This window comes from Vitiosangium sp. GDMCC 1.1324, assembly GCF_003044305.1.
Classification (GTDB): Bacteria; Myxococcota; Myxococcia; order Myxococcales; family Myxococcaceae; genus Archangium.
In genome coordinates this window covers 1-57,671 of the sequence record NZ_PZOX01000033.1, presented here as the reverse complement: position 1 = coordinate 57,671, position 57,671 = coordinate 1, and the positions used below count along the sequence as shown (strand labels likewise).

At 67.2% G+C, this 57,671-nt stretch carries 42 protein-coding genes and 3 pseudogenes (1 of these 45 running past the window's edge); 31 read left to right on the top strand and 14 right to left on the bottom strand.

Annotated features, from left to right (window positions below):
* On the top strand, nucleotides 1-1,662 hold the 3' portion of the coding sequence (locus DAT35_RS52915) for a glycoside hydrolase family 44 protein (RefSeq protein ID WP_233262229.1). 1,053 nt of this gene lie to the left of the window's left edge; only the last 1,662 of its 2,715 coding nucleotides appear in the window; the start codon falls outside the window, past its left edge; it ends in the stop codon at nucleotides 1,660-1,662.
* 20 nt (nucleotides 1,663-1,682) lie between these two features.
* Here DAT35_RS52915 and DAT35_RS52910 read toward each other — a convergent pair whose 3' ends face one another.
* Nucleotides 1,683-3,575 (bottom strand): glycoside hydrolase family 5 protein, encoded by a 1,893-nt coding sequence (locus tag DAT35_RS52910; RefSeq protein WP_108077116.1) that lies wholly within the window; start codon nucleotides 3,573-3,575, stop codon nucleotides 1,683-1,685.
* Nucleotides 3,576-3,729: 154 nt separating this feature from the next.
* Here DAT35_RS52910 and ileS point away from each other — a divergent pair, with 154 nt between their 5' ends.
* The 4 genes from ileS (at nucleotide 3,730) to DAT35_RS60310 (ending at nucleotide 11,559) form a co-directional block, all read left to right on the top strand.
* Nucleotides 3,730-7,473, top strand: a complete 3,744-nt coding sequence (gene ileS, locus DAT35_RS52905) for an isoleucine--tRNA ligase (RefSeq protein ID WP_108077115.1) — start codon at nucleotides 3,730-3,732, stop codon at nucleotides 7,471-7,473.
* Between the two features lie 478 nt (nucleotides 7,474-7,951).
* On the top strand, nucleotides 7,952-9,271 hold the full coding sequence (locus DAT35_RS52895; protein ID WP_158502267.1) for a hypothetical protein: 1,320 nt from the start codon (nucleotides 7,952-7,954) through the stop codon (nucleotides 9,269-9,271).
* On the top strand, nucleotides 9,262-9,744 hold the full coding sequence (locus DAT35_RS52890; protein WP_108077112.1) for a DUF2019 domain-containing protein: 483 nt from the start codon (nucleotides 9,262-9,264) through the stop codon (nucleotides 9,742-9,744). The genes DAT35_RS52895 and DAT35_RS52890 overlap by 10 nt, the downstream gene beginning before the upstream one ends.
* Nucleotides 9,745-10,500: 756 nt before the next feature.
* On the top strand, nucleotides 10,501-11,559 hold the full coding sequence (locus DAT35_RS60310; RefSeq protein WP_199243278.1) for a terpene synthase family protein: 1,059 nt from the start codon (nucleotides 10,501-10,503) through the stop codon (nucleotides 11,557-11,559).
* Between the two features lie 183 nt (nucleotides 11,560-11,742).
* Here the strand turns inward: DAT35_RS60310 and DAT35_RS62595 are convergent.
* Nucleotides 11,743-11,937: pseudogene (locus tag DAT35_RS62595) on the bottom strand (ATP-binding protein); the annotation flags it as partial.
* A gap of 595 nt (nucleotides 11,938-12,532) precedes the next feature.
* Here DAT35_RS62595 and DAT35_RS52875 point away from each other — a divergent pair.
* The 10 genes and pseudogenes from DAT35_RS52875 to DAT35_RS52830 form a co-directional block, all read left to right on the top strand.
* Nucleotides 12,533-12,682 (top strand): annotated as a pseudogene (locus DAT35_RS52875) (Imm52 family immunity protein); the annotation flags it as partial.
* A gap of 90 nt (nucleotides 12,683-12,772) precedes the next feature.
* Nucleotides 12,773-13,219, top strand: a complete 447-nt coding sequence (locus tag DAT35_RS52870; RefSeq protein ID WP_199243271.1) for a hypothetical protein — start codon at nucleotides 12,773-12,775, stop codon at nucleotides 13,217-13,219.
* Between the two features lie 271 nt (nucleotides 13,220-13,490).
* Entirely contained in the window at nucleotides 13,491-15,401 is a 1,911-nt protein-coding gene (locus DAT35_RS52865) for a hypothetical protein (protein WP_108077110.1), read from the top strand.
* 5 nt (nucleotides 15,402-15,406) lie between these two features.
* Nucleotides 15,407-16,849: a hypothetical protein gene (locus tag DAT35_RS52860; protein WP_108077109.1), complete on the top strand. Its 1,443-nt coding sequence runs from the start codon at nucleotides 15,407-15,409 to the stop codon at nucleotides 16,847-16,849.
* An 11-nt stretch (nucleotides 16,850-16,860) separates the two neighbouring features.
* Nucleotides 16,861-17,673 carry a carboxypeptidase regulatory-like domain-containing protein gene (locus DAT35_RS52855; RefSeq protein WP_158502265.1) on the top strand — a complete coding sequence of 271 codons (813 nt, stop codon included), beginning with the start codon at nucleotides 16,861-16,863 and terminating at the stop codon, nucleotides 17,671-17,673.
* Between the two features lie 3 nt (nucleotides 17,674-17,676).
* The gene (locus DAT35_RS52850; RefSeq protein ID WP_108077107.1) at nucleotides 17,677-19,599 is read left to right on the top strand and encodes a FecR domain-containing protein; all 1,923 of its coding nucleotides are present in this window, start codon (nucleotides 17,677-17,679) and stop codon (nucleotides 19,597-19,599) included.
* Nucleotides 19,596-21,377 (top strand): protein kinase, encoded by a 1,782-nt coding sequence (locus DAT35_RS52845; RefSeq protein ID WP_108077106.1) that lies wholly within the window; start codon nucleotides 19,596-19,598, stop codon nucleotides 21,375-21,377. Before DAT35_RS52850 ends, DAT35_RS52845 begins: the two co-directional genes overlap by 4 nt.
* Before the next feature lie 499 nt (nucleotides 21,378-21,876).
* A complete protein-coding gene (locus tag DAT35_RS61580) occupies nucleotides 21,877-22,029 on the top strand; it encodes a Tox-REase-5 domain-containing protein (RefSeq protein ID WP_369946557.1) in 153 nt (50 codons plus the stop codon).
* A 97-nt stretch (nucleotides 22,030-22,126) separates the two neighbouring features.
* Nucleotides 22,127-23,551 (top strand): hypothetical protein, encoded by a 1,425-nt coding sequence (locus DAT35_RS52835; RefSeq protein ID WP_108077104.1) that lies wholly within the window; start codon nucleotides 22,127-22,129, stop codon nucleotides 23,549-23,551.
* Between the two features lie 356 nt (nucleotides 23,552-23,907).
* A complete protein-coding gene (locus DAT35_RS52830; RefSeq protein ID WP_108077103.1) occupies nucleotides 23,908-24,465 on the top strand; it encodes a DUF2087 domain-containing protein in 558 nt (185 codons plus the stop codon).
* A gap of 69 nt (nucleotides 24,466-24,534) precedes the next feature.
* Here the strand turns inward: DAT35_RS52830 and DAT35_RS52825 are convergent, their stop codons facing one another.
* Together DAT35_RS52825 and DAT35_RS62590 are read right to left on the bottom strand one after the other, a co-directional pair.
* Nucleotides 24,535-26,181 (bottom strand): DUF2228 domain-containing protein, encoded by a 1,647-nt coding sequence (locus DAT35_RS52825; protein ID WP_108077102.1) that lies wholly within the window; start codon nucleotides 26,179-26,181, stop codon nucleotides 24,535-24,537.
* Between the two features lie 412 nt (nucleotides 26,182-26,593).
* Nucleotides 26,594-27,052 (bottom strand): MerR family transcriptional regulator, encoded by a 459-nt coding sequence (locus DAT35_RS62590; RefSeq protein WP_108077101.1) that lies wholly within the window; start codon nucleotides 27,050-27,052, stop codon nucleotides 26,594-26,596.
* A gap of 80 nt (nucleotides 27,053-27,132) precedes the next feature.
* Here DAT35_RS62590 and DAT35_RS52815 point away from each other — a divergent pair, with 80 nt between their 5' ends.
* Nucleotides 27,133-27,501 carry a hypothetical protein gene (locus DAT35_RS52815; RefSeq protein WP_108077100.1) on the top strand — a complete coding sequence of 123 codons (369 nt, stop codon included), beginning with the start codon at nucleotides 27,133-27,135 and terminating at the stop codon, nucleotides 27,499-27,501.
* A gap of 102 nt (nucleotides 27,502-27,603) precedes the next feature.
* On the top strand, nucleotides 27,604-27,936 hold the full coding sequence (locus tag DAT35_RS52810; RefSeq protein ID WP_108077099.1) for a YnfA family protein: 333 nt from the start codon (nucleotides 27,604-27,606) through the stop codon (nucleotides 27,934-27,936).
* Between the two features lie 11 nt (nucleotides 27,937-27,947).
* Here the strand turns inward: DAT35_RS52810 and DAT35_RS52805 are convergent, their stop codons facing one another.
* Nucleotides 27,948-29,180, bottom strand: a complete 1,233-nt coding sequence (locus DAT35_RS52805; protein ID WP_108077098.1) for a cytochrome P450 — start codon at nucleotides 29,178-29,180, stop codon at nucleotides 27,948-27,950.
* 776 nt (nucleotides 29,181-29,956) lie between these two features.
* Between DAT35_RS52805 and DAT35_RS61575 the strand changes: the two are divergent.
* Nucleotides 29,957-30,853 (top strand): annotated as a pseudogene (locus DAT35_RS61575) (sensor histidine kinase); the annotation flags it as partial.
* An 86-nt stretch (nucleotides 30,854-30,939) separates the two neighbouring features.
* Here the strand turns inward: DAT35_RS61575 and DAT35_RS52795 are convergent.
* Nucleotides 30,940-31,863 (bottom strand): ADP-ribosylglycohydrolase family protein, encoded by a 924-nt coding sequence (locus DAT35_RS52795; protein WP_199243270.1) that lies wholly within the window; start codon nucleotides 31,861-31,863, stop codon nucleotides 30,940-30,942.
* A gap of 343 nt (nucleotides 31,864-32,206) precedes the next feature.
* Here DAT35_RS52795 and DAT35_RS52790 point away from each other — a divergent pair, with 343 nt between their 5' ends.
* Both DAT35_RS52790 and DAT35_RS52785 read left to right on the top strand, forming a co-directional pair.
* Nucleotides 32,207-33,523 carry a hypothetical protein gene (locus DAT35_RS52790; protein ID WP_108077096.1) on the top strand — a complete coding sequence of 439 codons (1,317 nt, stop codon included), beginning with the start codon at nucleotides 32,207-32,209 and terminating at the stop codon, nucleotides 33,521-33,523.
* Between the two features lie 48 nt (nucleotides 33,524-33,571).
* Nucleotides 33,572-34,441, top strand: coding sequence for a protein tyrosine phosphatase (locus DAT35_RS52785; protein WP_108077095.1), 870 nt, complete (start codon nucleotides 33,572-33,574; stop codon nucleotides 34,439-34,441).
* A gap of 470 nt (nucleotides 34,442-34,911) precedes the next feature.
* Here DAT35_RS52785 and DAT35_RS62585 read toward each other — a convergent pair whose 3' ends face one another.
* A complete protein-coding gene (locus DAT35_RS62585; protein ID WP_369946571.1) occupies nucleotides 34,912-35,349 on the bottom strand; it encodes an imm11 family protein in 438 nt (145 codons plus the stop codon).
* A gap of 338 nt (nucleotides 35,350-35,687) precedes the next feature.
* Between DAT35_RS62585 and DAT35_RS52775 the strand changes: the two genes are divergently transcribed.
* The 5 genes from DAT35_RS52775 to DAT35_RS52755 all read left to right on the top strand — a co-directional run bounded on the left by DAT35_RS52775 (nucleotide 35,688) and on the right by DAT35_RS52755 (nucleotide 41,626).
* Complete coding sequence (locus tag DAT35_RS52775) at nucleotides 35,688-36,716, top strand: triacylglycerol lipase (protein ID WP_108077093.1); 1,029 nt, start codon at nucleotides 35,688-35,690, stop codon at nucleotides 36,714-36,716.
* A complete protein-coding gene (locus tag DAT35_RS52770; RefSeq protein WP_108077092.1) occupies nucleotides 36,713-36,991 on the top strand; it encodes a hypothetical protein in 279 nt (92 codons plus the stop codon). Before DAT35_RS52775 ends, DAT35_RS52770 begins: the two co-directional genes overlap by 4 nt.
* A gap of 313 nt (nucleotides 36,992-37,304) precedes the next feature.
* A complete protein-coding gene (locus DAT35_RS52765) occupies nucleotides 37,305-40,397 on the top strand; it encodes an ELWxxDGT repeat protein (RefSeq protein ID WP_158502263.1) in 3,093 nt (1,030 codons plus the stop codon).
* A 42-nt stretch (nucleotides 40,398-40,439) separates the two neighbouring features.
* A complete protein-coding gene (locus tag DAT35_RS52760) occupies nucleotides 40,440-40,925 on the top strand; it encodes an alpha/beta hydrolase (RefSeq protein ID WP_158502261.1) in 486 nt (161 codons plus the stop codon).
* Between the two features lie 248 nt (nucleotides 40,926-41,173).
* Nucleotides 41,174-41,626 carry a GNAT family N-acetyltransferase gene (locus DAT35_RS52755; RefSeq protein WP_108077089.1) on the top strand — a complete coding sequence of 151 codons (453 nt, stop codon included), beginning with the start codon at nucleotides 41,174-41,176 and terminating at the stop codon, nucleotides 41,624-41,626.
* 65 nt (nucleotides 41,627-41,691) lie between these two features.
* Here DAT35_RS52755 and DAT35_RS52750 read toward each other — a convergent pair whose 3' ends face one another.
* Both DAT35_RS52750 and DAT35_RS52745 read right to left on the bottom strand, forming a co-directional pair.
* On the bottom strand, nucleotides 41,692-42,123 hold the full coding sequence (locus DAT35_RS52750) for a hypothetical protein (protein ID WP_146210241.1): 432 nt from the start codon (nucleotides 42,121-42,123) through the stop codon (nucleotides 41,692-41,694).
* Nucleotides 42,124-42,367: 244 nt separating this feature from the next.
* Nucleotides 42,368-42,880 (bottom strand): hypothetical protein, encoded by a 513-nt coding sequence (locus DAT35_RS52745; protein ID WP_108077087.1) that lies wholly within the window; start codon nucleotides 42,878-42,880, stop codon nucleotides 42,368-42,370.
* Nucleotides 42,881-43,245: 365 nt separating this feature from the next.
* On the opposite strand from DAT35_RS52745, the gene DAT35_RS52740 reads away from it, so the two are divergent.
* Nucleotides 43,246-45,762, top strand: coding sequence for a hypothetical protein (locus DAT35_RS52740; RefSeq protein WP_146210240.1), 2,517 nt, complete (start codon nucleotides 43,246-43,248; stop codon nucleotides 45,760-45,762).
* A 577-nt stretch (nucleotides 45,763-46,339) separates the two neighbouring features.
* On the opposite strand, the gene DAT35_RS52730 is transcribed toward DAT35_RS52740, so the two are convergent.
* The 4 genes from DAT35_RS52730 to DAT35_RS52715 all read right to left on the bottom strand — a co-directional run bounded on the left by DAT35_RS52730 (nucleotide 46,340) and on the right by DAT35_RS52715 (nucleotide 50,738).
* A complete protein-coding gene (locus DAT35_RS52730) occupies nucleotides 46,340-46,897 on the bottom strand; it encodes an imm11 family protein (protein ID WP_108077085.1) in 558 nt (185 codons plus the stop codon).
* 13 nt (nucleotides 46,898-46,910) lie between these two features.
* Nucleotides 46,911-47,780 carry an AHH domain-containing protein gene (locus DAT35_RS52725; RefSeq protein WP_233262228.1) on the bottom strand — a complete coding sequence of 290 codons (870 nt, stop codon included), beginning with the start codon at nucleotides 47,778-47,780 and terminating at the stop codon, nucleotides 46,911-46,913.
* A 217-nt stretch (nucleotides 47,781-47,997) separates the two neighbouring features.
* A complete protein-coding gene (locus tag DAT35_RS52720) occupies nucleotides 47,998-49,116 on the bottom strand; it encodes a DUF5694 domain-containing protein (RefSeq protein ID WP_199243269.1) in 1,119 nt (372 codons plus the stop codon).
* 434 nt (nucleotides 49,117-49,550) lie between these two features.
* Nucleotides 49,551-50,738: a cytochrome P450 gene (locus tag DAT35_RS52715; RefSeq protein WP_108077083.1), complete on the bottom strand. Its 1,188-nt coding sequence runs from the start codon at nucleotides 50,736-50,738 to the stop codon at nucleotides 49,551-49,553.
* A 261-nt stretch (nucleotides 50,739-50,999) separates the two neighbouring features.
* Here DAT35_RS52715 and DAT35_RS52710 point away from each other — a divergent pair, with 261 nt between their 5' ends.
* Together DAT35_RS52710 and serC are read left to right on the top strand one after the other, a co-directional pair.
* Nucleotides 51,000-51,170, top strand: a complete 171-nt coding sequence (locus DAT35_RS52710; protein ID WP_158502259.1) for a hypothetical protein — start codon at nucleotides 51,000-51,002, stop codon at nucleotides 51,168-51,170.
* A gap of 248 nt (nucleotides 51,171-51,418) precedes the next feature.
* Nucleotides 51,419-52,510 (top strand): 3-phosphoserine/phosphohydroxythreonine transaminase, encoded by a 1,092-nt coding sequence (gene serC, locus DAT35_RS52700; protein WP_108077081.1) that lies wholly within the window; start codon nucleotides 51,419-51,421, stop codon nucleotides 52,508-52,510.
* A 180-nt stretch (nucleotides 52,511-52,690) separates the two neighbouring features.
* Here serC and DAT35_RS52695 read toward each other — a convergent pair whose 3' ends face one another.
* Nucleotides 52,691-53,680, bottom strand: a complete 990-nt coding sequence (locus tag DAT35_RS52695) for a LysR family transcriptional regulator (protein WP_108077080.1) — start codon at nucleotides 53,678-53,680, stop codon at nucleotides 52,691-52,693.
* A gap of 334 nt (nucleotides 53,681-54,014) precedes the next feature.
* On the opposite strand from DAT35_RS52695, the gene DAT35_RS52690 reads away from it, so the two are divergent.
* From DAT35_RS52690 to DAT35_RS52680, 3 genes are all read left to right on the top strand, one after another.
* Nucleotides 54,015-55,511 (top strand): FAD-dependent monooxygenase, encoded by a 1,497-nt coding sequence (locus tag DAT35_RS52690; RefSeq protein ID WP_108077079.1) that lies wholly within the window; start codon nucleotides 54,015-54,017, stop codon nucleotides 55,509-55,511.
* Between the two features lie 345 nt (nucleotides 55,512-55,856).
* Nucleotides 55,857-56,678, top strand: coding sequence for an NAD(P)H-dependent oxidoreductase (locus DAT35_RS52685; protein WP_108077078.1), 822 nt, complete (start codon nucleotides 55,857-55,859; stop codon nucleotides 56,676-56,678).
* 44 nt (nucleotides 56,679-56,722) lie between these two features.
* A partial coding sequence (locus DAT35_RS52680; protein ID WP_146210239.1) for a hypothetical protein occupies nucleotides 56,723-57,671 on the top strand: 949 nt, incomplete at its 3' end.

Genomic DNA, 57,671 nt, shown 5'->3' with positions numbered 1-57,671 from the left:
GCCACCGTGGCCGTGGCGCAACAGCAGCAGCAACAGCAGCAGGCGCCCCAGGACGCGGCCTCGGTGGGCGGTGGCCGCGTGGCCTTCGGCGACGCCAAGGGCACCAAGGTGGTGGTGGACTGCACCGCAGCCGGCCACCCCATCAGCCCCCTCATCTACGGCATCGCCTTCAACAACCTGCGCGAGCTCAAGGACAGCCACCAGTGGGAGCTCGGCGCCACCGCGCGCCGCTGGGGCGGCAACCCCACCTCCCGCTACAACTGGAAGCTGGGCAACGTCTGGAATACGGCCAACGACTACTTCTTCCGCAACATCGTCCTCGGCACCAGCCCCCAGTACACCTACGACAGCTTCCTCCAGGCCAACCTCCAGCACGGGATGCAGTCCGCCCTCACCGTCCCCATCATCGGCTGGGTGTCCAAGGACTCGACGTCTGTCAGCTTCCCCAGGTCCCTCTTCGGCGCGCAGCAGAAGATGGACCCGGATGTGACGGAAGCCGGTAACGGCATCTCCCCCTCGGGCGAGTCCCTCACGCCTCCGCTGCCCACCCAGACGAGCGTCGAGGCGCCGCCCTCGTTCATCCACGAGTGGGTGCGCACCCTCCGCGAGAAGGACAAGGCACGCGGGCGCAGCGTGCAGATGTACATCCTCGACAACGAGCCGATGCTCTGGAACACCACGCATCGGGACGTGCACCCCGAGCCCGCCTCCTACGACGAGCTGCTCGAGCGCACCATCGCCTACGGCACCGCCGTGCGCCAGGCGGACCCGGACGCCGTCATCGCCGGCCCCGCCGAGTGGGGTTGGACGAACTACTTCAACTCGGCGGCGGACGTGGCGCCGGGCGGCAACAAGAAGGACCGCAAGGCACACGGCAACGTCCCGCTGCTGGCCTGGTACCTCAAGAAGCTCAACGAGTACGAGAAGCAGACGGGCACCCGCCTGCTCGATGTGGTGGACGTCCACTTCTACCCGCAGGGGGACGGCGTCGGCTTCGAGGAGCGCGGCAACACGGACCCGGAGACCTCCGCCCGGCGCATCCGCTCCACGCGCGCCCTGTGGGACCCGAAGTACAGGGACGAGTCCTGGATCGACGACACCGTCGAGCTCATCCCCCGCGTCAAGCGCTGGATTGCCGAGAACTACCCCGGCCGCGGCCTGTCCATCGGCGAGTACAACTTCGGCGCCACCGGCCACATGAGCGGAGGCCTCGCGCAGGCCGAGGCCCTCGGACGCTTCGCCGAGTACAACCTCACCTCGGCCTTCCACTTCACCTACCCGCCCTCGCGCAGCCCCACCTTCTGGGCCTTCCGCGCCTACCGCAACTTCGACGGCAAGGGCGGGCGCTTCCAGGACAACTTCGTGCCCACGAAGTTCGACAGGGAGTCGGACACCCAGGGCATGTCGCTGTTCGCCTCGCGCAGCGACGACGGCAAGCGCGTGGTGGCCATCGCGCTCAACCTGGAGCCGGACGCCGCTCGCAACGCCCAGGTGGAGCTGCGCGGCTGCGGCAACGTGGCCAACGCCCGGGTGCTCGGCTACGCCGGTGAACCCTCGGGCTTCTCCGAGAAGAAGTCCTTCATCCAGTCCGGGAGCAACATGCAGGTGATGCTCCCGCCCTGGTCCATCACCGTGTTGGACCTCACACTCACGAGGCCCTGAGCGCCCTCACCCGAGCGCCCTCAGTTGGAGCAGAGCACCACCGAGGGATAGTCCGCGAGCCCGCTCCGGCGATGCGCCACCCCGATGATGTATTGGTTGTCGGCGCACTGCCCCTTGTGCTGGCCCACGCTCCAGTCGCCTCCCGAGAGCGACGTGCGCTGGTCTCCTCCCCAGAAGTCCTTCGCCGACCTGCTGTTGAGAGGGATTCCACCGGTATTCTGCTCGCAGAGCAGGCCCGCCAGCTCCAGGTAGAACGGGTTCGCCGTGGAGATGCCCACCGCGTAGGAGCCCACCGGGCACTCGAACTTGATGCTCTGGTTGGCCCAGTCACCCGGGTAGCGCAGCGGGGAGACCTCCTGGGTGACCGTCTGATAGCTCCCCGTGCCCTGCTGCGCGGGAACGGCTCCCGCGCTGGTGCAGAGGATGGAGAAGCTCGCGCTCACTCCCACCAGCCGGTAGCCCCTCGGACAGCTGATCTTCGCCTTGCCCGAGTGCCAGTCGAAATCCAACGAGTTGTTGTCCACGTAGTACGTGGAGCTCCCGTCCTTCAGGAGGACGGTCATCGGCAGGAAGCGCGTCGCATCCACGGCTCCCGTCCGCCCGTCCGCTCCGAGCAGCCGGCCCAGGGGACCCGTCCCGAGCCGCCAGTCACCGCTGCGCACGCCGTTCCAGTCCGGATAGCTCAACAGACCGTACGTCTCCTCCTCCCCCTGTACCGAGCTCTGGAGCTTCGCCGCGTTGATGGCCCAGTAGGCCCAGTCGACGTCCTTGTCGATCAGGTAGTCCGCGAGGTTGCTGAACCACGCCCGGGAGTTGGCCGCCTGCTCGTTGTAGCCTATGCCGAACTCGCTCACCCAGACCGGGGCGGTGTACGCCTGATTCGCCGCGAGCACGAAGCCCCACTCCTGGTCCAGCGTGCTGTAGAGCGTCGGCTTGTCCATGTCGCCATACTTCGGGCCACTGCCCAGCGATCCTCCCGACTGCTTCGGCCCGGTATAGCCATAGTTGTGCACGGCGTAGACGAGCTTGTCTCCGCGCAGCAGGGCGATGGGCCGCTGCCTCATGGGCTTCAGCTGCGGGCGCTCTCCGTCCAGCAGCCCCCACCAGTTGACCGCCTCGACGACGATGAGCAGGTCCGGGTTCGTCCGCAGCACCAGGTTGCCCATCGTCTGGGCCGCCATGTGCCAGTCATGCTGGTTGCGCCAACCCCAGTTGGGACTGTCCAGTCCGTCCGGGCGCACCTCGTTGCGCAGGTCGGCCCCGACCACCCACTTGTTGCCCTGGTAGCGCCCGGCCATCATCACCCAGTCGTCCTGCCACCGCTGCAGGGCCTGGCTGCTGTCCCAGAAGCCATTGCCATCCCAGCCGCAGCACCACATGGACTTCGTCGTGTGGTTGTTCAGGATGACCACCAGCCCCTGCCGCGTCAGCTCCGCCACGACGGCGTCGTAGACCTCGAGCGCCGTCTTGTTCTGCAGCTCCGGGTTCTTCGTGGTGTCGATACAGGTGACGCCGAACTTCTCCAGACACCGCTGCGCCGCAGGCTTGGTGTCGTCCGGGTGCAGCATGTTGTTGGAGAACGGCAGCCGGACGGAGTTGAAGCCCAGCGCCTTCATTCCGGTGACGAGGTCCGACAGCTTCTGCTTGTCCAGACCTCCCACCACCTCGAGCTGATCACTCGCGCCGAACCAGTTGAAGGACTTCAGCTTGAATCGCTCTCCGCAGCGGTCGACGATGTACCGACCACGGGTGCTCAACGGAACGCGAGGGCTGCACTGCGCCGCGGCCAACCCGGTGCTCGCGGAACCTTCGAGGCGGCCTGGCTCGGCATCGGCCACGCCGGTCCGGGCCAGGGCGGCTGTGCCGCAGAGTTGGAGCGCCGCCAACATCAACAGCAGGGGACTGTTCTTCATCGGGAACGGCTCCTGATGCGAGGGGAGCCGGAGACTGAACTCCCGAACACCCGGAGAGGTCCAGCCAGAACGCCCGGTTGGCGACCCGCCGGGGAAGAGCGGACGGGGCGTTTGACCCCCTTCCCGAGGCGACAGGTGCTATCACTCCGACGCCATGTCCCAGTCTCCCGCCCCCCTGTTCGCCACGGTCCCCAACGAGATCGACTTCCCGGCTGACGAGCGCCGCATCCTCGCCTTCTGGAAGGAGCGCCGCATCTTCGAGCAGACGCTCCAGGGCCGCGACAACGCCCCCACCTTCGTCTTCTACGAGGGCCCTCCCACCGCCAACGGCCTGCCCCACAACGGCCACGTCCTCACGCGCGTCATCAAGGACCTCTTCCCCCGCTACAAGACGATGCGCGGCTACCGCGTCCCCCGCAAGGCGGGCTGGGACACCCACGGCCTCCCCGTCGAGGTCGAGGTGGAGAAGGAGCTGCGCATCCACGGCAAGGCCGAAATCGAGCGCTACGGTGTCGAGCCCTTCACCGAGCGCTGCATCGAGTCCGTCTTCCGCTACACCAACGAGTGGGAGCGCCTCACCGAGCGCATCGGCTTCTGGGTGGATCTGCCCGAGGCCTACGTCACCTACCACCGCAGCTACGTGGAGAGCGTCTGGTGGGCGCTCGCCGAGCTGTTCCGCAAGGGCCTGCTCTACCGCGGCCACAAAATCGTCTGGTGGTGGCCCCAGGGCGGCACCGCGCTCAGCTCGGGCGAGGTGGGCATGGGCTACCGCACCGTGGATGACCCCAGCGCCTATGTCGCCTTCCCCCTGCGCGACTCGCCCGACACCGCGCTCCTCATCTGGACCACCACCCCCTGGACGCTCCCGTCCAACATGTTCGCCGCCGTCAACCCCTCGGTGGACTACGTCACCGTGGACGCCGGCGACCGCAAGCTCATCATCGCCGCCGCCCTGCGCGAGGAGCTCGCCAAGAAACTCAAGAAGGACCTGCCCGTGCTCGCCACGCACAAGGGCAGTGAGCTGGTGGGCCGGCGCTACTCGCCTCCCTATGACGTGTATGCGCGGCGCGTGGGCAACACGGAGCTGCCGCTCGCCAATGGCGGCACGGACTCGCCCGCCTGGCGCGTCATCGGCGCGGACTTCGTCACCCTCTCCAGCGGCACCGGCATCGTCCACACCGCCCCGGCCTTCGGCGAGGACGACTACGAGGCCTTCCGCCGCGAGCGCACCCGCTTCGCCCACCCCGAGTCCCTCGAGATGTTCTGCGCCATCCGCCCGGATGGCACCTTCTCCGAGGACCTCCCGCACCTCACCGGCCGCTTCGTGAAGGACGCGGACAAGGACATCCAACGCGAGCTCAAGGAGCGCGGGCTGCTCCTGCTCATCGAGCAGTACCGCCACGAGTACCCCTTCTGCTGGCGCGCCGATGACGACCCGCTCATCCAGTTCGCCCGGCCCGCCTGGTACATCCGCACCACCCAGGTGAAGGACAAGGCCATCGCCAACAACCGCGAGGTGAACTGGGTCCCCGAGCACATCAAGGAAGGCCGCTTCGGCGACTTCCTCGCCAACAACGTGGACTGGGCCCTCTCGCGCGAGCGCTACTGGGGCACTCCCCTGCCCCTCTGGGTGAACTCGGAGACGGGCGAGGTGGAGGCCATCTCCTCGCTCCAGGCGCTGCGCGCCAAGCCCGGCAACAACCTCGCCGCCGTCGAGGCCGAGCTCAAGGCCTTCCTCGCCACCCGCCCCACCGCCGCCGCCAGCGCCGAGCACCTCATCGTCCACAAGCCGTGGATCGACAAGATCACCTACGAGAAGCCCGGCACTCCCGGCCGCTTCGTGCGCGTGCCCGAGGTGGTGGATGTGTGGTTCGACTCGGGGTGCATGCCCTTCGCGCAGTGGGGCTACCCGCACGCGGCCGGCTCGCGCGAGAAGTTCGCCCAGGCCTTCCCCGCCGACTTCATCTCCGAGGCCATCGACCAGACGCGCGGCTGGTTCTACTCGCTGCTGATGGTCAGCACGCTCGTCTTCGACGAGGACACGCAGAAGCGCGAGGGCATCCTCCCCCAGCGCGGCTGGCCCATGCCGTACAAGAGCTGCATCGTGCTCGGCCACGTGTCCGACAAGGAGGGCAAGAAGGAGTCCAAGTCCAAGGGCAACTACACCCCGCCGGAGATCATCCTCGACGAGGTCCGCATGGACTTCGCCGTGCTCGATGACAAGTTGGCGGGTGCCCCCGGCGTGGCCGGCGAGGCGCTCATCGCCCGCGAGGACCTCGAGGGCCTGGACCTGCAGGAAGGCGCGAAGCTGCGCGTCTTCCGCCCCGACGCTCCGGAGAAGGCCATCACCCTCACGGTGAAGGCACACAAGAAGCTCAAGCGGCGCGTGGTGCTGCTGGCCAAGAAGGAGCTGGAGGCGCTCGGCGTGGCGCCCTCGGCACTGGGCGCGGACGTGAAGCCGGTGGAGGTGCCCCGGCTGGCCCCCTCCGAGCGCGTGGTGCTCCAGGATCCGGCCACCCGCTCGCCGGGCGCGGACGCGTTCCGCTGGTTCTTCTTCGCGGCCAGCCCCACCTGGTCCAACACGCGCCACTCGCTGAGCAACGTGCGGCTCCTGCAGAAGGACTTCCAGGTCAAGCTGCGCAACGTCTACTCGTTCTTCACCATCTACGCGAACATCGACGGCTTCTCGCCGGCCCGGGGCAACCCGGACTCCACCGAGGTGCCCTGGCGCGCCATCCGCCGGAGCACCGGCTGGCGCGAGCCGAAGCAGCGCACGGTGCTGGACCGGTGGATTCTGTCCGAGGTGCAGCTCGCGGTGCGCGACGTCACCCGGGCGCTCGACACCTACCAGGTGTACGAGGCCGCCCAGCGGATGGTGGTGCTCGTGGACGCGCTCTCCAACTGGTACCTGCGCCGCAGCCGCGAGCGCTTCTGGGGGCCGGGCCTCGAGCAGGACAAGCTGGACGCGTACTTCACCCTGTACGAGGCGCTCACCACCATCACCGCGCTGTCGGCGCCCTTCATCCCGTTCTTCGCCGAGGAGATGTGGGGCAACCTGGTGGGCAGGCCCTGGCCCACGAGCCAGCCGGCGAGCGTCCACCTGGGCCACTTCCCCGAGGCGGACGTGAGCCTCGTGGACGAGGGGCTCTCCACGGAGATGGGCGCGGTGCGCGAGCTGGTGTCCCTGGGCCTCAAGGTGCGCACGGACAACAAGCTCAAGGTGCGCCAGCCGCTGTCCCGTGCGGATGTCATCCTCGCGCGTCCGGAGCTGCGCGAGCGCGTAGCCGTCTACCAGGCGCTCATCGCGGACGAGCTGAACGTCCACGAGGTGCGCTTCCTGGAGGAGGGCCGGGAGACGGACGTGGTGCGCTACAAGGTGCGGCCCAACCTGCGCGCGATGGGCAGCCGGCTCGGCCCCAAGCTGGCGCCGGTGCGCAAGGCGTTCGACGCCGCGGACAGCCGGCTCCTGCAGCGCGAGCTGTCGCGCGCGGGCAAGGTGGCGCTCACCGTCGAGGGTGAGTCCATGGTGTTCCCCGCCGAGGAGTTGGAGGTGCTGGTGGAGGCCAACCCTGGCTACGCCGCCGCGGGCGCGGGGGTGGGCGTGGTGGTGCTCCACACCGAGCTGACGGAGGCGCTCGTGGACGAGGGCCTGGTGCGCGAGCTGCTCGCCCGGGTGCAGGGAGCGCGCAAGGACATGGCGCTCGGCTACACGGATCGCATCCGCCTGTGGGTGGACGGAGACGCGCGGGTGCGCAGGGTGACACAGGAGGCGCGCGACTCCATCTCCCGCGAGACGCTCGCCTCGGAGCTGCACGTGGGCCCCGAGGGACTCACCGGCCAGGAGGAGGAGCTCACCCTCAATGGCCTGCCCGCGCGCATCCGCGTGGAGCGAGCCTGACAGGACAGGCACTGCGGCGGGTTCGATTCCCGCCGCCTCCACTGGAAGTAACCCGCCGCTCTGAGCCGCGCCCCTCGCCTATCAAGGGGGCGCGCCCCCCGGGACCCTGGCTTTGCCGTAGTGGGCGCCGAGAGGGAGCCGGGGCAACTCGCCTGCCCCTGCACCCTCAAGCTGTGGGAAGCGCAGGGGCCCCGCACCGTCACCCTCGGGAACGTCACGTTCCCGCCTGTAGAGCAAGGAGGCGAGCGCGAGTGAGTAGTTGGGCACCTCACCAGACCCGACGGATTGACCTAGCCATCAGCCGTTTTCTGTAATCGGCGGGTTTGGCTTCCAACCCGAGCGGCTCGCCCGGAGAGGTGCGGCAATGTCTAGGCATTCTGTCGATACTCACCCCGTGGGTACACGGCGGCCCTTGCGCGTGGGGGCGCTGGCGCTGGCTGCGTTGATGCTGGTTACGGCGTGCGCCACAGGGGCCCCCATGGGCACGGCGTACCGTAACCGTCCGCCCGTGGGGCACGACTCGTCCGAGGCGGGGGCCCCGGAGTCAGAAGCCGAGGCCGGGGGACAGGGAGAGGCTTTCTTTACGAAGCTGCCCACGGACTTCGCGCCTGTGCAGGTGAGCGACGCCGACTTTTCGGCGGCCATGACAAACCTTTGGCTTAACATGCCGCTCCGGGTGGCCGCGTCCCGCCCCCCTCTGTATGTCGGGCGTAGGCTGGCGTTGGCTTCCGCGCCCTTGAGTGGCGAAGCGTGGCAATCAGACCTGGCCCGATCCTATGGCCAATTTTGCGAGCGGTGCGGCACTCCAGGGGATTGCCTGACACTGTTTGAAGACGGGCCCCGCTTCCAGGATGACGACAAGCGCAGTCTTGCGCTCGCCCTGGCAGTAGGGCCAGCCCTGGAAGGCGTCAACGCGGAAGTGCGGGCCATGCTCGACCCTACGCGAATGCTCGCGATGATCAGCATTAGCATTACCGTTTATATGGCGCTGCTGCTGGCGCCAGTGCCCGAGCCGGTGACAAAGGGCGCGGCCCTGGTGTTTAGCGCCGCCCTGTGGGGTTATCTCGGTTACGAATTCTTCGATTTGCTGCGGGCCTATGCACGGCTTTACGAAGATGCGCCCCGGGCCTTTACCTTTGCGGAGTTGCGCGAGATTGGCGAGCGTTTCGGGCGTGTCATCGGTCCTGACAGTGTGCGCATTCTCGTCATCGTTGGGACGGCGGCTATTGGTGAGACGGCGGCCCTCGCTTCCAGGGCCCCGAAGCTCCCCGGATTCGTGCAAGCGTCGGAGAGAGTCGCGACTCGTACCGGGTTGGGCCTGATTGAGACGGCGACCGGAGCCGAGCGCTTTATTGTCTCTGTGCCCGAGGGGACGATCCGCATGGTGTTGGCGCCTCATGCCGTGGCCATGGCTGCCCGGGGCGTTGGCGCCGGGAGCCCTGCGCCGAGTCGGGGTAAACTCCTCCCCAATGGACACAGGGCGTGGGGATCGTACGGTGGTTATAGGTCGGCCATGGGGCCAGCGGGAAAGGGCAAGGACTGGCATCACATCGTGGAGCAAACCCCAGGCAACGCGAAGCGGTTCGGGGGCGAGGCCCTACACAATACGGAGAATGTTACCGCATTAGACAAGGCTCTCCATACCCGCATAAGTGCCTTCTATTCTTCAAAGTATCTCCGGGTTACTGGATCACGAACTCTAACAGTGCGGCAGTGGCTCAGCACTCAATCCTACGAAGCACAGCGCGAGCTTGGCTTGCTGGCTATTAGAAACATCCAGAATGGAATTTGGCCTTGACGAGTCTTGAAAAGCTGGTTGAGGAGTTTGCGCGGAATGTAGAGGCGCAGACTGCGGCGATTTGGCGCGGAGACGCCAAGACCGGGAATAAGCATGCGAATCGATGCTTGGCTGCGTTCGACAAGTTGTGCGCGCATGGGGATGCCGGGCGGGATGCGCTCGCAGCTCTGTTTGTGCATCCCAACATGGATGTAAGGACTACGGCGGCGGCATTTCTTCTGCGTCACCGGACAGCGGAGGCCAAAGCAATTCTAGAAGAGGCAGCGAAAGGTGAGGGGTTGGTAGCATTTGCCTCCTCTCAGGCGTTGAAACGCTGGGAGGAAGGCACTTGGGCCCTAGACCCTGCCGAGGATGTGGCGGGGCCGCCAGAAGAAGCCCGCCCGGCAACGCCTAGCAAGCGCAGCCGACCGCGCACGGAGCGCGCCACGCCTGACAGACGGAGGGGGAGCAAGCGGGACAAACCGGGCGGTTGATCTTGAGAAGAGCGCTCCAGGTCCGGGCAGGCGAAGCTCGGGCGCGGGTGGAGGCCGCCAGGGCCCGGCAGCCGAAGCTCGGGCCGGTGGAGACCACCAGGGCACGGCATTAGTAGGCTATGGCATCGGCGCCAGAAGCCAGAACGGGGGGCGAAGGGCTCACCACTTATCGCCCGGCGAGGGGTCCAAGGGGACCAAACGGAACGAACGCGCCTGGACTCGCCCGGACAGATGGGCGCCCCATTTTCAGAGGGAAGACGGAGGTGGGCCTCTGGTCCCGAGCGGAGGCGGATCCGCCCTTGGCTGCTTCGATTCCCGCCGCCTCCACTGGAGCAAGGCCCCGGCCGCCATCAGGCGAGCCGGGGTTTTTGATGCTCGGCACAGCGCCGAAACGGCTCGGACCAAGGCTCGGAGGTGCCTGAGGACATCGTCGCCGCCATCCTCAGGAGAAGTGCTGCTCCACCCGGACAAACAGGGGCCCGGCCGTCCCGTCTTCCCATCGAGCGCTGCGTACTGAGGGAACGCAGGCGCGTACTCCGAAGACGCAGCGGCGCATGACTCCGACCTCCGCCAACGACTCCTCGAAGGTGATTCCTCTCTGAAATGGCTCGGGGAGACGCGCTGGCATGTCGCTTGCTGAACCCTTGTCGCGTGGGGCTCGGGCGAATGCCAGGCCCCGCGAATCACGACCTCTGCTCGTGAACGGCTGCCTGGGCGTTCCGCTTTTCCCAATACACCACGATGAGGAGTTCCCAGATGACAGCGAGTGTTGCGTCCCATTTCAATGAAAAACAGGCAGTCGCGAAGGCCCTGCCAGACCTGATGACCGTCCGTCAGGATCCCCGGTATGCGCGTATCGACGAGCTCCTCCAGAAGCTGGCAAGAACGGACGAGGTCGTCTTCGACATCCAGGTGGATGGCTCGCGGCACCGGCTCGAATGGCCCGTCGACTTCTCAGGGTATCGTGTCATCGCGAGCACGTATCCCGTGTCCCTCGAGTTGAGTGGGCGCGGGCATTTTCCGGAGTTGGAGAAGCTCCGCTCGCACATGCTCCAAGGTGATTTTGATTTGCTCACCTATTTCACGTGCAGCACCGACTCCCCGCTCTATCTACAGAACAGCCAGAATCGGATGGACTGGTTCTTCGCCCTCGACTCCTTCGTCGATGGGCCCTCGGTGCCGCCGGAACTGCGCGAGGAGGTGGTATGCGACCTGTCGACCTGGCTCGATGACCGGCGCCACGTCAGCCGGCTGCCGTGGGTGAATATGATCAGCGCCCTGCTGCGCATCGTCCTGGAGGACATCGAGCGCGAGGGGCTCGATACCTCGCTCATCGTGCGTGAGATCCGCGGCTACTACGAGGGTTTCCTGCTGGAGTTCGATCAGAAGGTTTCGCTCCAGCGCTACCTGGAGAACCGGAGCATGACGATCGGCATGCGGCCCGAGCTCGAGTTCTGTTTCGCCTACCTGGACAGGCCTCGGCCCGCGCACGAGCGGGACGTGGCCGAACGGATGAAACATGCCGCGGCCGACCTCGTCGCGTTGCAGAACGATGTGCTGTCCCTGTGCAAGGAGGAGGCGCAGGAGCAGGAGCACCTGCGCTTGAAGTCCTATTTCCCCGTCAGCCACGATTACGTGTCGTTCGTGAATGACTTCTACCGGGCCCGGTTCGGCGATTTCCTGGCGATGCGTCCGCGCAGCCCCGGTACCCTGGAGGAACTCTGGAAGATGTGCGCCCAGTGGATCTCCGGCAGCCTGCTGTGGCACCTCACCAGCCGGCGCTACAACCTGGGGCAGTTCGAAATCCTGGCGTGAGTCCTGCTCCCGCTCGCCCCGCCGAGCGGGTATCGCCGAGCGGGTGTCAAAGCATTCGAGCGGCCTGGGGTGTCCGGCCCCGGGAGGGCACCTGCTCATGCGGCCTCGTGGGCGGGGAGACAGGGGAGCTGTGAAGGTGGCTCCGTGTCCCGTCCCTTCGCTGTGGACGGTCAGGGAGCCACCCAGTTCCTGGGCCGCGATGGCACTGGAGTGTAGGCCGAAGCCATGCCCCTCCTCGCGGGTGGTGAAACCGTATTGGAAGATGCGGGTGAGCATCTCCGGTGCGCTGCCCATGCCGTTGTCGTGCACCACGATGTGCAGGCGCTCGGCACTGGTCAGCTCCAGCGTCACGGTGAGAATACGCTCGGCCGGAGGCATTCCATCCATGGCGTACTTGGCGTGCTGACCAGGTTTGACCAGGATCATCAGCGTCTTGTGCTTGTCGGTGAGCACGGCGGGCAGGGAGCCCAGGTGGCGCACCAACCTTTACCTGGTGGCGGGTGAGCCCGGCCGAGTTGATGCGTAGCGCGTCCTCCACCAGGTCCGCCAACCGCACTGAGCCTGCCCCGGTTTTGTGGCGCTCCCGCACTTCGCGTGGTTGAGCGGCGGCGAGCAGGCGAGCATCTCTCGTGCAACCGACGCGATGACCGCAGGTTTCACACAAACTGCGGGAGCGCCACGTAACCGGGTCAAGCCCACGGCAGCTGTTCGGAGTACCCGAGCGAAGCGGCTGGTTCCGGTACGAAGGGAGGAGCCTGCGGCTCATGCCCACGGAGCCGGGGAACCACCAGAACCTGCGCCTGTTGCCAGAAGACGAGGAGTTGAAGCGCTGCTACCTCCTGTGGTGCGAGCGGACGTGGGGACCCGGGGATTGCCTGCGCCTGCTGGTGGACAGGCCCTTTCTGGATGGTGATGCCAGGTACGCCCTGGCCATGGCGATCGCCCAGAACAAGGTCCTGGGGGCCATGAAGGGCCGGTGGAGGACAAGGGCACCCTCGTCATCCTCACCCCCGAGCGGTTCACCGCTTCCAACCCGGAGCACGTCGCGCTGGCCGCTCGCGCCTACGAACTGCTGGACCGAGCCGGGCTGCTGCGGCCGTTGCAGCCCTGGCCAACAAGTTGACTGCATGGCTGGAGGCGCCAGCGTCCGGCCGCCACTCCAGCATGTGAAGCGAGGGCATCGTGATTCTCACCCGCCTACCCAAGGCGTTCCATGTCCGATAATTGGATTATCTTGATCCCGACCCGTCCGAACTATGTGCCGGATCCGCAAGCCCAGGAGGCGGCCCGCGCCCTGCTCGCGGAGTTGCTTCCCCAGGCCGAGGTGACGGCCTCGGTGAGCCCCGAGATAGAGTTTGTGCATCCATTCGGGAACTGGTCAGGCGTCCGCTGTCCGCTGTGCCACGCTGATATCGAGGAGTGGTGCATCGAGGCCATCACGCTGGCGTCCGAGACGGCCTTCGCGAACTTGACCATCATCACGCCGTGCTGTGGCGGGACGACAAGCCTGAATGACCTCGACTACATCTGGCCAGCAGGCTTCTCGAGGTTCTGTTTGGAGGCACAAAACCCCAACGTCAAGGATCTCGATGTCCAGGCGGTGAAGCGGCTCGAATCCATCCTGGGCTGTCCGCTGCGGCGAATCTGGCGGCATCTCTGAACTGCTGAGGCGCATGCTTCCAGGTCGCCACCGGGAGCCCGCAAGAGAGAGGGGGCCGTATGTGCTCCTGTGTTCGTTTGGCCACCGTGGCCATGGGGAACACGGCGGCGGGCATGGCGACGACGCCGAACGGCAGCTGCTCTCTCTTCATGGGACGCAGAGGGACCATCACACCTACATTGGATTGTTGCACCATCCATGCACCTCTCTCTACGATGGGAGGACCCCCGCTGAGCAGACTCGCGCTGCCTGGCGAGCCCCGGATCGAACCATGAACCAGGCACAGAGCCGTCGTCTCCGCACGAACTGTCTGCTGCTGCTGCCGTTGTTGGTGGTCGGCACGCCCCTGCTCTCCCTGGCGGCGACCATCCCCATCACCACCGCCACGACCCACTTCGAGCTCAGGGGTCTGACCACGGACGCCTCCGTGCTGGCGGGTGTGGCACTCCACGTGACGGTGACAGCGATGACCGCGTCGGGCACCGTGGATCCGGACTACGCCGGCACCATCCAGTTCTCCTCCTCGGCGTCTCGCGCGCTACTGCCCGCCAATTACACCTTCAATCCCTCCGTGGACCGCGGCACGAAGGAGTTCCTCGTCACGTTCCAGTTGCCCGGCCAGTGGGACCTGCTGATCCAGGACGTCTACACCCCCGCCCTCTCCTCCAAAGTCCCGAGGTTCACCGTGACGCCCGGTCCGCCCGTGCGCTTCACCGTCGTTCTCGACTCGGCGACGTTCGCGGGAACCGTCTACACCCTCCAGGTGACTCCGGTGGACGAGGCTGGCACCCCCACCAGCTACACCGGCCAGGTGCACTTCGAGACGACCGTTCTCTCGGCGAGGCTCCCGTCTGACACGGACGTCAGCTTCAATTCCGAGCAGCCGACGCCGCTGCTGTTCCCCGTCACCTTCTTCAGCGCCGCTCCGGACCCGAAGACCCTCACCGTCACGGATGTGCGCCAGAGCCTCTCTGGGAGAGCCTCCACCGTGGTCGGGGCCGGCCCGTTCGCTCACGTGGCGCTGTCCACCACCGTCCCGGACCCGACCCCCACCTGCTCGGAGGCGACGCTCGTGCTCACGGCCGAGGACGCCTGGGGCAATCCCGTGACGGAGATGCCTACCACCCCGGTGACGCTCTGCGCGGCATCGGGCAGCTCGGCCACGTTCGTCAGAAGCACCCTCGAACGGTCGATGTCCGCCAAAAATTGTGTCACGGGCAACCTGACGAGCACCGCGCAGGTGGTCTGGAAGGACACGAATCCAGAGGACGTCGAGTTCACCGTCTCCGGCGTCGCCGCCAAGGCGCCGCTCACCCTCCACTTCAAGGCGGGGATTCCCAGCCCTCAGACCTCGAACTTCTCGTTCAGCCCGAGCACCAGCGAGCCCGCTTCGCTGCTCGTCCGCAGTGGACTGCTCACCGCCCAGCTCACCCTGCGCGACCAGTGTGGAAACCCGGCGACGCTGCCCGCGGACAAGCGCCTCTCCTTCGCCGCCAGTCCGCCCCTGGCCGTCACCTCGCCCGTCGAGGACTCTCCCGGCCGGTGGACGACCTCCGTGAGCTTGCCCGAGTGCCCCGCCGATGCAACGAAGACCCTGGCCGTCTGGCCGCTCATCAACAACGAGGTGCTGAGGAAGCCGAGCGGCGAGCAGCTCCAGCGGCTCGTCCTGCCGCAGTGCTCGACCGTCGCGACGCTCTCGGTGCTGTCCTCGGCGGACAGCCTGGCGGCCGAGCCCGGTGACATCGTCGAGTTCCAGGTGCAGGTGTCGACCGAGGGGGACCTGACCGTGACGGGCGGCGTGCTGATGCTGGAACCCCAGGGTCTGACGGTGATGGGGGCGAGCAGCAGTGGCCAGGCCCTACCGGCCAAGGGAGGCGGGTTCGGGCTCCCGGAGCTGCGCAAGGGCTCGCCGCTGACGGTCAAGGTCACCGCCCAGACCACCACCCAGCTCCACCAGACGGTGAGCACGCAGGTCTGGGTCGTGAGCCCGGAGGGGACCCTGCTCACCCAGAAGGAGCGCGTGGACTTCCAACAGAAGGACCTGGGTGTAGACGTCGGGTGCGGTTGCCAGACCGCCCGTCTACCGGGTCAGCTCGTCACCTGGCTGGCCCTGCTCCTGGTGGCATCGCGCCCCTGGGGTGGATTGCGTAGACTGCGGCGCGGCGAAAGGACCGACCACTAGGCGCCATGGCGGCAGCGACTCTCACTCTCCTGGTTCTGACCCTGACGGGTCAGGCTGTCGCGCTGCGTTCCGACAAGCCTTTCGTCACCTCCGAGGACAGCGCGCAGCTCGAGCTCCGCGTGCTCGATGAAGCGGGCCGTCCACTGAGTGACGCGCGGGTCTCTCTGAGCGTCAACGCCGGCTCCGTCACCGAGCCCGCTCCCGCGCAGGACGGCACGTTCCACGCCACCTACCGGCCGCCCTCGCAACAAGGCCCCCTGGTGGCCCTGTTCCATGCGACGGTGAAGCGGGGAGCCAGCAGCTCCGGGGCGTGGCTCGCCCTGCCCGTCCACGGCCCCTACTCGCTCCGGCTCCAGGCGCCGCCTCGCTCGCGGGTGCAGGTCTCGATAGGTGCCGCCTCCTACGGGCCCGTGGTCACGGCGGCCAGCGGAGAGGCCGTGGTGCCGGTGCGGCTTCCACCCGGAGTCACGAGCGCTCAGGTGACCATCTCCGAGCGCTCGCGCAAGAGCCGCACGCAGAGCGTGCCGCTCCCCGCGCCCAGGTTCCCCCGCGTCCAGCTCGTGGCGATGGAGACTCCGCTCCAGGGGCGGCCTGTCCGGCTGCAGGGGTTCGTCGTAGATGACAGCGGCAACCCCGCCGTTGCGCTCCCGCCCCTCGCCGTGAGCGCCGAGCGGGGCACACTCGGCCCCATCGAAGCAAAGGAGGGCGGCGTCTTCGAGGTCCCCTTCACCGCTTCCACCGCGAGTGCGGCTCCGGTGAACATCTCCGCGTCACCGCTCGACGAGGCCGATCGCTCGTCCACGCTCCAGGTCGAGCCTCGTCCGGCGCCACCCGGCACGCCGACGGGGCCGGCGCCCCCCGCCGCGGTTGCATCCCCCGAGCAGCACCTGCGCCCGCCTTCCCCGGGGTCGCCCTGGCAGCCCACGCTGGGCGCCTTCCTGTTCGGGCACAGCAACACCGCCCGGGCCAATGGCGCGGGACTCCAGCTCGAGGGCGCGCTCCGGCTCGCCACGCTGCCCGTGGAGGCGCTGGTGCAGTTCGAATTGCGCGGCAACACCGCGGAGAGCGTCACCCTCGAAGACGACAGACCGAACCCGGTCACCAAGACGTTCACCCTCGGCGGTGGAGCCCTCCGGCTCGGGGCCCGCTGGAGCCACCCGGTCCTGTCACGGGGCCTGCTCTTCGCGGACGCGAGCGCGGGTGTCCTGAGCATGCAGGGCAACCTGGAGCTGACGAGCCAGGAAGGCACCGTCACCGAGAAGCTCCGCTCGACGGGCCCTGACGTGACGGTGGGAGCCGGTTTCGCCTGGAGGCTGGGCCCGGGCCGCGTGGCCGGACAGGTGCAATGGAGCTACGCGCCAGGAACCCAGCAGGTGAGCGGAAACCTGGGTGGGTTGTCTGTCGGAGTGGGCTACCAGCTCACGCTCGCAGGAAAGCCCATCCCATGAGACCGTGCGCGATGACACTCGTGCTCGTGCTGCTGAGCACCGGCGCCCTGGCCGCCGCGCCCACGCCGGAGACGTCCGGGACGGTGTGGATCACCCTGCGGCCCCACCCTTCCCTGCCGCTGAAGAGCCCGCGCGTCCAGGCCGGTGGCAAGGAGGCAACCGCCACGGGGGAGGCGTTCCGCGTGGAGGGGCTTGCCTCGGGCTGGGTGGCCATCAACGCCTCGGCCGAGGGCTATCAGCCCGTGGAGCGCAAGGTGCTCGTGCCCTCGGGAGGCCAGGCCAGCGTGTTCCTGCCGCTCGAGCGCATCCCAGGTCCCGGCACCGTGAAGGGCCGGCTCCTGTGGGAGCAGGGCAACGATGGCACGAAGGTGCCCGTGGCCGATATCGAGGTGCAGCTCGGCGGTCAGGTGGTCGCCCGGAGCGCTGTGGACGGCTCCTTCGTGGTGCCCGAGGCGGGCCCGGGCCCCGTCACCTTGAAGCTCACCGGCGCCGGAGTCCGGCCGCAGGAGGAGGTCGTGGTCGTGCCCTCCCATGGCGAGGCCTCGGTGGAGGTCCTCCTGCAGAAGGCCGCGGAGGTACAGGCCTGGATGCGCGGGCACGTGCGCTCCACCCAGGGGCGCCCCGTCCAGGCCACCCTGCGTGTCGAGGAGGCCAGGCTCCGCGCCCGCACCCGCGCGACGGGAGACTTCGAGTTCCGCCTGCCCGCGGGGCGCTATCACGTCACCTTCGAGGCACGCGGCTACGTGCCGCAGACGAAGGTGGTGGACGTGGGCGCTGGAGATCAGGCGCTGTTCTACGTGGATCTCTCGCCTCTGGAGAATTGAGTCGTGCGCGTCCTCTCCCTCACGCTTCCGCTCCTCCTGCTCCTCTGGGGGGGATGCGGGGGATGTGACAAGAACCCCCCAGCCGGACCCGGCGTGCCGGAGCTGGCGAAGCTCATCCAGCTCCAGGGCCAGGTCACAGTGCAGCAGGATGCGGCCTCCCGCCCCGGCCGCGTGGACGAGCCGCTCTACCCGGGCGAGACCGTGGTGACCGGTCCCGGGAGCACCGCGCACGTGCGCTACGTCAACGGCACCGAGGTGGAGGTGGCCGAGAACAGCCGCTTCCGGGTGAACGGCGCACCGGGAGCGCTCACCCTGGAGCTGGAGGAAGGGAGGATCGTCTCGACCTCGCCGAAGACCGGCGGCAACGGGCTCACCGTCACGGGCCGCTTCGGCCGGGCGGAGCTGGTCACCGCGTCGGAGATGGTGTTCGACCTGCGCGAGAAGAATCCCAAGCTGATGCTCCAGTACGGCGACATCCGCGTGCTCGATCCGCAGGGCCAGCCCGTACCTGTCGTGGTGGGCGAGGAGCTCGCGCTCTCGCTCAGCAAGCCCAAGCAGGCCCCGCCGCCCGTGGTCGCGGAGGAGATCGTCTTCACCCTCAAGCCCCAGGGCGGCAAGGCCCGCGTGCGTGGCGCCCAGGACAGCGCCTTCGCTGACGTGGCCCCTGGCCAGAGCCGGGAGCTCGGTCGCGGCGCGGCGTTCGAGCTCCCCGCGAACTCCAGCGCCCGCCTGTCCTCCAGGTTGCTGCAGGTGAGCCTCGCCGGGGACACCGCCGGGACGCTCGAGGAGGCCTCCCGGCAGGGAGACCAGAGCTCCTACACGCTGCGGCTCAGCCGCGGAAGGGCGCGGCTCCAGTTCGGCACGGGCAAACAGTCGCTGAAGCTGGCGGACGCTCGCGGTGAGGTCGAGCTCAAGGTCTCCGAGCAGAGCACGCTCTCCGTGAGCAACCCCGAGGCAGGCGCCACCGTCACCGTCCTCGCCGGGCAGGCCGAGCTGGTGGCCGATGGGAAGACGACCCTCCTCAAGGCGGGCGAAGGAGTACGCCGCGCCTCGGAGTCTCCGCGGGTCGAGCAGGCCTCGGCGCCCCTGCTCGTGCTGCCTCCGGAGGCGAAGGGCGCGCGCGTGTTCACCGACGGGCTCGGCGAGGCGGGGATCTCGGTTCCCTCCGCGTCCGGAGCGCCCCTCCGGGTGGAGGTGGCGGAGGAGCCCTCCTTCCGTGAGCCGCTGCTCGCGGGGCGCGCGGGCGCGGACTGGGTGCGGGTCGAACCGCCGGCCCGAGGCGAGCTGCACTGGCGCTTCCTCGGTGAGGACGGGAACGTGCGTGCACAGGGCTCGGCCCGGTTCCAGCCGGATCGCGGCCGCTCCGCGCTGGCGGGCTCGAACCCGAAGGCCGAGGTGCTCGAAACCGGACTCAAGGCCACCATCTACTTCCAGAGCGCGGTGCCCTCGCTACACTTCAGCTTCGAGCCCCGGCCGGGGGCACGTTCGTATCAGCTGCGCATCTACCGAGCCGCCAACGTCCAGACGCCGCTCCTGCAACAGGTGACGACCCAGAACCAGTACAGCCTGGAGCCCGGCACGCTCGGCGAGGGGAGCTACCTCTGGTACGTGGCGGCGCTCGGCCCTGGAGGAGACGAGCTGGCAGGCGGCCGGATGAACAAGCTGGAGCTCGTGTATGACAATGAACGCAGCGGGCTGGCGCTCAGCCGTCCCCGCCCGGGGGAGCGCTTCGGACGCGAGGGTGTACCAGTGGAGGGCGTGGTCCCCCGCGGCTCCCGGCTCTTCCTCAATGGGCAGGCGATGAAGCTCGACGCCAAGGGCCGCTTCTCCCTGCGCCTGCCGCCCACGGAGGCACTGGTGTTCCGTCTCGTCTCGGGTCAAGACGAGGCATACTGGATCCGAACTCTTCGGAAAGCTCGGCCATGACGGCTACCCAACCCGCCTTTCCCCTGTCCCGGCCGGTCACGCCCTTGCACCGCTTCGGCAAGTACGTGCTCATCCGCAAGCTCGCCGAGGGCGGCATGGCGGAGATCTTTCTCGCCAAGCAGCTCGGCGCCGAGGGCTTCGAGCGGGATGTGGTGATCAAGTGCATGCTCGATCACTTCACCCGGTATCCGGAGTTCGTCTCGATGTTCCTGGACGAGGCGCGGCTGGCGGCGCGGCTGCACCATCCGAACATCGTCCAGATCACCGATCTGGGCGTGGCGGACAACCGGTACTTCATCTGCATGGAGTACCTGGCGGGTGAAGACCTGGAGGCGGTGTTCGCCGCCACCCACGCCAAGGGCCAGGGCGTGCCGATCCCGATCGCCGCCCGCATCATCCTCTCCGTGCTCGAGGGCCTGGAGTTCGCCCACGGCTATCAGGAGCAGGGGCGGCCCCTGGAGCTCGTGCACCGGGACATCTCCCCCTCGAACATCTTCGTCACGTACCAGGGCACGGTGAAGGTGCTCGACTTCGGGATCGCCAAGGCCTCCTCGCGGATGACGCAAACCCAGCCCGGGCTCCTGAAGGGCAAGTGGGGCTACATGTCCCCCGAGCAGGCCCGAGGCGAGCAGCAGCTCGACGCCCGCAGCGATCTGTTCTCGCTGGGCGTCACCTTCCATGAGCTGCTCACCGCGCGCCGCGTCTTCGAGCGGGACACGGAGCTCGGCGTGCTGCTGGCGCTGATGGATCAGCCCATCCTCCCGCCGAGCACCCACCGGCCCGACGTGCCTCCCGCCCTGGAGCGCATCGTGATGAAGGCGCTGGAGCGCCGCCGCGAGGACCGTTACGCGAGCGCGGCCGAGATGCGCGCCGACCTGGAGGAGTTCCTGCGCGGGACGCCGTCGATCCCGGGCGTGTCGCAGCTCGCCCAGTACATGCAGGGCATGTTCGGCGCGGCCGAGGTCGAGCGCAAGACGAAGATTCCCTCGCTCTCCGAGCTGGGCGCGCACACGCTGCTCCAGCAGCAGCAGCAGGAGTCGCAGGAGGAGTCGCTGGGCACCGAGAGGACCCTGGTCCGTCCATCGGCGCGGATTCCCGCCGTCACGGCCCAGGAGCCCCACACCCACGAATTCCAGGAGCCCCACACCGCTCCCCCACCCGCCGCCGTTACCGTCCCCGCCAGTCCTCCTCCCGCGCGGAGCACGGGGCTGTCGGTGGCGATGGGCGCCCTGGGGGCCGTGGCGCTGTTGGCGTTGGGTGGAGGCGTGGTCTGGTACTTCATGCCTCGGGCAGCGCCTCCTGCTCCCGTCACCGGGGTGACCGCGCCGGCCCCGAGCCCGGCTCCCAAGGTGGAGCCCACGCCTACGCCAGCGCCCCCCACGCCCACTCCCACCGTGGTGCAGAAGACCGAGCCTCCACCGACGGAGCCTCCCGTGGACACGGCGCCCAAGCCCACGGTGACGCCGAAGCCAGCCTCCGCGTCCGTCCTGCTCACCCCCGAGGGCGTGAACCGCGTCATCATGAAGAAGAACGCGCAGAAGATCATCGAGTGCGGAGAGCAGTTCCGCGCCGAGCTTCCCGCGGACCGCCGAGTCATGCTCCAGATCACGATCGCTCACTCGGGCGACGTGAGCGCCGCCAAGGTGACCGAGCCCGCAACCGTGTCGCCGAGGCTGGCGAAGTGCCTGGAGGGCCAGATGAAGCGAGTGGTCTTCCCGCGCAATACCAACCAACCCGAGCTCACGATCCAGCTCCCGGTGCGCTTCAACGAGCAATAGCTCCCCACCCGTGGAGAAGGTCGCGGTTTCCACTTCGGCGGAAGTCGCTGGGCCAAGAGCGCGTAGAAGAGCGAGCCGCCAGAAAAGTGTCAGAGGATTCGAACCGTACAAATCCTCCGTACAAATCCTCTGACACCTTCTGCCGGATTCGGCGACTGATAGAGGATCTGGCGGCAGGACGGTATGCGGAGATCGCAGCGGATGGTCGAGCAGGGCGCCTGACCGAGGCGGAGTTGAGAGCTGCTGTCGAGCAGTATGGGCGGACTCTTGTTCCCTTGCCAGCTGACGGTGGGATGCTTGTAGCTATCTATGAGCAGACGTCTCAGCCGGATGCGGTCACTCTTGATGTACCTCTGTGGACTCGGGAGGAAGGCCGCAGCGACCTGACACTTTCGGTGACGGCGATCAAGCAGGGCGAAACCTACACAGTCGAAGTGGACGATCTGCACGTTCTTTAGGGTCTGTTGGCCCGGGTCAATGGGTCCAGACGACCGAGTCCATGTCCGAGAGCGCTCGGAACTATCAAGCCCAGGTGACGGGGGCTCCCAAGGGCTACGCCTACCGCGTGAAACGGGGTAACGAGGAGGTGGACTTCGATGGTTTCGACCCGCCAGAAAGGTGTCAGCGGATTCGAACCGTACAAATCCTCTGACACGCATCCAGCGCGAATGCGTCCCCACCTCGATGACGACATGCGCGGGGGCACATTACTGCTCGCCTTGACGGCGAATGCGGTCGAAGCTGCGCCCATGGCGAACTACAAGGTCAAGCTCTCCCCGGCGCCCGATGGTCACGAGATTCCACCGCTGCTCACGGAGTTCGGTGCGTGGTTGGGCAATCAGCCCCACGGAACGCTGAGCGGGTTCGATGTACTGGAGGCCGAGGCCATTCCGAAGGAGTGGAGTCCGGAGAAGGCAGATCGCCTTCGCCGCGACGCCTTTGCGTTCCTGCACCTCCCTGACGGCTCGCTGCTCGTCCTCGTGAACACCGGCGCCAAGGCGCCCCCCGCAATCGCACTGCTCGGCTCGGAGGGCGAGGTGCGCACCGTCGCGAACAGCCTCGAGGAGTTCCTGAAGCTGTGGTCCCAGGGCGAGACGGGGATTCACGAGCTCGACGACGAGGAGGGGGCATCCGGCCGGAAGGCGCTGGCCGCGTGGCTGAAGGAGAAGAAGGTCAAGGCGCCGAAGGCGAAGGACTTCGACTTCGCGGCCTGGCTCGATGGCGAGGCCCCGGTGCCTGCGGCAGCGCAGGCAGTGGCCGCCCCGGCGTTCCAACCCACCGAGGTGATGAAGCAGCTCGGACCGAAAGCGCAGCGCCTCGCGTCGGTGCTCGGGCGGCGCGCGGATTCTCCCGAGGTCATCGCCTATGTGACGGAGGTGCTCGGCAAGAAAGTGCCGCAGTCCACCAACGAGAACAATGACTCGGCGAACGTGTCGGCGCCCAAGCTGGGCGTCGAGCTCGTCTTCTCGCATGACGTCCTGAATGAGGCCTTTCCGCCCATCCCGAAGACGTCCAAGACTTTCATCCCCTACGTCACCCATACATGGGTGAAGGAGAAAATTGGCGAGACGATTCTGGGCGTGCCGTGGAAGGCGTCCTCGGAGGAGGAGGTCACGAAGGTGCTCGGGGCGCCCACCGGCCGCACGGCGGCCTTCGCGGACGAGGATGAGCTCACCGTCGCATTCTGGGCCTATGCGCTCGACACCTCGGGGCACGTGTGGCTCACGCTCGAGTTCGATGACGGTCTCTCCGTCACTGTCTCCGTGAAGCGCGCCCGCGAGCTCGAGCAGCATCCCAATGTCACGACCGGGCTCTTCGTCGCCTATGCCGCGACGCGAGGCCTGCTCGATGCCTCCCGCTTCGCGGCGCACCGCGAGCTGCTCGACGCGGTCTCCAAGCGCCAGGCGCGGGGCTCGGAGCTCGTGAAGCGGGCGCTCCCGCGCGGCCTCTGGGACGACCACCTCCGGGATGCGCCCGGGCTCCGGACGCTGGCCTACCGCTGGTTCCACAACATGAATGGCCTCTGGATGACGGCGGACCTCAAGGAGATGTTGGGCAAGCGCGCGGGTCCGTTCGGTCACGATGAGCCGGTGCTGGACGAAGACACCTGGGACGCCGTCGACAAGGCGGCGCCCCTCCTCGACAAGCGCTTCGCGGCATGGCTTCCGAAGTAGCAGCGCCCACAACAGGGAGCGGCGAGGCGGTGTGGCCTCGTCCTCCCCGCGGCTCGTGGCGGATGTCGAGTTGAAGGAGTTACTTGCTCCCCCAGAAAGGTGTCAGAGGATTCGAACCGTACAAATCCTCTGACACCTTCTGCCACCTTCTGCTGGAAGGAAGGAGCGGGACGTGAGGATGACGCCAGGAGCCAATGTGTTATGCTTGGCGCACGGTCCGCAGTTCACCGAGGCGTCGCCGCCCCGAAAGGGGAGCTAAACCTGCACCCTGATGTGGCACGCACTTATCCCCGTGCCGAGTCGTAAGACGGCGACCAGCGACATCCTTTCTGGAACGGCGCACACGAGGATAAGCCATGCCCCGACTCGCCCTCCCCTTCGAGGTCGCCGACCTTTCGGCGTTCGCCCGCTCGCTTCGCGGCCAGCTCGACCAGTTCGACCACAAGCCAGGCCATCTCGAGCTGCTCAACATGCTGTGCCGCGCGGCCGGCTTCCGGAACTACCAGCACTTCCGCGCCAGCGCAGAGGCCAGACAACGTCTTGCCACACCGAGGGAAGCGCTGCCCACCCCCGACTACCAGCTGGTCGAAAAAGCCGCGCGGCACTTCGACGCGGAGGGCCGCCTGCTGCGCTGGCCGTCCAAGGCCCCGCATCTGAAACTCTGCCTGTGGGTGCTCTGGGCGCGCATTCCGAGCAGCCGCGTCCTCACCGAACGTGAGATCAACGAGCTGTTGAAGCGCTGGCACGTGTTCGGCGACCCCGCTGTGTTGCGCCGCGCGATGTTCGAGGCGAGCCTCGTCGACCGGACCCAGGACGGCCGTCAATACCGGCGCATCGAGCAGAAGCCTCCGGCCGAGCTCAGCGCGCTGCTGGCCCGTGTAACCCCCGCTGAAGATATCCGCACGGGGAGTTGACCGGGAGGAATCGCCAGAAAGGTGTCAGAGGATTCGAATCGTACAAATCCTCTGACACCTTCTGCCGGCTCATTCCTTCTCGAAGACGCCCACGCTCTGCAGATCGCGGTGCATGAGGTGCACCTTCAGGATGCCGGCGAAGGCGCGGAACCCCAGCGCCTCGTAGGCGTGCATGAGGAGCGCCCCTGCCTCCTCGCGCAGATCGCCCGCGTCGAGCCAGTGCAGATACAGGCCGAGCGCGTGCGCATACGCCGCGCGACCCTCGGCGAGCTCGCGCCGAGCCTCCTCGATCCATGCTTTTCGCTCCTCCACCGAGGGCGTTTGCTGGGAGGCGGCACCGAAATCGGGCACGTGGGCTGGCACCGTCCCCGCGTCCGGCCGCAGGGCGAGCCGCGGGCTGCCCACGGGATACCCCTGCGTGCGCGGCCATGGGCACGTGGGCTCGTCGTCCCACGTGCGCTGCGACATCCACGATTCGATGGCGTCGAGGTGGGCCGAAACCACACGCAGGGCGCGCCATCGCTGCAATGGATACTTCCGCACCTCCTCGTCTTCGACGTCCATCAACTCCTGCTGGGCGTCGGAGATGGCGTCGGCGATCTTGTAGCGTAGCAAGAGGAAGATCTTGCCTTCCGCGTCGAGCCACATCTCGGCGCTGTCGCGCGCGTAATTGTGGGCGATGACCGGAAAGTGGTCCGGGCTATCGTACCAGAAGCCCCAGTGCAGCCCGTCCGAGTTGCCGCTCAGGAACGAGACGAACTGCGGCGCGTCGGCGCGGTAGCGCATGTCGAGGCGTGGATCGAGGGGGCCTTCGCGCCCAGGCGGGACCTCGTCGTACATCCGTGAGGCGTCGATGAGCTTGCGCTCGAGCCCTCCCGGCGCGAACCATTCGGTAATCCCCGCCATTCGCATCGAGAGCGTCGCCTCGAGCCACGCATTGCCGCGCGGCAAGCCCGGGGGCGGTTCCCAGTAATGATCGGGGGGGTTCTCGGGTAGCTCCCCCAGGGCCGCGACCAGGGCCGCGAGGCTCGCGATCCTCGACGGGAGCTTCAGCCCATAGATCTGCTCGTAGCGCGCGCGGACCGCGGGGAGCGTGTCGCAGGCCGCCTCGACGATGGGCGCGACGCGCTCTGCGAGGGTCTCGGGCGAAAGGCCAATTCCCTCGGCGAACGCCTCCCAGCCCTCGTCCTCGGCCGCTTTCGGCGGCGGCGGGAGCTCCACGCAGACCTCCTCGGGATAGAGGTCGTCGGACCGCTGCCCCCATTGCGCGCGCCGCGCGTCGAAAGCGGCGAGGCGCGCTTCCCAGTCGTCCGCCTCCAGGATGGCGCGCGGGATGACGAGGTTCTCCTGCTCGGCCCCGTAGCCCCTCGACGAGGATACGCAGACCAGGGCCCAGAGCCCCTCGTCGGTCCAGAGGGGATGCGCCGCGGGGTGCTCGAGCCTGAAGAGTATCCTCTCCTCGCCGCGCTCGACCTCCATGGAGAAGCGCGTGGTGTAATCGTAGACACGGCGCAGCTTCGGTCCGAACGTAAACAGCGCCGAGAGCTGTTCCATGATGTCGTCGTCGACGTCGGTGAGGATCAGGGACTCTGGCTTGAGGATCACCGCACCGCCGCTCGCGAGGGGCAGGGTGGGATGGCCCTCCTCGGAGATCGTCACGGAGGTGGGGCCGGCGGGGCCGAGCAGCGAATTGATGAGGTCTTCGAAGATGTCCATGATCCTCCTGCGCGAGCGCGCGCGAGTTGCCGAGGAGGAGGGAGGTTAAGAGACGATGCCGCGAAGGACCAGCGCCTTCCGCCGGCGGACGCGCCCATGCGGGCATCGTGTAACTTCCGTCGCTCCCTGACGCCCCGGACAGCGACGCCGCTCTTCCTCTCTTCCTGCGCGTCGATCACGTCCCGTGGGGGGTGAGCAATCCCTGCTTTCCGCCGGATAGCTCGGGCGCTTACGTCTGTCGCGAATGGCTCCAGGAAGCTCCTGGGCATCGCGCACGAAGCGCGAGCCTCGGGAGGGACCTCATGAAGGCCAGAAAGGTGTCACAGAAAGGCACAGAAAGGTGTCAGAGGATTCCCAGAAAGGTGTCAGAGGATTCGAACCGTACAAATCCTCTGACACCTTCTGCGCCCCTCTACGGCCGGGATGGAATACGACGTGGAGCACGCACTGACGCCCTGGTGTCCGCGTCGCCCTGAGCGAGAAGCGGGCAGGCTCGCATTGACGTGCATTCGCAGTGCAGCGCCCGGTGGAGGAGAGCCCGCATTCTCCGCAACCGCGCGATCTGGGCGTCCACCTCGCTCAACTTGCGAGCAGCCAACCGCCGCCAGCGCTGGGGGGCAGGTTCTCCGTCACCGAGTCCTCGCTCTAGCAACTTCACTTCCTGGAGGCTGAAGCCCGCAGCCTGCGCCAGAGCAATGCGCTTGAGTTGCTCCAGCGCTTCGGCACCGTACACTCGCCTGCTGCCCTGGCGCTCGGGCGCAGGCAGAAGACCAATCTCCTCGTAATAGCGAATCGCCGAGGTGCGCAGCCCTGCCGCCTGTGCAAGTTGACCGATAGAAAGGCTTGACTTCAAGTCGACTTGAAGAGGCATGACTTCACCATGCGCTGGCCACTTCGCCGACACAATCGCCGCCCGGGGTGCCAGCCCTACGGGTTGGAAGGAGTCCTGCGATGAGTTCAGTGATCCAGAGTGCCGAATCCCCCGCGTTGGCCTGCACGCTGCCACCACCGGAGCTGCGCAAGCGCCGGGCGGAGGTTCTGTCCACCGTGCGGAGCAAGGTGCGGGAAATCGAGGAGACGCCAGAGGGCTTCGCGTTCCGGTTCGCTCGCACACCTGGGCTCGCAGAAGAACTCGGCGAATTCGTCCGCTTCGAGTCGGTCTGCTGCGCCTTCCTCCAGATGGAGGTGACCCAGCACGGGGAGGATGGGCTCGTGCTGCTCATGAGGGGCGCCCCTGAAGCCAAGCCCCTGATGCGGTCCCTCTTCGTGGAGACGACCGAGGGCCTTCCGGCTCCGACCAGCACCCAGGCTGCTCCGTGAGGCTGCAACTCGGGCGCGCCATCTTGCTCTCCAGCATAGGCCCGCCCGTCACCTCTGCGGCTCACTTGCAAAGCCGGCACACGCCATGGGACGGAGTGTCTCATGTTCGTCCTCCTGCGGGCCTTGGGCCTCTTCGTTCTGACGGCAATCGCGGAAGTGGTGGGCTGCTACCTGCCGTACCTCTGGCTACGCGAGGGCAAGTCCCCGCTACTCCTCGTGCCAGCGACCGCGAGCCTTGCCACCTTTGCATGGCTGCTGACGCTCCACCCCACGGGGGCCTCGCGCACCTACGCCGCCTACGGAGGCGTTTATATCGCAGTGGCGCTGCTGTGGCTGTGGGCTGTGGAGGGTGAGCGGCCCAGCGCATGGGACATTGCAGGGGCCTTGGTGGCGTTGACCGGTATGGCGATCATCGTGCTAGCGCCCCGCAGGTAATAGGGCCCCGGCTACGCGGGGTCCCACGCCACCATCAGTCGCCGCGGGCCGCGGTGGGAGAAGTTGGGCAGGTAGTCGAAGCCCTCGCCCGGCAGCAGCCGCAGATTCCGCAGCCGCTCGCCCAGCAGCTCCAGGGCCACCCTCGCCTCGAGGCGGGCCAGCGGCGCGCCGATGCAGTAGTGGATGCCCAGACCGAAACCGAGGTGCTTGGAGATGTCGGCCCGGCGCGGGTTGTAGCGCTCCGGCGCGGCGAAGACGTTCTCGTCCCGGTTGGCCGAGGCGAACAGGATGACCAGCCTCGCCCCCGCGGGAATCCTCTCCCCGCCCAGTTCCACCTCGCGCGTGGTCGTGCGCATGATGCCCTGCACGGGCGAGTCCATGCGCAGCGCCTCTTCAATCGCCTTGGGCAGCAGGCTCCGGTCCGCCTGGAGCTCGCGCCACCGCTCCGGCTCCTGGAGCAGCAGGACCAGCATGTTGCCGAGCAGGTTCGTCGTCGTCTCGTGCCCGGCGAAGTGCAGGTTCTTCAGCAGGTTGACCAGCTCCGCGTCGCTCATCGGCGCAAGGTCCCCGTGCCGCGCCTGGAGGATGGCGCTCACCAGGTCGTCCTTCGGCTCGCGCCGGCGCTCCTGGACGAGCTCCCCCAGGTAGCGCTGGAAGGCGACGAAGCTCCGGGCGCACTCCACCTGCTTCTGCGGCGAGGCCGTGCCCGCGGTGAAGAGCGTCAGGTCCTCGGCCCAGCGCTTGAGCTGATCCATGTCCGAGTGCGGCACGCCCATGATTTCGCCAATCACCAGGGCCGGCAGCGGATAGGTGAAGCGCGAGACGAGGTCTCCCTGCCCCTCGTGCGCGAAGGCATCGAGCAGCGAGCGGGCCAGGGCGCGGATGCGTGGCTCCAGGGCCGCGAAGCGCTGCGGCGCGAAGGCCTTGCCCACCAGCGTGCGCACGCGCGTGTGGTTGGGCGGGTCGTCATCGATGAGCGACGGCAGCCCCTGGGGCCCCTGCATCAGCACCTCCAGCACCTCGGGTGGCGGAGGCACCGGGCTCTGGAAGATGTTGAGCGAGGAGAACGTCTCCGGCGCCATCAGCACCGCGCGCACGTCCTGGTGGCGCGAGACGATCCACAAGTGGAGCGCCTCGTCGAAGAAGACGGGGGCCTCGCGGCGGATGCGCCCGTAGAGCGGGTAGGGGTTCTCCAGGTGGGGAGACTCGAACCGGTTGAAGGTCGGCCCGGAGGCGGTGGACATGCGGAGCTCCTCGCCGGCACCCGAGGGCCCGGTACGGCAGGGGTTGGGGGGAAGATGACTTCATCCTATTGGGCCTGCGAGGCGCTGGACTGCCTGGTGCGCTGTGCGGCGAGCACCCGTTTCACTCCCAGTGGATGACCGTCCAGGATTGAACATTCGTGTTAGCGTGAGCGGGTCCTGCGCGTCGTGAGTCATCGAGACGCGTCGGGGGGGGACGCGTGCGAACGCAGGTCGAAGCTCGACGGAGAGGTGGCATGCGTTTACCAGAAGCAGGGGCGGATCCCGAGGTCGTGGCCGGTCAGGTCAACGAGCGCCTGAAGTGGTTCGTGTTGATGCTGGTCATCCTCACCCACCTGCTGCTGGTGCTCTCCATCTGGGGCAAGTGGGGGCGAGTGGGCATCGTCACAGGCGCGTTCGTGGTGGTGACGGGCCTCAACATGGTGCTGGCGCAGCGCTTCTTCTCGGAGCGGACGCGGCTGGCCGAGGCCCTCCGGGTGGCTCTCAACCTGCTGGCCACCCTCATCTATGGCCACTTCTCCGATTGGGCCTTCCCCGTCTGGATATACCTGCCGCTCAACAGCCTCTGGGTGGACAGCTCCGTGGACCGGCGGGCGCCGGTGCGCCTGTACGTGCTGCTCGCGCTGGTGGTGGGCGCCGCGATGCTCGACGGGTGCCCGCCGGCCATTCCGCTCACCTTCCTGGTGCTGTCCGTGCTCATCGCCTCCATCTCGGATGCACGGGTCCAGCTGACCCAGTTGGCGCTGCGCAGCCTGGCGCAGCGGAACCAGGAGCTCACGCGGGCCCTGTCGGAGTTGGAGGAGCGCACGCGCGAGCTCAAAGAGGCCCAGGCGCGGCTGGTGGACACGGCGCGCGAGGTGGGCATGTCCGAGGTGGCCTCCAACGTGCTGCACAGCGTGGGCAATGTGCTCACCAGCGCTGTCATCGGCCATGAGACCATGTACAGGGCGGTGGGCTCCTCTCGCGTCGGCCGGTTGAAGCAGGCCACGGCCCTGCTGCTGGAGCACCGGGAGCACCTGGCGGACTTCCTGGCCCCGGGAGCGCGCGGCAGTCACCTGCCGGACTACCTGTCAGCGGTGGCTGACGAGCTGATGGGCGAGCAGACCCGCTTGCTGGACGACCTGGATGCGATGGGCCGGCACATCGAGCACATCCGCGCCATCGTCCAGGTGCAGCAGAACTACGCCAAGACGGCGCTGATGCCGGAGGAGTGCGACCTGGCTCAGCTCATCGATGACGCCCTGCGCATCCAGCTGGCGGCGCTCCAGCGGCACGGGGTGTCCGTCTGGCGCAAGCTGTCACCGGTGCCCAGGCTGAAGGTGGACAAGCACAAGGTGCTGCAAATCCTCGTCAACCTCATCAGCAACGCGAAGGACGCGCTGGACGCGGTCCCCGAAGGGAGCCGCAACCTGAGCGTGCGGCTCTCCGCGCAGGGGAAGCTGGCGTGCATTCAGGTGATGGATGATGGGAGGGGAATCGCGCCGGAGATGAGAGAGAAGCTCTTCGTGCACGGCTTCACCACGCGCAAGGACGGCCACGGCTTCGGCCTGCACACGAGCGCGCTGGCGGCGCAGCTGCTCGGGGGTCGCCTCACGTTGGAGAGCGAGGGACCTGGCAAGGGCGCCGTGGCCACGCTGGAGCTTCCGCTCCCCTGATGAGAAGCGCTCGAACGCGTCGTCCGTGCTCCTACGTACAGGCGACGGGTTTCTTCGGGGACTCCGGATTCAGCATGGCGGGGAGACTATACCCGCCGGCGCAGGGGCTCCCGGGCCGAGCGCCACGCCTTTGGGACGGAGGAGAGACCCGCGCTCAAGGCGACGATTCCTCCCACCATGGCGCAGGTGGTGTCCCGGTCCCCGAAGCCCGCCACGGTGGTCCAGAGGGCCTCCTCGTAGGAGTCGAGGTGCCTCGCCGCGCACCACACCGCGAAGGGCACGGTGTCCTCGGAGAGGACCTTCTGCCCGCTGCCGAGCGCCCTCGCCGCGGACGACGGAGTGGCCTCGAGCGGCCACGCCCGGGCCTTCTCCAGCCCCTGACGTGTCGCCCCGGCGGGCGTGGCGTCCAGTACCACCTCGAAGAGCTGGCTGGCGGAGCCTCGGGACTCCGGCCACTGACAGGCCCACGCGGCGGCGACCGCGATGGCAATCGCCCCCGCCTGCCCCTCGGGGTGCATGTGGGTGACCTCCGCGGAGGCGCGCGCCTCGGACACCACCCGGGCCAGGTCTCCCGCGAAGTACGCCCCCAGGGGCGCCACGCGCATGGCCCCGCCGTTGCCCATGGAGCCCTGGCCGTCGAACACCTCCGAGGACACCTCACGCCAGGGCAGCCCGAGCCCAATCTTCTGGAGAATGTCGTGCGCCGTGCCGCCGTAGCCGCGGTTCCTGTCCTTGCGGTAGCGCGTCGCGAACAGGCGCGCCAGCACGTCCTGGTGGACCTGGCCGTGGTCCTCCAGCACCTGGACGACGGACAGGGCCATCTCCGTGTCGTCGGTGTACTTCCACGGTGCGCGGGGCACGTCACGCTGTTCCACCAGAGGCTGCATCACCTCGTGCGGGCCGAAGAAGCGCTCGCCGAAGGCATCCCCCACGGACAGGCCCTCCAGCGAGACGAGCGCGCGCTCCAGCCGCGCCGCGGAGTCGTCGGGTTTCCGGGGGATGTCGTTCAAGGCGGAGCCCTCCTCATCGGGTCATGAAGCCCCTGCCTCCAGGTCTGGCAGGCGAGCCCGGTGAGAATAGCCGTAACGTAGAGGATCGACGGCGTGCAGCGGGCGTCCCACGGCGCCGAGCGTGGAGAGTCCAGGGGGTGGTGACAGCAGTCACTAGTGATGACGGGAGTCACCACCCCCAGCCCGGACCCGCGACCGGCTCTTGCGTGTCCCCCTGCCCCCAAGCCCCTGGAATCCCAAGGGATTCCCACCCGTGATGGGCTCGACCCACGGTGGCACGGGACGAGCATTCCAATCCGGTACGGCAGTCACACCTTCTCTTCCTCCTGCTAGGGGTACCTCCATGGGTCTGGGTCGTTCGTCCAAACTGGGTCTCGGTGGCTTCAAGTTCCCTACCTCCTCGCCGTCGACCTCGACGCGGAACATTTCCCCTCCGCCCAAGCGGCAGCGCACGTCATCACCCGACCCCACCCCCTCGGGTGGCAACAACCTGCCCGGTTCCTCCACCGCGCCCGGGTCGACGGCACCGACGACGCCGCCACGAGTCCAGGCGCGGATCGATGATCGGCAGAAGGTTCATCTGGCCAGCCAGGACAACCCGGCGACGCGCCTCCAGCACAAGAACGACTACTTCTCGATGGATGGGGGCGATTTCGTCAATTTCAAGAACGGGGGCAAGCGCACCGGCAGCAACAAGGTGACGGATCCGCTCACCGGCAAGAACTACGCCTACGACAAGCAGTCGGGGCAATTCTTCGAGTTCGACAAGACCCGGCCCGGAAACAAGGGCACGCCTGTCGATGCCCAGAACAACGCCGCGCTCAAGCAGCAACTGGACAACAAGCAGTTGCTGGATCGCTCGCGCGAGGATCGCAACAGCACGAACAATCCGCTGATGCCCGGCGATGTGGGCCCCTACGCGAAGAATACCCTGGTGGACCCGAACAATCCCAATTCGCAATTGGTCCGGGTCAGTGACGCCCGTGCGGATTTCAATACCAACAGAGATCACGTCCCCTCGGGCGAGTCCCTCAATCAGCGGAACACCCACCTGCTGCCGAGCAAGGACCCGTACACGCAGGGAGTGACCGTCGCCATTCCGGACGACAACCTCCACAAGCCGCACAGCCTCACCTATGGCTCCCGGCAGAAGGCCAAGGACACGCTGGCGGGTCAGAATCCCACCGAAATCAAGCGGCTCCAGTACGACACGGCCAACCCCTCGAGTGCCTTCCACCGGGATACGAATCACCTGCTGGACAAGACCTATCAGCAGGATCTCTTCAATCCCGCCAAGGACTCCCCCGCGCTCAAGCATCAGCTCGACATGAACAACGCCGATAGCCGGCTCAACTTGATTGGAGCCTATCGCTATGCCGGCAACACCAACGTCAAGCTCAACCAGAACTACGGCGCTGGCCGGGGATACAATCCACAGGATGCGGGACAGACGTCGCAAATCCACCATACGACCCCCGCGGGCACGAAGAAGCTCGTCAACGATCAACATCAGCTCACGTACACCCCCACCACCACCCCGGGGCAGACCCAGGGCCAGCTGATCTCCAACTCCTTCCGGGACAGGCTCATCAACGAGGGCTTCGCCCAGCCCGTGCCAGACATCGGCGGTTCCGGGACGAAGCGGCCCCTCGACGAGTAACGCGCCGGGAGGGAGGCGGGGCGCTCCAGGGGGAACTATGTTGCCGTGATGCTTCTGCCCCCCCTGGCTCCCAATGCCTCCTTCGCCCCGCTCGTGCTCGACTCCGACGAGCCCCAGGCCCGCCGCTTCCGCATGAGCGCGGGCTTCGAGGCCTCACGGAGCGGCGAAACGCACGGTCCCCCCCACTGCTCGGGCAGCGCCCAGTTCTCCCTGGCGGGCTGGGACGACATCCAGGAGCGGCTCGGCCGCCCGGCTCCCGAGCGCCTCTACGTGGTCGATCTGCGCCAGGAGACCCATGGCTTCCTCGACGGGGCGGCGGTCAGTTGGTACGCCCGGCACAACTGGGGATGTGTCGGGCTCGCAGGGGACGAGGTGCGCCAGCTCGAGGGGCTGCGGTTGCGGCTCCTGGCTCGCGCGGAGACCGTCTGGGTGGGGGATGCCCGCGCCATCAAGGAGGGCCGCGAACCCCACTTCACTGAATGGAAACCGGGGCACGTTCGGACGGAACAGGAAGCGCTGGGCCTGCCAGAGGGGCACTACCTGCGCCTTCCCGTCACCGACCACCTGCGCCCCGATGACGCCGTCATCGACCGCTTCATCCACTTCGTCCGGGACCTGCGGAGCGAAGCGCATCTGCATTTCCACTGCCGGGGTGGCAAGGGCCGCACGTCCCTCTTCCTGACGCTCCTGGAGCTGCTCTGGAACGCGGAGCACGTGGCGCTCGAGGCCATCCTCGAGCGCCAGCAACGGTTCAACGATTACGACCTGCGCAAGCGGCCCGCCCCGGACAGCTACAAGGCGGCCTTCGCCCCCGAGCGGCTCGAGTTGCTCACGCGCTTCCACGGCTACGCCCGCGCGAACCCGGGGGGTGGCCCCCTCTCCTGGACGCAATGGTTGCAGTCGGAACGAAGCCCCTGACACCCGCTCAGCTATGATCCAAATACACAGATGCTGAAATCCAGAAGTAGCGGTTCGGGTGGGCAATAGCGCTGGAGGCAAGCTATGGAACGTTCAGACCAAGATGCCGTATCTCTTCTGGAGAGCCTGCGACGAGAGGGAATATCGGTTGAGGACGCTGTTGCTCGACTGAAGGAGATGGGCTTTGGGCTCATTTCGCTCATGAAGGCGTTGCGAGATGTCGAACGAATGAGTCTGCGGGAGGCTGCAGGGTTGATGGACAAGTGCGGCATTGTTCGATAGCCAGCGGCGAAGGTGTCAGGCATCTCGTACGGCTCCAGAGCGTCGCGAAGGTGGGCCAGGGTGCATTCTACCGTGCGAACAACGAGGCCGAGCTGCGGAACTCCCTGACGACTTGAGTAGGGCCGGGGCATGTCGCACCTTCATCATGAAGCAGCCCTGCCTTTCCAGGCGGGCACCGTCTGGGTGATTCAAACCTCCTCGAAACGGGCGCCCGTCACGCCTGGTCGTTGCATCGCCTCCTTGATGCTCTCCGAGACGATGAGGGCAATCTCCCAGCCCCAGGGACGGAAGAGGTGCACGCCTCCGACCTGAGTGGGATCGATCCTCAAGCCGTACACGGAAAAATATTGCCCGGTCTTCTCTGGTACTCCGTCTTCGGGCGTCCAGTGATTGACCTCTTCGCAAGCGGCATCATCGATACATTTCACGACGCGCAGCACATTCAAGAGGCAATATTGCTCAGGCTGTGTATCAACGTTCGCCGGGATGAGCTGTACTCGTGTCGCCGTAGGCGGGGCTTGTCCCGAGCAGAAGCGCAGCCACCGCGAGCCATGCCCTGAGTGCCTTCGCTGACATTTCAGTCTCCTTGGAGTACGCGAGCGTAGACGAGCACCGGGCTCACCCATCATCAAGCGACCCGACTGACTCCTTGCGCATCTTCTCGTCCAGCGGGGCGTCGTGTTCCTTCAGTTGCTGCTTGATCTACGCACTCTCCTCGAAGGACTTGCTCTGCATGGCGCGCTCGATGGCTTGCGTCTCCCGGTACTCGCGGGCCTCCACCGAGCTCTCCTCCTCCGGCCCCGCCTCCGCCCCTCTTGAGGGAGGCGCGCTTCTACGCGGGCGTATGATGACTCGAGCTGGTTCAAAGAGTGGCTGGGTGGAGCCCTTCCGGGCGCGCGTCCGGCCACCATGTTGGCGCACCGCGTCATTCCGTGACATCATGCTCCACCGGGGGTGAACCTTGATGACGTCCAAAGACACTGAAGCGCTGGCCTCGGCGCCGGGAACTGAACCGGCCCCGCCCTCCCTCGCCGGGGAGACCGCCGCGTCACCGCCTGCCGCACGGGCCGGTGGCGGCAAGCTGGAGTTCGCCATCGGGGTCCTCAACGGCGTGCTGGGGGACTACCTCCACCGCCAGGGCAACGGGCTGGCCACGCCAATGGAGCTCTTCCTCGATGGGCAGCCGGTGCGGCCCGACCGCGCGTCGCTCCAGCGTGCGTACCCCGCCCCCACGGGCCGGCTGGCGCTCTGGGTGCACGGGCTCGCCGTCACTGAGGCCGTCTGGTCCTTCCCGGAGGAGCCCGCGGTGACCTACGGCGCGCTGCTGAAGCGGGACCACGGCGTGACACCGCTCTACCTCCGCTACAACACGGGCCTGCACATCTCCGAGAACGGCGAAGCCCTGGCCCGGATGCTGGAGGCGCTCGTGGCCGAGTTCCCCGTCCCGGTCGAGGAGCTCATCCTGGTGGGTTACAGCATGGGCGGGCTCGTCGTGCGGAGCGCGTGCCACGTGGCCACCGAGGAGGGGCACTCCTGGCTGTCCCGCGTCCGCCGCGCCATCTACATCGGCGTGCCGCACCTGGGCTCCCCACTCGAGCGGATGGGCAAGGTGGTGACCGAGGCGCTGCGAGCCATCCCCAATGCCTACACGCAACTGGTCGCGGACGTCGTCAATCTGCGGAGCAGCGGTGTGAAGGATCTGGGCCTCGCGAACCTGGGCCGCCACCACCCCATCCCGCTGCTCCCGGAAGTGTCCCATCACCTGCTCGTCGGGTCGCTGGGCCCGGATGAGCGCCATCTGCTCTCGCTGCTCTTCGGCGACGGCGTGGTCCCCCTGGCGAGCGCCGCCGGACGGGCGGGCGCGGCGGACCCCCGTCCTGTCTTCCCGCAGGAAAACGTCAAGGTCGTGGCCGGGGTGAATCACATCGCACTGGCCCACCACGCGGACGTCTACGCCCAGGTCCGGGCCTGGTGTGAGAAGGAGCTCCCATGAAGAAGTGGCGCGGACTGAAGGACCTGGTGCAGGACGCGGTGGACAAGGGCGCGACGGCGGTGGAACAGGTGCACAAGCGCACCGCCGCGAGGCCCTTCGAGCTGCTGGAGAAAGTGCCCCCGCTCACGGCCCCCGTCCGGGGCGTGCACGGGCTCCATGACCTGGCCGTGTCGGGCTCGTACGGGATGGTCCGGCTGGTCAACCGCGTGGTCGGCAAGACATTGGATGTCGCGCTCGACGTGCTCGAGCAGCAGTCCCGCGAGCCCCCCCGCTGAGAGTCAGAGCCGCATGCCGATCTGCAGCCCAGCCCAGGCCGGCTTCCCAGGTGGGGCGCGGCGATACTTCATGATTCATGAGTCGCAGGAGTGCGTGTCGCAGCATGACAAGGCTTCGGTGCGGCCCTCCTGACGCGCGGGCTCCTTGACGCGCGGGCCCCTGGATACGGCGTGAGCGAGCAGCTTCACCAAGGCCGCGCTGTGCTGTGGATGTGCATGCACAGGGTGCACAGGCGGGGCGGTGATACGAGAACAGCCACGTCTGGCATTGCGGTTGCAGCCCTTCACTTCCGCCATGCCCTCTGGAACTTCCTTGCGCCCCTCCTGCTTCCACGCGAGCCGTCTGTCGGCGTGCCTCGCGCTCGCCGTGCCGCTCCTGGCCGGACTGCCCCTGCCCTCCCATGCCGCCGAGAGCGCGCTGCTGCGGGACATCCGTCCCGGACACGACGACACTCCCAAAGCCTGCGGTCCCCTCTTCGCCGTGGGCAACACGGTGTACTTCTCCAACCAGAGCGCGTCGGCGGGCTCGGAGCTGTGGAGGTCGGACGGGAGCGCGGAAGGCACCCTCCTCGTGAAGGATGTGCAGCCAGGCCCGGAGAGCTCGAACCCTTCCCTGTTCGGGGAGCTCCATGGCTCGAGCTTCTTCATCGCCCGCGGGAGCACCCTGAACACCGAGCTGTGGAAGACGGACGGTACCCCCACCGGCACCGTGCGCCTGCTCTCCGTGCCCAGCAACGGGGAGATTCCCACCGGCGTGGCCATCTCCGATTGGGAGCGCGTGGGCAGCACGCTCTTCTTCGCCGCCCAGTTCATCGGAAACCAGGAGCTGTGGAAGACGGATGGAACCCCGGCGGGCACCACACGAGTGAAGGACATCGCCCCGGGCGACCTCGGCTCGTTCCCCACGAGCCTCACGGCACTGGGCTCCACGCTGTACTTCGGCGCGAACGCCACGGGCAATGCGCCCTCCGCCCTGTGGAAGTCGGACGGCACGGAGGCCGGCACCGTGCAGGTGTGGTCGCCTCCCTCGTCCGGCAGCGTGCACGGCATGGATGAGGTGGGCGGCTCGCTGCTCGTGCAGGTCGCGACCCGCTCATCCCCCACTGCCTCTCTCTGGAAGAGCGACGGGACGGAGGCCGGCACCGTGAAGGTGGCGGACCTGCCGTACCAGGTGTGGAAGCGCGCCACCCTCGGCGACCGGCTGGTGATGTGGATGGACAACGAGGTGTGGGTCACGGACGGCACCGCCGACGGCACCCGCCGGCTTCAAACAGTCTCGATATATCCGTGGCAGCCCCCGGTGGTCGTGGGCGGTCAGGTCTTCTTCCTGGGAAGCGACCCGAGCCACGGCCTGGAGCTGTGGACGACGGACGGCACCGAGTCCGGCACACGGCTCGTGAAGGACGTGCGCCCGGGAGGCAACGGCGCCCTGGGCGCCATGGCGGCCCTGGAGGGGAGCCTGTACTTCCTGGGCGCGGACACCCAGCGCGCCCTCCAGCTCTGGAAGACCGACGGCACCGACGCCGGCACCGTGAAGGTGGCGGAGCTGAATGCCGAGGGTGCCCCCTCCAGCTACAGCATGGTGAACGCGGGCGGCCGACTCTTCTTCACCCACGCACGGCGGCTGTGGGTGAGTGATGGGACGGCGGCCGGCACCGTGCGGCTCGTGTCCTCTCGGTCCGAACCCCGTGACTCCTTTCCCGGCCAGATGACCCGGCTGGGAGGGCTCGCGCTCTTCATCGCGTACGACGACGAGTACACGCAGGTGCTGTGGAGGACGGACGGCACCGACGCCGGCACCGTGCGGGTGAAGAACCTCCGCGAGGGCTCGACGCTCCTCCCGTACGTAGACCCGAGTAAGCCCTGGGTGGTACGCGGAGGCGAGGCCTTCTTCATCTCCAGTGACGTGCTCTCTGCCGGTGGGTGGCAGCTCAGCCTGTGGCGGACGGATGGCACCGAGGCCGGAACGTCGCGGCTGAAGGTGTTCAAGAACCCCGGCATCGCGAGCGGGCCCCTGGTGCTCGTGGGCGACACGCTCTTCCTGGCGGGCACTGACGCGGAGCACGGCCTGGAGCTGTGGAAGTCGGACGGCACCGCGGCGGGCACGGTGCTCGTCAAGGACCTCGCCCCCGGCCCCCGCAGCTCCCAGTTCATGCAGTGGGAGGCCCTGGGCAACCGGCTGTTCTTCTGGGCGGATGACGGCACGCACGGGATGGAGCTGTGGACGAGTGACGGCACCGAGGCCGGCACGGTGCTGTTCAAGGAGTTCGCCCCGGGCTCGGCCACTGGCTTCGGGGTGCCCGAGGTGCGGCGGCCCCTGATGGCCGTCCTCGATGGGACGCTCTACTTCGGTGCGAGGGACACCGAGCACGGCCTGGAGCTGTGGAAGACGGACGGCACCCCGGCGGGCACGGTGCTCCTCAAGGACGTGAATCCCGGCCCCGAAGACTCGCTCTCCAGGATGATGGTGGCTGGCGGGCGGCTCTACCTCTCCCTGGATGACGGCACGCACGGCCTGGAGCCCTGGGTGAGTGACGGCACCGAGGCGGGGACGGTGCTCCTCAAGGACGTGCAGCCCGGGGAGGACAACGGCTTTCCCCTGGGCTTCACGCGCGTGGGCGACACGGTGCTCTTCCTGGCGCGCGACGCGGAGCACGGCGCGGAGCTGTGGAAGACGGACGGCACCCCGGCGGGCACGGCGCTGCTCTCGGACGTGTGGCCCGGTCCGGACAGCGCACTGCGATTCGACCCCCAGACGGGGGTGGTGGCGCTGTGGGGAATGGAGGAGCTAGGGCTCGCCTTCTTCCAGGGCGCGGATGCCGCGAGCGGGCAGGAGCTGTGGGTGACGGATGGCACCGCGGCGGGCACCCGCCGGATGGAAGACCTCGTGCCCGGCGAGGGCTCCTCCACGCCAACGAACCTCGTGCGCCTGGGGGAGAAGCTCGTCTTCGCGGCGACGGACCTCCTCTCCGGCAACGAGCCACGCGCCTTCCCGTTGGCGGAGTTCCTGCCCGATACCACCGCGCCCGTCCTCACCTGTCCGGCCTCCCTCTCCGCCACGGCGCCGGACGCGAGCGGCGCGGCGGTGTCCTACCCCCCGGCCACCGCCACGGATGACCGGGACCCCCCCGTCATCGAGTATGGACAGGCGTCGGGCAGCACCTTCCCGGTGGGCACCACGGTGGTGACGGTGACGGCGACGGACACGGCCGGCAACCGCAGCCAGTGCACCTTCGAGGTGACGGTGACGCGGAACGCGGTGCCGGAGGAACCCGGGCCGCAGCAGCCCGAGCCGAAGGCCGAGGGTTATGCGTGCTCGTCCGGTGGACCCGGGGCGGGCGCCTTCTGGAGCCTGCTCGTGCTGCTGGCCGTGGCCTGCGTGCGCCGCCGTGCGTCCCCGCTTTGATGGGATTCCTCGGCGCCCTGACGGATGGGCACCCGGGCACTCATGCGCCTCAGCTACGGAATGCACCTCTCCACCCTGTGCCGCGAGGAGGTGTCCGCCACCAGCCCCGCGGCGGTGAGCGCGGGAGCGGCCGGAGCGCTGCCGGAACTCCAGGGCTTCTTCCTGCCCACGCAACTCGGCATGTTCAGCACCTGCGCCCAGTGGCCCTCGGGCGCCGCGGACCCGTCCTGGTACGAGCCGGTGGTGTCCAGGGTCCCCACGCTGCTGCTCTCGGGAGACTTCGCTCCCGTGACCCCGCCGGCATTGGCAAGCGCCGCGACGCGGACCCTCGAGCGCGGCCACCACGTGGTCATCGCCGGAGGTGCTCACGCGGTGCTCGACACCAACACCTGCGCGGCGGACATCGCCCGGGAGTTCCTGCGCAAGCCCACGGTGCGGCCCGACACCTCCTGCGCGGCCGCGAGCCGCATCGAGTTCCTCGTCGAGCCTGCGGCCACTGCCGTTCCCCAGCCAGACGAGGCTCCGTGAGCCACGACCGGGAGGGTGTCCGAGTCGCTCGAATCAAGAGCTCAGAAGGGCATCCGTTGGAGCAGGCTCACGCTCGCCTCCGCCAGCAGCGTGGCGAGGTTGTCCCTCACCGCCGCATACAACACTGCGCGCCCCACACGAGGCCGGTCCAAATTCCCGCGCTTCGTCATGCCCGAACAAGATAGAACCCTTCCGCCATTCGCCTCGCGACCTCCCTCGCGGCGCAGACTGGACGGAGCCTTTTCAGAATGATCCTCCGCAACGTCACAGATGAGGACCTTCCCATCTTCTTCGAACACCAGCGCGACCCAGAAGCGCTGCGCATGGCCGCATTTGAATCGCGGGAGCGCGATGCGTTCATGACCCACTGGCGCACAAAGGTTCTCCGCCCTGAAAACGTCACCCGCACCATCGTGATGGGCCGCGTGGTTGTTGGGAACATCGGCAGTTGGGAACAGGATGCCAAGCGCCTCGTCGGCTATTGGATTGGTCGCGAGCATTGGGGCAAAGGCATCGCCACTCGGGCCCTCTCTGAGTTTCTCGTGCTCGAGCCCGTCCGGCCGCTTCATGCGTGGGTCGCTCTCCACAACCTCGCGTCGATCCGCGTCCTCGAGAAGTGTGGCTTCCACACCATCATCAACGAGAACCAGCATCACCCGGGTGGAGTTGCCGAAGTCCTCATGAGGCTTGGTTCGACGTAGCGAGTGTGGCTCGCGCTATCTCGTACAGCGCTGGCGGAGTAAACCTCAACACCCCGCGGCCAGGGCTAGCGGAGGTTCTTGCAGTCCAGGAGCAGGTTGGCCTGGTAGCTGACATGGGGGTCCTCGGGCTCGGGGAGGACGATACTACGCGTGCAGTCGAGCCCATAGGCATGTTGCAGCAATCGCGGGTAGCTCGTGCTCGCCTCCTCATAGGAGGTCCACTCGAGGTTGACGACGCAGGTCGTGGTCCTGCAATCAATGTTTCGCACCCGGAAGGCCGCCTCGCGTGAGAGCGACGAGAGATCCGCCGCGAAGGAGGAGTGGGCCTCCTTCGCCCAGACGAAATCGAGCGGCTCTCGCTGATGCGCCTCGAGCTGTGCCCGTTGCCGCTGGAGGATCCGCTGTTTCGCCTCCTCCGGAGAGGGCGGAGGAGGAGGCGGCGGGCGACTGGGCCTGGTTTGCTCGCGGGGAGCGGCCCGGGCCGAGAGCTCCGCCACCTTCTGCTCCAGGGCTCGGATCCTCTCGTCCTGTGGAGAGGACACCACGACGGGCCGCGGTGGGGGCGGGGGCTCTGCCGCCGTGGCCATCCCCTGCCGCGAGCTCGTCGGCCCCGTGGCCTCGGGAACGTCTCCTCCAGGAAGGAGTCGCGAGAGCGCGACCCCCATCATCCCGAAGGCGAGGGGGAGTGCCAGGGTGAGTCCAACCAGACGTCGTCTCGAGGGCCGCATGTGATTCTCCCGTTCAATCCATGAGGATGTAGCCGTGCATGGAGCTTGGGAGGCGTCCGGCCTCGAGGACCGGCAGGGTCACGACGATGAAGCCATACTCATAGGGATTGTCTTCCCAGACACTGGGGCTCGGGATGAGCACTTCCATTCCGACGCCGCTTTCGCTGGTGGCGGCACCAGGGCCGCAGGCGCCGCCCGTGCTTCCCATATAGGTGACGCACGCGCGCGCATCCACGGCCTCCCTCGTCGAGCCGTCATACACATCCACGAGGATCGAGCGGACCAGATCCTTGGACAGGTAGGAGTCATCGTTGACGGCGCAGACGAGCCGCATGGTGGTCGAGGAGCCGCCATTTCCGATGGCGCCAGAGTCGTTCTTGACGTTCAGGGAACTGGCGGTGATGGGCAGGCAGCCCGTCGCGGACTGTCGCCGGTAGGCCTCCTGTGCGAAGGCCTCCTCCGACAGACCCATCACGAGGCCCGCCACCGCAATCGTCGAGAGTGCGATCAACTTCTTCCGAAGCATGGTCTTGTCCTTTCGTCCACCGTCCACCGTCCCGCGGACCCACGCGGGACCAGGCGCCAGGCCTCGCCTGTCACCCGAGGCCCCAAACTGCCCATGGCGGGAAAAGACAGCAATGGCACTACCAGCGCGGCGTCTGTGGATTCTCTGAAAGATGGGCGCGACCTGAGAGAACCGCTACCCAGGAAGACTCGCGCGCTTCCCTCGACAGGTAGACGCGTGACACGGCGAGCAAATCCTTCGGAACACCGCTCCCACCCTGATCGACATCTTTCCGTCCTCTTCCAGAGATGGTCCTGGCCTTGCTCTGGGTGCGCGCTGCGGTGAGAGGCACCACAGAAGCGATTCACGAGCTGGGGGGACGCGATATGAGAAAGAAGACGGGACGAGTCACATGGTTGTTCGTGGCGGCACTGGCCCTGGTGCTCGCCTCGGGTGAGGCAGGAGCAACGGATCCCACCGGAGTGACGCCGAGACTGGAAGGGTGCCGCAACGATGGCAGCATCACCCTCCCCGATGGTTCGGGGAAGTTCATCTGCCCGGACTCGGCGTATACCTCGGGCAACCTGGGCAAGGGGTGGAACGAGCTGGATCTGGTGCCCTATCGGCTGACGCTGTCGGCCGGCACCTCCGCTCCCGCCACGCAGACGTACACGCTGGCGATCGCCGTGGATCGGGAGGATGCCGGCAGGCCCGGCTATGACGTCCTCTCCGTCCCCGTGCTCAACACGACGCTCTCGTCTACTTCCTGCGCGGCTCCCATGGTCGGGGCCGCGACGGAGGTGACCCCCGGGGTGGGCGGCATCCACACGACCCTCTACCGCCTCGTCACCATCACCCAGGCGAGAAACACCACCTGCGTCTACGATTACTACGCTCGCCTGGCGCTGGGCTCACATCTCTTCCCCGGCTCCTCGCTGCACGCCAACCTGTTGAACGAGGACTTGAGCACCTCGGGTATCGGGGCGCGCGACGTGTCCATCCCGGTGAGGGAGATCCTCCCGCAGGAGCTGCGCAAGACCATGATCGCGACGCAGGACCGGGACGTGGTGTGGAACATCGTCAAGGCCCCCACGCCAGCGCGGCTGACCTTCCCCAACACCTGCAGCCCCGCGCCCGCGGACCGGGAGCAGGATGTGTCGCTCACCGTCACGTGGACGAAGCAGGCCGCCACCCCGAGCGGGGACATCACCGTCATCACCAACATCTACGCCAAGAACCCGGCCAGCCGGACCATCACGGTGAACGTGACGGATGTGATCCGCTCCGGTACGACGGCGCTGAACACGGCGATGTCGGGGCCGGTGAACGTGCCGGCCAACACCGAGCAGCTCGTGCTCACCCACACGGCCGTGGTGCCGGCGGGGAGCACCGGCCTGAACGATGTGGCCGTCGCGACCTACACAGACCCGGTGACCAGCGTCCCGGTGCCGGGCACCACCACGGCCACCGCCTCCGCCGTGGTGCAGCCGTCGGGCATCATCCGCAATGACACGGCGGTCATCACCGACCTGGAGCACATCACCGGTGACTTCCTGGAGTTCGCGGCGAACTCCTTCTCGGGTGCCACGGGCTCGTTCCTGAACGGCTACGTGCCCGGTACCTTCACCACCATGCCCATCACCTGGCGGTCGGGCACCCAGAGCACCAGCGGGTCGGTGTCCTTCTCCAAGACGGTCCGGGTGACCCAGCCCTCCTCCACCAGCGGCCATCTCCTCGACACGGCCCTCCTGGAGGGCGCGGACGGCTTCACCACCCTGGCCGATGTCGACGTGGACATCTCCACCTTGGCCCGGGTCGACCTGACCATCTCCAAGAGCATCCCCAACGTGTTGTCCGGGACGGAGACCGAGACCTTCTTCTTCGAGGTCGTGGACTCCACCAATACGGTGGTGGCCTTGCCGTCCATCGGGTTCACCGCGGGGGAGACCTCCGACTCGGTCACCGTGGGCGGCCTGATGCCAGGGAGCTACACGGTGAGGGAGGTGGGCTCGACCAGCGGGAAGTGGGAACTCCAGCCGTCCAAGACGGTCACCATCATGCTCCCGAGCTGCGCGGGGACCGTCACCTTCGCGAATACGTTCCACGAGGCCCTCGCCAAGGTGCGCAAGGTCACCCAGCCCGCCGGGAGCGAGGCCGGGTGGACGTTCACCCTCCAGGGTCCGGGGCTGCCGGCGGAGGGCGTGTCGGTGACCACCACCGGCACCGGCTTGGAGACCTTCCCCTTCGAACTCCTGGAGGGCGCCTATCACATCGAGGAGACGGCGAGGCCCGGGTTCGAGTTCGTGAGCAAGGAGGGGTGTGACTTCACGGTGGACTATCCGGCCGATGCGGGGCGGGTGTTCGAGTGCACCTTCACCAACCGGTTCGTGCCCACGGGCAAGGTGGCGCCCACCGAGACCACCTGCCAGGACTTCACCAGCGGGACCGCGGGTGACATCACCCAGGTGATGTATGGGACGAGAATCGGGAGGATCAACAACACCTCGCCGGGCGTGTTCTTCTACTACTCGCGGGTGACCGCGCCGAGCAGCAGCTTCATCATCGATGTGCGGGAGACGAAGACCCACCCGACCTTCAACGCGCTGTTCGCCGTCCAGAACATCAACCAGATCCGCGTCTACAACGCGGACTGCACCAACAGCCCCCTGGCCACGGTGAGCATGCCTGGCCCGGGTCAGGCTCGGATCTCCATCACCGGCGCCACGCCCGGGCAGGTGTTCATCGTCTCGGTGAAGTACGACACCTCTTCCGTGGTGGGCCAGCCCGTGCCCTCCCCGAACACGGTCCACTACGATTTCGATACCCTGGTGAACGCGACCGTCGTCGACTTCGACGTTGACGGCGTGAATCTGGTGCCGCGGCCTGGCGGCTCCGGATTCTGATGAGGGGAGTTGAAGAGAACTGACTCCGGGAGCTGGGCCCTGGTCACCCCACGGGCTCGGCTCCCGGATGCGTTCGAAGTGCGCCACGACATCTCCAGCAGACACACCCCTGCCCAGCCCAGGCCGGCTTGCCAGGTGGGGCGCGGCACTGGATGAGGCCAGCAGTGGTGCTGGGAGCAGCGGCCACTGCTTTGGCTCAACACCACTCGCTCTGGGGTGGTCCCCGCGCCGGGGCCAGCCTCCCAGGCAGCGCGGGCAACTCCAGGTGCTCCACAATCGCGCGCCCCCCGTTAGGTGCCGTCAGCTACGCCAGCACTCGGCACCTGCCGCCACAGCGCTCGCGCAAGCCGCGTGAGCCGCGATCCATCCAGCCGTGAGCCCACGGACGAAGGAGCGGCGAAGGTGTCAGGCATCTCGTACGGCTCAGAGCGTCGCGAAGGCGGGCCAGGGTGCATTCTACCGTGCGAACAACGAGGCCGAGCTGCGGAACTCCCTGACGACTTGAGTAGGGCCGGGGCATGTCGCACCTTCATCATGAAGCAGCCCTGCCTTTCCAGGCGGGCACCGTCTGGGTGATTCAAACCTCCTCGAACCGGGCGCCCGTCACGCCTAGTCGTTGCATCGCCTCCTTGATGCTCTCCGAGACGATGAGGGCAATCTCCCATCCCCAGGGACGAAAGAGGTGCACGCCTCCGACCTGAGTGGGATCGATCCTCAAGCCGTACACGGAAAAATATTGCCCGGTCTTCTCTGGTACTCCGTCTTCGGGCGTCCAGTGATTGACCTCTTCGCAAGCGGCATCATCGATACATTTCACGACGCGCAGCACATTCAAGAGGCAATATTGCTCAGGCTGTGTATCAACGTTCGCCGGGATGAGCTGTACGTCGGTTGGCGCCAGTTCGGCCAGGACCGAGGCCACCTTAGCGTGGACGACTGGTGCTGTATCCGCCAGGGAGAAGTCGAGCGCTCTTCCGGGCTGGCGGAAGGGAACTCGAACAGGTCCGGTGACGCGTAGCGGCTGGCCCTTGAGGAATACGCCACTTAGAGGCTGGCCCGTCCGTGCATCGGTCGGGGTTCCCAGTATCCACCCACCCAGGACATTCACGTCGTCCATCAGTTGGAAGTAGCGCATTCGCCGTGTATCCCTATCCTGCCGCAGGTGTTGTAATCAACTGGTTCAGTCTTGTTCCAGGAGTCGAGCACTCCACGCCCAACCGCCAAAGCGCTCGCGTGAGTCGTTCACGGCATTGCACCACGCCGACGCAGTCATCCGTGGCGAGCTTCAATACGTCACGAACCTGCCGATGGTACTGCTCGGGATGCGGGCCCCGGTGGCCTTTGACCCTCACCGTGTTGGCGGGGTCGTTCAAAGTCATTCCCGCCTTTTCGAATATCTCTCGGAACCTTGGCGTCCACGGCCCTCCACGGGCGTCGGACGTGTCATTCTTGTTGGTTGCGATGTGGTGGATGTCTCCGTCCTCGGCCTCCTCCTCGTCGAGCCTGGCGGGCTTGGGGACAGGGGTCTTGCTGGCCTGCTCGATTTCCGATTTGACCTGTTCGGCCGCGCGGCCGATTTCCCGGAGTTGCTCTTCCAGCACCCGTTTCTGACGGGATTCGTAGAGCGTGGGGTCGTCATCGCTCTGGATGGTGACCAGGGAGAGGAAGATAACGCCCACTCTCCCGAGCACCGAGACCGTGCTTCGGGCCGCCGTGGCCTCGCCTTCGGCCGCGAGAACCTCGGAGCTTGCCGCAGTGCTCGCTTTGGCGGTGACCATCGTTCGTCCCGTCTTCGCGACGAGCTGGTTGTAGTCCGCCAGGGCCTTTTCCGCGCCCGAGAGCTTGCCGCTGAGCAATGCCCACTGTTCCGGCGTGAGCTGGCCACGAGTCGCCGTCAATGCCGCCTTCGCATGGTCCAGACGCGCGGCGATCTCCGCGCTCGTGTCGCCGTAGGCGGGGCTTGTCCCGAGCAGAAGCGCAGCCACCGCGAGCCATGCCCTGAGTGCCTTCGCTGACATTTCAGTCTCCTTGGAGTACGCGAGCGTAGACGAGCATCCCAGAAAGGTGTCAGAGGATTGAACCGTACAAATCCTCTGACACCTTCTGCCGAAGGGGCCCGGGGTCAAGGAGGTGTAGCAGTTGTCAGGGACCGGCATCGGGTGCCGGCACGGTGCGCAGGCCGACAGCAGTGCGGCGACGAGAAGGGTGTGCAGCGCCGTTCCGCAACGGCTCATATCACTTCAGCGCCTGCCCGGCATCGACGATGTCCACGCCTAGCATCTGCCCGAGCAGGTTGTCGAACCAGGGTTTATGCGAGGCGCCAACGATCGAGAGTACACGCGCGCCCGGGTATTCGCGGAACGCGGCGCGGATATTGGCCACCATGCGCAGATTGCGGGTTTCCCAGCCGGCCACGTACAACTGGCCGTAGCGTTGAGGCGACCGCTCGCGCAGGGCTGCAGCGAAGTCGGCTTCGGCCGCGCCTTGCAGCCAGGCGGGGTTGTTGATGTAGCGGTACAACGCGAGCATGTCGCCGCTTTTCGACAGTTTCGACCGCGTGGCATCATAGTCGCGAAACCGCTTTACCTGCGGCGTGTCCGCATTCCATGCGCCCTGGAGCGCCTTGCCGTACGCCGCGACGTCCGGCAAGTTCTGGATGGCGTCGCCCGTGTGATCGTCGGTGGCGAACACACGCTGCAACCCGAGCCGGGCGGCCAGCCGCGCCGCGATCTGGTAGCTCTCGTCGTTGGCGGATTCGCTCTTGCGCAGCGCCGCCACCAGCGCATCGTCCAGGCCGTCGCCGACGCGGCGCTCGGCTTCGGGCAGCTGTAGCCACTGGACCAGCGCCGAGGCGCTGTCGTCCGCCGCCAGGAACAGTGCCGCCAGATGGCGGCGCTGCGCAGGCGCGGGCGCCGTTGGCCAGTCCTTCAGTGCCTTGTGCACCTCGGCGATCGCTGCCGACACGTCCAGCCCGGTCGCCGTCCGCGCCGCAGCGGTATCGCGGCAAAAGCGATTCTCCTCGACGGGCCCATACACCAGGGGATGGCGCGCCATCAGGTCGCAGCCTTCGCCGGAGATCTTCTCGATGGTGATGATATCGGGTTTGAAGGCAGCCAGGCGCTTCAGCACCGGTTCCAGCGATTGGGGCTTGAAGTCCTTGGGCATCTCTCGCAGATGCACCGTGCCCAGTACCAGCACCTGCGCGCGCGATCCGGCTATTTCCCTGTCCAGCGTGGACAGATCGACTTGCGCCGCCGCTTCGTCGGCCCAGGCCAACGCCATCACCAAACCCAGAATCTTCCGCCATTGCCGCATACCGCGTAGGGCCCAGCACCCAACCAGCTTCTTCTTCATGTATCAGTCTCACGGATATGCTGTTTTGGCGTGATACGCCGATTGCGATGGGATGAGCACGTGGCGTGCCAGGCCGCCTGGAGCGGCAAGAGCGCGAAAACACGGCGCCTCGAGCCGCGGCGAGGATGTCATCCCCACATCGTGATGTCGTGGGGTGATGTGATTCTGACACGTTCCAACCACCCGGGTCGCATCGTCACGCGGTGGTGTCCCCCAAGCAGGTGCGGAGGATGCGAGCGTGGCGCCCCAGGCAGCCAGACAGGTGTCAGAGGATTCGAACCGTACAAATCCTCTGACACCTTCCGCCGACACCTTCCGCCGGCCCAATCCAATCGCGGCGTGCGCTCCTTCGTCGACTCCACCGTCGCGGCCACCACCGGGCTCTCCTCCTCCAGCCCCGGCTCCGCCTCCGCTTGAGGGAGCCCAGAGGGGGTTCAACCGCCGACAGGGATGTACCGGAGCGGCAGCGCGACGGGCCCGCGCGTCGTGAGCGCGCACTGGTATTGAATGTTCCCCGGGAGCCGCTCCACCCGCTGGAAGCGCGCGAGCACCGTCTCCAGGACGATCCGCACCTCCATCCGAGCGAGCATCGCACCCAGGCAGAAATGAGCGCCTTGTCCGAACGCGAGGCCGCCCTGGGAGCCCCGGTTCAGGTCGAAACGATCCGGATCCGGAAATTTCCGCTCGTCTCGATTGGCGGAGGACATGAGCGGGAACACCATCGAGCCTTGCGGAATGGTCACCCCCGCGAGCGTGACGTCGCTGGCCGCGAGCCGGGGAACCCCCGGCGCCACGCCGTCGTAGCGGAGCATCTCCTCGATGAACGACGGAATCAGCGAGGGCTCGAGCCGCAGGCGGGCCATCATCTCGGGATGGTCGGCGAGGAAGAGGAGCGAGTTGCCGAGGAGGTTCGTGGTGGACTCCAGTCCGGCGATCAAGAGGAGGATGAGGAAGTCCTTGATCTCCACGTCCGTCAACCGCTGTCCCTCCACCTCCGCGCGCAGCAGATCGCTCACCGTGTCGTCCGCTGGCGCGCGGCGCCGCTCTTCGATCACCTTCCCCACATACTCGGTCAGCTTCGCGATGGTGCCGCGAATGCGCTCGGCGGCCTCGAGAGACGCGGGGGAGGGAGTGATCGCGACGATGTCATCGGACCACTGCTTGAAATAGGGAAGGAGCTGGTGATCAAGCCCGAGGATCTCGCTGATGACATACGCGGGCACGGGCAACGCCAGCGTCTGGATGAAGTCAGCGCCGTCCACGAGACCGCTCGCGAGCCTCTCGGCGTTGGCCCGCACGCGTGGCTCCAAGCGGGCGATGGTGGCGGGTCCGAACGCACGCAGCAGCAGGGCACGCAGCCGCGTGTGCTGCGGCGGATCCCGGGTAATCATTGAATTGGCCATCGGGTTGTAACCCACCCAGGCCGGCTGCCACGCCACCGTGAAACCCGACGACGAGAAGAGGGATGGGTTCTTGAGAACGAAGAGCACGTCCTCATAGCGGGACACCGCCCACATGCCATGCGGCTCGACCTGACACACCGGGCCCAGGCGCCGCAGCTCCGCGTAGTAGGGGTAGGGATTCGCGAGAACTTCGGGTGACATCAAATTGATTTGAGTCATGGTATCTCCTGGGATGTGCCTGACCGATTCCACCCAGCGGAGGGAATCGGAGCCGTGTCGGGGGGAAACCGGCCCACTCTGAAAAATGGCCCGGCTGCCTGGGTGCATCTACCTTGTGCTGGGTCGGTTGCAGGGGACCACTATATCTTGGGCCTGCTTACCTCTTCTCAACACCCTCTCACGTGCCCACACGAGGAGCCGCTCCTCGCCGTCCAGCGTTGGAGTCTCCTGATACCCCTCATGCGGTTCAAGGTGTCCACCATGTCCTGGCGCATGGTCGTTGTCTTCCGCATCCTATCGCTGCTGCCCCCCCAGGCGGTGGCCCAGGAGGCGCGTCCGGCTGGAAAGTCCGTGCTCCTGCTCCTTCCCGAGGATACGGCGCTGCCCGCCATGGCGACGCTCGTCAGCGGGCGGGAGCAAAGAGGGAGGTGATGGTCCACCCGGGCCTCCAGGGTGGTGGGAATGGTCGGCGCCTCATGGAAGCGGTCGACCGGTACGGTCGCACGCTCGGCTACGAGGCGCTGCACCTGACGCTGCGGGGCGGGCTGGGGTTGGAACGGAGGTCGGCCGGATGCCGGGGGCCATTCGCGTCGCCGCGGGCGATGACCGCGACGAGATGCACATGTGGCGCCGGTTGCGCTGATACAACCTCCCCACTTCACTTCCTGCAAGGACGACTGATGCCCCGCCCCTACAACTTCGCCCCCGGCCCAGCCACGCTGCCCGAGCCGGTCCTCACCCGCGCGGCTGCCGAAATGCTCGACTGGCACGGCAGCGGCATGAGCGTCATGGAGATGAGCCACCGCGGAAAGGAGTTCGGCGAAATCATCGCGCGCGCCGAGGCGGACCTGCGCGAGCTGCTCGCGGTGCCGCCGCCCTTCCGCATTCTCTTCATGCAGGGGGGCGGTCTCGGTGAGAACGCCATCGTCCCGTTGAACCTGTCGCGCGGCGGCACGGCGGACTTCATCGTCACGGGCTCGTGGTCCCAGAAGTCCCAGAAGGAAGCACGCCGTTACTGCACGGTGAATCTCGCGGCGACCACGGAAGCGACAGGCTTCACCGCCATCCCCGATGCGGCGACCTGGTCGCTGTCGCGCGATGCCGCCTACGTCCACGCCTGCACCAACGAGACGATTCACGGCGTCGAGTTCCAGTCCTTGCCCGACCTCAAGGCGCTGGGCAGTGATGCGCCGCTCGTCATTGACTGCTCGTCCCACATCCTGTCGCGCCCCATTGACTGGACCAAGGTGGGCGTTGCGTTCGGAGGCGCGCAGAAGAACGTTGGCATGTCAGGGGTGACCATTGTCATCGTGCGCGAAGACCTGCTCGGCCGCGCACTGCCCATCTGCCCGAGCGCGTTCGACTACCAAAACGTCGCCGACAACGGCTCGATGTACAACACGCCGCCGACCTATGCGGTCTACATCGCAGGGCTTGTCTTCCAATGGATGAAGGAGCAGGGCGGCGTCGCGGCCATGGAGCGCCGCAACATCGAGAAGGCGGCGCTGCTGTATGACTGCATCGACGCGTCTGGCTTCTACGTGAACCACGTCGACCGGGCGTGCCGGTCCCGGATGAATGTGCCGTTCTTCCTGTCTGACGAGCGGCTCAACGAGCCCTTCCTCGCGGGTGCCCGAGAGCGGGGACTGCTTCAGCTCAAGGGACACAAGTCGGTCGGCGGAATGCGGGCGAGCATCTACAACGCGATGCCGCTCTCCGGCGTGCAGGCCCTGGTGGCCTACATGCAAGAGTTTGCCGCGCGGCATCGCTGAACCCAGGGGGCCGAGTTCCCCGCGGCGAAGGCCTGCGGACACCCGCTGGCTTTCCCGTGGCCGAGGCCTGTCAGGCTGTCCAGCAACCCGACGATGCCGATGCCGAAGACCCGTCCGAACGCTCCAAAGACGAGGCGGCGGCGACTCCGAGAGAATGGCCGGCCAACGCCACGAATGCGGTCAGTGCCCACGCCCCCTGCGACCGCGGTGTCCGCCGCTTGCCACCTGCTTCCGCTGACCCTTGAGGGGGGGCTCCGTGCGCTCGTGGCTCCGAGCGCCGATGAGCGAAACGAGGGTCTCGCGGATCCAGCGGTGTCCGCTGTGCCCGTGACTGCGTTCGTGCCACACCATGCCTACCGCGAACCCCTCCACAGGGAACGGGCAATCCATCAACCGCAGCTTGTCGGCACAGTCGTGGACGAGCCTCTCAGGGACCAGGGCCACGAAGTCCGACTGGGCCACGAGCTCGGGAACGAACAAGAAGGAAGCCGCGGATAGCACCACGTTGCGACGGTGTCCGAGTGCCGCGAGCGCGTTGTCCACGGGGGTGCTGAAGTCGCCTCCGCCTGGCGACACGATCACATGCTCCAGTCGAGCGTATTCCTCGACCGTGAGCCCGCCCCGCAGGCGCGGATGATTCCGGCGGCCGATGAGCACGTAGCGCTCGTCGAACAGATGCCGGGCTCGAAGACTGGGCGGCGCGACTTGCGGCGTCATGAGTGCCAGGTCGACATCGCCGCGCACCATCTGTGCTTCCAACCGTGCCGGATCCAGGTTGAGCAGCGCCACACGCACCCCGGGTGCTCGCGCTCGGAGCGCCACGACGAGCGGCTTGACCACTGCCGCCTGCAGGTAGTCGGTGCAGGAGATGGCGACAGTCAACCGCGCCGTCGCGGGGTCGAAGCTCCTGTGCGAGGCGACGGTGGCCCGAACCTGGTCGAGGGCCTGGCGCAGCGGCTCGAGCAGCTCAAGCCCCTTGGCGGTCGGCGTCATCCCCCGCTGGGCGGGAACGAGCAGGGGGTCGTCGAACATCTCTCTCAGGCGACTCAACTGGGCGCTGACGGCGGGCTGGCTCAGGTGCAGGCGAGCGGCCGCCTTCGTCACGTTCTGCTCCGCCAGCAACACCTCCAGTGTGATCAGCAGATTGAGGTCGGGGCGATGGCTATCCATGCCATGGATGGTAGCCAAGACGTTTCGCGATTTCACAAATAGCTCGCGGACGCGCAGATTCCCTCCACACGAGATGGAGGGTGAAGTCATGAGGCAGGACGGGATGTGGCTTGTGCGTTCCGGAGAAGCGGCCCGTGCCGCGACCCGCTCTTGCTCAGCTGAGTGGCATTGAGCTTTGGAGGGGGTGTTTCGCTTCGGGGAGGCGCATGCGGGACGCGACATCTCCCCCTTGCTACTTCCAGCTGTATGCCACGACCAGGGGATTGCCACAAGCCCCCCTCTGTGAGGCACAGACGCCGGCCGCACGCGAAAAACAGCGGGCGCGGAGGAACCAATGCACAGCGAATCCGGACGCAGTGTGGCCACGAACAACCATGCAGTGCTGATCGCCGGAGGCGGCCCGACGGGCCTGATGCTGGCAGCCGAGTTGGCGTTGGCGGGGATCGACGTCGCCGTCGTCGAGCGTCGCGTGGACCAGGAGCTCCCCGGGTCACGCGCTGGCGGCCTGCACGCCCGCACGATCGAGGTTTTCGATCAGCGGGGCGTCGTCGAGCGCTTCCTCTCGCAGGGGCAGCTCATGCAGGTCGCGGGCTTCTCGTTCATCCCGCTCGACATCAGCGACTTCCCGACGCGCCACAACTACGGGCTCGCGCTCAGGCAGGCTCGCATCGAGCGCATCATGGCCGAGTGGGTCGCCGAGCTGCCGGTGACGTTCTATCGAGGGCGTGAGGTGACGGGGTTCGCGCAGGACGACACCGGCGTCGACGTCGAGCTGTCGGACGGCGCCTCGCTCCGGGCGACGTACCTCGTCGGGTGCGACGGAGGTCGGAGCCTGATTCGCAAGAAGGCCGGGATCGAGTTCCCCGGCTGGGACGCGTCGACCAGCTTCCTCATCGCCGAGGTCGAGATGACCGAGGAGCCCGCGTGGGGCATCCGCCGTGGAGAGAAGGGCGTCAACGCCATCGGCAAGCTCGACGACGGGAAGCGCGCCGGCGTCGTGCTGGTCGAGCCGCAGGTCGGCAACAGAATCGAGCCGACCCTGGATGATCTGCGCGCGGCGCTGATTGCGGTCTACGGGACCGACTTCGGTGTTCGCAATCCGACCTGGCTCTCCCGATTCTCCGACATGGCTCGGCAGGCGGCGTCCTACCGGGAGCGACGGGTGCTCCTCGCCGGCGACGCGGCGCACGTGCATGCCCCCACGGGCGGACAGGGACTCAACATCGGCGTGCAGGACGCCGTGAATCTCGGCTGGAAGCTCGCGCAGGTGGTGAAGGGCATCTCGCCGGAGACCCTCCTCGACACCTACCACGCCGAGCGGCACCCCATCGGTGCCCGGGTGCTCCGCCTGACGATGGCCCAGATCGCGCTCGGCCGCGGCGACGATCGCACCGAGGCCCTGCGCGAGAACATGGCCGAGCTGCTGAAGATGGAGCAGCCTCGCAAGCAGTACGCCGCGATGATGTCGGGCCTCGACGTCCACTACGACCTCGGTGCGGGGCACCCGCTGCTCGGGCGTCGCATGCCCGACCTCGAGCTGAGCACGGAGAGCGATCCGAAGCGCGTGTTCTCGCTGCTGCACGAGGCCCGGCCGGTCTTCCTCAACCTCGGCGAGCCGGGCGCCTTCGACATCACTCCGTGGGCGGAGCGGGTTCGGCGGGTCGATGCCCGATACACGGGCGCGTGGGAGCTCCCGGTGTTCGGTGCGGTCGCCGCGCCCTCGGCCGTTCTGGTTCGGCCCGATGGCCATGTCGCGTGGGTGGGAGACGGCACGGATTCGGGGCTGCGTGACGCGCTCACCAGGTGGTTCGGACCGCCCACGCCGGCGTAGCGCTGCTCGTACCAACGACAAAGCCCCTCTCCGAGTGGAGAGGGGCCGTCGGAAAGCCGGAGTTGGACTCAGCCGCCGAGCATCAGAAAAATGGGAGGCTGGTTGAAGGTGAGGGCTGGAGCGGAGGGGCCGAGGACGGGGGCCGCCCGAGCAGCCAGGGGCTATCCGGTGGCCTGAGCGATTCCGGGGAAGGTCTGCTCCGCCAGCAACACCTCCAGAGTGACCAGCAGATTGAGGTCGGGGCGAGTGCTATCCATGCCATGGATGGTAGCCAAGAAGTTTCGCGATTTCACCAATAGCTCGCGGACGCGCAGATTCCCTCCACACGAGATGGAGGGTGAAGTCATGAAGAAGAAGGTCCTGGTCGTCTATGCGCACCCCGAGCCCCAATCGCTGACTCGCCAGCTTGTCGACGTGTCCGTGGGGACGCTTCAGCAGCATGGGCACGAAGTGCTGCAGTCAGACCTGTACGGCATGCGCTGGAAGGCTGTATTCGACGGGGACGACTTCCCGACCCGCGCGGATCCGGAGCGTCTGGGCTTCGTGACGGAGTCGGGCCATTCCTATTCCAGCGGAGAGCAGGCCCCCGACATCGCCGCCGAGCAGCAGAAAGTGCTCGCCGCCGATGCCGTCCTCTTCCAGTTTCCGCTGTGGTGGTTCGGGATGCCGGCCATCCTCAAGGGCTGGCTCGACCGCGTGTGGGCCTACGGCCTCGCGTACGGCTACAAGGGTGCCGGCAATCGCTATCGCTACGGCGACGGCGCCTTCAAGGGCAAGCGGGCCCTGCTGAGCGTGACGGTGGGAGGGCCGGCGGAAGACTATTCGCCGCGTGGCATCAACGGCCCGCTCGAGCAGCTGCTCTTCCCCATCACCCACGGTGCGCTCTTCTTCCCCGGCATGGATGTGCTGCCCACCTATGCGGTTTATGGAACCGGACGCATCACTGCGGAAGGCGTCGCCGCGGCGAAGGCCGCCTGGAGTGCTCGCCTCGAGCGCCTCTTCGAGGACGCACCCATCCCCTTCCGTCCGCAGAACGGTGGGGACTACCCCGATCGACACGTACTGGCCCACCATGTCGCGGTTGGACAGACCGGGCTGGCCGTCCACGTCGCCGAAGCGGAGCCCTCCCTTCCTCCATTGGAAATGGGAGCGGGCACGTGGCCTTGAGGGGGCGTTTGCGCTGGTAGGGTTCTTGCTCTACGGCGAATCCCATGACCGGTAACGCATCGCTCAGCACGAGGACGACGTACTCGCGACGAGCTCTTCTGGCCCTGGCTTTCGGGGGGCTGCTGGCCGTTGGCCTCTGGTTCGGCTTCCGCCCCGAGAGTGCGGCTCGTCAGCCACAGGTGCCGTCAGGCCCACTGCGGGCCTCCGCCAGCGGGGAGGTGGGCGCCGGTGGAGAGAGGGCCGGCTCGACGGAAGGGAACCGGAAGCGCGCGCTGACGGAGTTGCCCCCGCCGCAGCTCCAGTTCGCGGCGCAGGACGTGGCGAACACGCCCATCTCCATTCCCTGGCTCAGTCGATTCGACGCGAGCATCCAGTTCGACGAGGAGCTCGACATGAGCTCCCTGGAAGGCCGGATGACCGTCGTGCCCGAGACAGCCATTGCAGGACTGCAATGGGTCCCGAGCCAGTCGGTGACTGAAATGCGCCCGATGGGTGAACCGACCGTCACCCGGTTCACCGAGGTCCAGTTCTGGCTGGTCCGCTCCATTTCGAGCGACCCCATCGTCATTACCTTCTCGCCGGGGATTCGCGGCAGGAGTGGTCGGCTCTTGGCGCAGGAGGCCCGTTTCGAGCTGGTGGTGACCTGGAAGGTGCCGCCGGTGATGGTGCTCGAGGGAAGGGGCTACGAGGCCGCCGGTGAGTCCCTTGGGACGGTGAGGGCCACCAGCGAGTCTTCCGAGCGGGAGCCCGTCTTCGTCGCGGGCCCGGCCACCTTGCACATCGACTTCCGCATCCCGGTCGATGATACCGAGAAGGTCGGCGCGGCCGTTGCTCGGCACTTCACCGAGCGCGGCTTCACCGTGGATCCGCCACAGTGGGACGCCGAGGGACGGGCCCTGACACTGCCCATTCAAGACATGCCTCGGGAGACCCACCACTCCTTCAGCACCAGAGACCTGGCCGAGGTGCCGGGCCCCCTCTTCGAGAGCAGCA

Excerpts from the sequence above, each read along its gene's own strand:
- DAT35_RS52910 (WP_108077116.1), bottom strand. The coding sequence starts at position 3,575 with ATGAAGAACAGTCCCCTGCTGTTGATGTTGGCGGCGCTCCAACTCTGC.
- ileS (WP_108077115.1), top strand. The coding sequence starts at position 3,730 with ATGTCCCAGTCTCCCGCCCCCCTGTTCGCCACGGTCCCCAACGAGATC.
- DAT35_RS52895 (WP_158502267.1), top strand. The coding sequence starts at position 7,952 with ATGGGCACGGCGTACCGTAACCGTCCGCCCGTGGGGCACGACTCGTCC.
- DAT35_RS60310 (WP_199243278.1), top strand. The coding sequence starts at position 10,501 with ATGACAGCGAGTGTTGCGTCCCATTTCAATGAAAAACAGGCAGTCGCG.
- DAT35_RS52870 (WP_199243271.1), top strand. The coding sequence starts at position 12,773 with ATGTCCGATAATTGGATTATCTTGATCCCGACCCGTCCGAACTATGTG.
- DAT35_RS52865 (WP_108077110.1), top strand. The coding sequence starts at position 13,491 with ATGAACCAGGCACAGAGCCGTCGTCTCCGCACGAACTGTCTGCTGCTG.
- DAT35_RS52860 (WP_108077109.1), top strand. The coding sequence starts at position 15,407 with ATGGCGGCAGCGACTCTCACTCTCCTGGTTCTGACCCTGACGGGTCAG.
- DAT35_RS52855 (WP_158502265.1), top strand. The coding sequence starts at position 16,861 with ATGACACTCGTGCTCGTGCTGCTGAGCACCGGCGCCCTGGCCGCCGCG.
- DAT35_RS52845 (WP_108077106.1), top strand. The coding sequence starts at position 19,596 with ATGACGGCTACCCAACCCGCCTTTCCCCTGTCCCGGCCGGTCACGCCC.
- DAT35_RS61580 (WP_369946557.1), top strand. The coding sequence starts at position 21,877 with ATGTCCGAGAGCGCTCGGAACTATCAAGCCCAGGTGACGGGGGCTCCC.
- DAT35_RS52835 (WP_108077104.1), top strand. The coding sequence starts at position 22,127 with ATGGCGAACTACAAGGTCAAGCTCTCCCCGGCGCCCGATGGTCACGAG.
- DAT35_RS52830 (WP_108077103.1), top strand. The coding sequence starts at position 23,908 with ATGCCCCGACTCGCCCTCCCCTTCGAGGTCGCCGACCTTTCGGCGTTC.
- DAT35_RS52825 (WP_108077102.1), bottom strand. The coding sequence starts at position 26,181 with ATGGACATCTTCGAAGACCTCATCAATTCGCTGCTCGGCCCCGCCGGC.
- DAT35_RS62590 (WP_108077101.1), bottom strand. The coding sequence starts at position 27,052 with ATGCCTCTTCAAGTCGACTTGAAGTCAAGCCTTTCTATCGGTCAACTT.
- DAT35_RS52815 (WP_108077100.1), top strand. The coding sequence starts at position 27,133 with ATGAGTTCAGTGATCCAGAGTGCCGAATCCCCCGCGTTGGCCTGCACG.
- DAT35_RS52810 (WP_108077099.1), top strand. The coding sequence starts at position 27,604 with ATGTTCGTCCTCCTGCGGGCCTTGGGCCTCTTCGTTCTGACGGCAATC.
- DAT35_RS52805 (WP_108077098.1), bottom strand. The coding sequence starts at position 29,180 with ATGTCCACCGCCTCCGGGCCGACCTTCAACCGGTTCGAGTCTCCCCAC.
- DAT35_RS52790 (WP_108077096.1), top strand. The coding sequence starts at position 32,207 with ATGGGTCTGGGTCGTTCGTCCAAACTGGGTCTCGGTGGCTTCAAGTTC.
- DAT35_RS52785 (WP_108077095.1), top strand. The coding sequence starts at position 33,572 with ATGCTTCTGCCCCCCCTGGCTCCCAATGCCTCCTTCGCCCCGCTCGTG.
- DAT35_RS62585 (WP_369946571.1), bottom strand. The coding sequence starts at position 35,349 with ATGGGTGAGCCCGGTGCTCGTCTACGCTCGCGTACTCCAAGGAGACTG.
- DAT35_RS52775 (WP_108077093.1), top strand. The coding sequence starts at position 35,688 with ATGACGTCCAAAGACACTGAAGCGCTGGCCTCGGCGCCGGGAACTGAA.
- DAT35_RS52770 (WP_108077092.1), top strand. The coding sequence starts at position 36,713 with ATGAAGAAGTGGCGCGGACTGAAGGACCTGGTGCAGGACGCGGTGGAC.
- DAT35_RS52760 (WP_158502261.1), top strand. The coding sequence starts at position 40,440 with ATGCGCCTCAGCTACGGAATGCACCTCTCCACCCTGTGCCGCGAGGAG.
- DAT35_RS52755 (WP_108077089.1), top strand. The coding sequence starts at position 41,174 with ATGATCCTCCGCAACGTCACAGATGAGGACCTTCCCATCTTCTTCGAA.
- DAT35_RS52745 (WP_108077087.1), bottom strand. The coding sequence starts at position 42,880 with ATGCTTCGGAAGAAGTTGATCGCACTCTCGACGATTGCGGTGGCGGGC.
- DAT35_RS52740 (WP_146210240.1), top strand. The coding sequence starts at position 43,246 with ATGAGAAAGAAGACGGGACGAGTCACATGGTTGTTCGTGGCGGCACTG.
- DAT35_RS52730 (WP_108077085.1), bottom strand. The coding sequence starts at position 46,897 with ATGCGCTACTTCCAACTGATGGACGACGTGAATGTCCTGGGTGGGTGG.
- DAT35_RS52725 (WP_233262228.1), bottom strand. The coding sequence starts at position 47,780 with ATGTCAGCGAAGGCACTCAGGGCATGGCTCGCGGTGGCTGCGCTTCTG.
- DAT35_RS52720 (WP_199243269.1), bottom strand. The coding sequence starts at position 49,116 with ATGAAGAAGAAGCTGGTTGGGTGCTGGGCCCTACGCGGTATGCGGCAA.
- DAT35_RS52715 (WP_108077083.1), bottom strand. The coding sequence starts at position 50,738 with ATGACTCAAATCAATTTGATGTCACCCGAAGTTCTCGCGAATCCCTAC.
- DAT35_RS52710 (WP_158502259.1), top strand. The coding sequence starts at position 51,000 with ATGTCCTGGCGCATGGTCGTTGTCTTCCGCATCCTATCGCTGCTGCCC.
- serC (WP_108077081.1), top strand. The coding sequence starts at position 51,419 with ATGCCCCGCCCCTACAACTTCGCCCCCGGCCCAGCCACGCTGCCCGAG.
- DAT35_RS52695 (WP_108077080.1), bottom strand. The coding sequence starts at position 53,680 with ATGGATAGCCATCGCCCCGACCTCAATCTGCTGATCACACTGGAGGTG.
- DAT35_RS52690 (WP_108077079.1), top strand. The coding sequence starts at position 54,015 with ATGCACAGCGAATCCGGACGCAGTGTGGCCACGAACAACCATGCAGTG.
- DAT35_RS52685 (WP_108077078.1), top strand. The coding sequence starts at position 55,857 with ATGAAGAAGAAGGTCCTGGTCGTCTATGCGCACCCCGAGCCCCAATCG.